We start from the raw sequence: 57,671 nt of genomic DNA on the forward strand, positions 1-57,671 counted from the left end.
CGGGAACTGGCCGTGACTTTGTGAGAGGGTTGCCTCATTAGCGCAGGATTCCTATCCGCCGCGGCGGACGGCAGTTCGATCCTGCTCCCCGCTACAGGAAACAATAAAAGTTGGTTTAAAGCGATACCGCTGAACACCAACTTTTTTTCGTTTTAGAGTATCACCCAAATTAGAAATTTTACTTTCCCACAGTTTATCCTTTTTCTCTGAACAATCCAAATCTTGAAAAAATGAATTGTTTTTCAACAAAGGTGCTTGGCAGCATAATTGGTCCAGTATCGTGATAGCGTGTCATTGTCCATAATATTTATTTTTCAGCCACAAGCTCGCTCTCACCAAAAGTATCAATATTGGCACTTCGACAAGTGGGCCGATAACCCCCACAAATGCCTGTGGTGAGTGGATGCCAAATACGGCGATAGATACGGCTATTGCCAACTCAAAATTGTTCCCTGTAGCGGTAAAGGCGATAGATGCATTTTTGTCGTAAGGGACACCCAACGATTTATTGATAAAGAAACTCACGAAAAACATCAGTACAAAATAGATGATTAACGGTACAGCTACTTTTACGACATCCATGGGCAGTTCCAATATTTTATCGCCCTTCAGGCTGAACATTAACACGATAGTAAACAGTAAAGCATACAGTGTAATGGGCGATATCTTGGGTATGAATTTTCTATTATACCATTCTATACCTTTTGACTTTACAAGCGTATAACGGCTTAAAAAACCTGCGAAAAAAGGAATACCCAAATATACCAACACACTTTCGGTTACATCTTTCATGGATACGCTTACGTTGAAATCGGCTAAGCCTAATTTGTTGGGCAATACGTTGATGAACAGCCAAACAAAGAAGCTGTACGTTATTATCTGAAAGATACTGTTCAGTGCGACCAATAATGCCGTGTATTCCCTGTTCCCTTTTGCCAGATCACTCCATACGATGACCATTGCGATACATCTTGCCAAACCAATCAGTATCAGGCCTGTCATATAATCGGGTTCGTTCCGTAGGAACAGAACGGCTAAACCGAACATCAGTACGGTACCGACAACCCAATTCAGCAATAAAGATATGCCGATTACTTTGGTGTCTTTAAGAGCTTTGGGCAACAATGAATAATCCACCTTGGCCAACGGAGGATACATCATCAATATAAGCCCTATTGCCAAAGGAATATTGGTCGTACCTACGGATAAGGCATCCATAGTATTGGAAATGTTCGGAAAGAAATATCCCAAGCCTACGCCTGTCGCCATGGCAAGAAATATCCATAAGGTAAGGTAACGGTCAAGAAATTTTAGTTTGGGTTGCATCGGCTAACTCTTAATCATTGAAAAAACATAGAACATTTCTGTTGCTATCTGTAAACTTCTTTCTGTATACACCTGTGCCTGCTCGGGTGAACCGTCCGAAATCTTAGGATCTTCATATGTGATAGGTATTCTCTTTTCCGCTCCGGCTATGAACGGGCATCCGCCATCTGCCTGCGAACAGGTCATAATGGCGACAAATGCCGATGCAGGATTGAAAGGGCTATCGTATTTTTTGGAAAACCCGATGATTGGCAAGGCATTATCCTCGTATTTTATGGCATATACAGGATTATCGGTTTCCACAGTCTTGAAAATAGTAAAACCTTGATTGGTCAATGTCTCCGCCACTTTCGGGAATAGTGCCGTTTCTTCCGTACCACCCGAATAACAATGTACGTTCGGAATATTGAAATACGCACTTGCGACCTGCGCCCATACCTGTGCTAAATGGCTTCTGCGTGAATTATGGGTACAGATGAAATTGAGGTTTATATCCTCTCCCCGGCTTGCTTTCTGCTGTACAGAATCTATCAGCGGTTGCAGTATGGTTTTACGTTCCTCGCTTATGGTTTGGACGTCGATAATTCCCTTTATGGTTGCAGTTAAAATCTTATACATTGCGATTGGTCTTTAGTGTATTTAGCAACATCCCGAATCAGGTGTACAGCACGTGCTGTTCAGTTCCGATAATTTTACTTTTTGTTTTTCCTCAGGAATACCACAGGCATCGTTTGCCAGGCAAGCCGTCCGTTTATTCTTTAAGATGAAATGCTTGCCGTCAAAATCCAGGTCAAATTTTCCAATCGTTTCGTTTTGATATTCTACCTCTATTTCGGCATCCTCAATACCCAATTTTTCTTCGGAGAGTTTGATAATGTTCAATAGCTTGGTCGGCTTTAATCTATGTTCATAATCGTTGGCATCGCACAATTGGAAGTTTACTGCTTTCTCTGTACGGACTACACCACCACAATCAATAAAATGTTTGGTAATCTGTCCTACTTCCGTAACATGGAAATGTTCGGGAACAAATGTTCCGTTCTCTAGTTGAAATTCTACATTCTCCAATATTGGCAGAACTTCTTTGATTTTTGATAGTTTCATAAAAGTAAAATTTGAAAGTTTATATTAAATCATATATTGCAATATTACGATGATGAGGGTCAAAAAATATTATAAACAGTACTGATTACGTTTACCTTTAGCTCTTTTAAATGCAATGGAATTATATCCTATTTCGCCGCATCAATATCGCAATATTACGATATTAAATTTAAAATAGAAAAACCTTTCTTAAATTTATCGCAAGAATGCTATTTAATGAATTAGAATATAAGCAAAAGAGGTTTATTTGAAAAAACAATGGTATAATTTGAAATACAACCCTGTCCTTTACCATTCTTTCCTACTTTTGCAAAAAACTAAATCTCATGAATAGATTTTTCATTGTGCTCAGCTTCTTACTACCTCTTCAAGTGGTATTGGCACAAAACTCAGAGCTTTCTGGTATTGTTAAAGACTCCCTTTCGACAACAGCAATTGCATATGCCAGTGTTGGTTTATTGGATGCTAACAATAAAGTTGTCGATGGAATGATAACAGATTCTTCTGGTAATTTTAATTTTTCAAATCTACAAAGCGGGAAATATAACCTAACTGTTAAATTCATAGGTTATAATCAAAAGAGACTGGCAATAGAGATCAGAAACCAAAAGACAATTAATCTCGGAAATATCCTTATCTCTCTCGCCAATAATAATTTAGAACAAGTTACAGTTACAGCCGGTATGGCTGGACAGAAACATAGTAGTGACAGGCAAACCTATCAAGCCAGTCAGTATAAAAATGCCGTTGGCGGAACAGCGTTGGATATTGTTAAGAACCTGCCTTCTGCCTCCGTCGATGCTATCGGAAATATCAGTGTACGGGGCAATACCGGTGTCATCGTATTAATAAATGGAAAACCATCATTGCTCGATCCTGCGACTATCTTAAACCAAATAATGGCTAATGATGTTGCAGAGGTGGAATATATAACTAGCCCTACCGCCCAATTTGATCCTGATGGAAAAGGTGGCATCATCAATTTAAAAACTAAAAAATCTGCAACCAACGGATTTGCGTGGACACTTAACCTTCAGGGTGGACTACCAAGTATTGACGATTATAATAACAGCGAAACCCAAAAGCGTTTTGGTGGAGACCTCGCTTTCCAATACAGGAAAGACAAATTGGAACTAAATGGTTCAGCGAACTACTTAAGGAATGACAATGCAGGATTTCGAGATGGAGATGTCAATACAGTTATCGGAGACCGGCAAACCTTCTTCCCCTCTAAAGGTGAAAGAAGCTTTGATAAATATAACTTTGGCATCAGATTAAATAGTGCTTATGAGATATCCGATAAGCATTCGGTGAATTTAGGGGTATTGGCATCCCGAAGGTTTCAGGACAGGGTTGCCGATATCCACTATACCAATAGAACGATTAGGCCATCGACAGATCAAGAAATATCCAAGACAAACTACTTTAACCCCAATCTCCAAAATAAACAAGGGAAGTTTTATCTATTGGATTTCTCCTATCAATACAAAATCAATACTGCTCATTCCCTACAATTCGGTGCAATTTACGAATATGCTGACATCTATGGCTCTACCAAAAATGGAAATATCGAAAATGGAACCGACACGGTACAATGGACGTATAACGCATATACCAATCCGTTGCAAGGGCTAAGGCTTTCTTTACAGCATAGCTGGACATTAGAAAATGCAGATTTATTAACGGGGTATCAACTAAGAAACGATAAGCAGAAAGGCAACTTTGAATACTTTGCCTCAGAAAATGGAGCAAATAACCTTGAATTGATTCCAGAGTTTACAGGAAAATTGAATGCAACCAATACCGTTCATGCGTTTTTTACGCAATACGATCGTAACTTCACGAATACACAGCTTTCATTAGGTCTACGTTACGAATATTATCAACGTGATTTACTTTTGTTAAATACCAACCAGAAATACCCATATTCCATTCATCAACTATATCCTACCTTCAATTTAATGCATGATCTAGGCTCTGGTTGGTCATGGAAATTATCGACAGCAAGGAGAGTTCAGCGAAACAACAACTTTGAACTTAACCCCATTCCTGAACGCGAACATTCCGAAACCCTTGAACAAGGAGATCCAGAACTGTTGCCCGAATTTACCACCAATGCAGAAACAGGATTGGTAAAGAAATTAAAGAAGAGCAGTATCTTTTTGAATGTCTACTACCAGCATATCAAAAACCCGATTCAACGTGTAAATTCTGTTTATGCTGATACCATCCTTCGCCGTGTTTTCACCAATGCGGATCATGCGTCCCGTTATGGAATTGAATTAGGTGGGGAAAGCAAAGCGTTGTCTTGGTTGAAAGTCAATGGCGGTTTTAACTTATATAATTATAAAATTTCAGGACAAGTATTGGATTATCCTGAAGCGAGAACAAATCGGGATTGGGTCTACTCCATCAATGCCGGTATCCAAGCGGATTTTACAAAAAACTGGAGTACCGGGTTGCAGGTAAACTACCTTTCAGAAAGACCAACGGTACAAGGTATGGATTCCAGATTTTTGACTCCTCATTTTAATTTAAGTAAGGCTTTCTTAAAAGGGGCAATTACAGCTCAGCTACAGTGGCAGTTTATCGAACTTGGTGATTGGGGAGTAAATGAGCAACGGATCACAACATTCTCGAATGATTTCTATACGACGACAAACTATATTTATGAAAAGAATGTATTGTTAGTTAATTTGAGTTTTAATCTTTATAAGTTAAATCAGATCTTAAAATTACCGAAGAGTGAATTTGGAGAAAAAGAGTTTTAGGGTTCTCGCTTCTTAAATTGCGTCGGAGTAATACCTGTATACCGTTTAAAATATTTAGAGAAATTTGATTTATCCGAAAAACCTAATTCAAATGCGACTTCTGATATGGAGTTGGTTGTGTAGAAGAGTAATCTTTTAGCTTCTTTAATGATGTATCCTGCCAATACTTCCGAGGCTGTTAAATTGACATTTTTTTTGCAAGCAGCGTTCAGGTTCTGTGGACTCGTATTTAACATCGAAGCATAGTGAGCCACATGATTTATAACTCTTGGGTTCTCATTTAACAGTGCGCAGAACTTCACGTAAATGTTATCTTGAGTTGATTTACTTTTTCTTGAATCCGTCGTATATTCCAAGGTCTTGGCCAAAATCACTTTGAATAAACCTTCCTGACAAATCTTATTTTCTTCAACGGCTAAGAGTTCTAATAAATTTTCAATAGTTTTAGCCTCTTTAAAATATATTGTATCGAACCGGCCGATTTCATCTACCAATCTATTGATCTCAAAATCTAAACTTTGGTCAACAAATCGATCCTTCAGTAAAAGAACGAACCCCTTTACAGGATTAGCCAATTCCCAATGGTGTACATTATCCTTTCTAATCACCAACAAACATGGGGTCCTGATTATTATTTCTCTTCCATCGATATAGTGTCGGCCTACCGTGGACGAAAGAAAAACCAATTCAAGATAACCATTGTGTTTGTGGGGTTTAGTAACGTTTTTTGAAAGATCAAAAGCCACTACTTTTATAAGTCTTTGATGCTCCAGTTTGTCTTTCACTTGGATTTTTTTTGCTGTCATCATTTAGAACTTATAAACAACTAATTGCGATATTAAAATCGAAAAACTTCATTTTTTATTATTCATGATTTTTCTATCAATGGACCACAAGCCACCATTATAAGCAGGAAAAAAATTGCCTAATACCATTGCCCAACCGGTTCGGACTTCATGCATTATTTCCCCAGAACCGCTGATTGATGAATATGTTAGCTTTTTTAAAAGTCAAAAAAATTTATGAACAGCAACTGGCTACTTTTACCTCTTGATTGAAGAACGTATTAAATTCCTCTTGGATTTGTTTCCACAGTTTTTCATCAATGCAATAGCACACGGATTTACCCTCGATTGTTCCTTGAATGATACCTATGCTCTTTAACTCTTTTAAGTGCTGTGAAATGGTAGCCTGTGCCAATCCCAATTCATCGACCAGATCGTTACAGATACAGGCTTTCTGATTGATGATATATTGAAGAATGGCAACCCTTGCAGGATGTCCCAAAACTTTAAACAAAGAAGCCAGTCTGTTCTGTTCATCTGTAAATATTTCTGACTTTGTAAGTCCCATGTTGCAACATTTTATAATCGCAATATTACGATAATACTCTTGAATATCAAAATGAATAATGCCTTACAATGGTTGATGATTTAAGAAATTATTGAAAAATTGCAGAACCAAGAATGCTTGTTCTGTATATTAGAATAGGTTATTTTATGCTTTATTATTCAAATAAGCTTTTTGCATCTAAAATCGTTTCATAATCTTCTATGAGGTTAGACTTTCCGCAACTCCCCTCTACTAAAATAAAAGCTTCGCATCTGCGAGGCTTTTTTAGTTTATGAAGTATACAGTTTACATATTATACTCTGTAAATTCCAATAAGCATTATACCCAGTTAATTATACTGGTTTTTCAATTTAGCAACAACCCGAATTGGGTGTACAGCAAGCCCTGTTCAACTCAGATAATTTTACCTTTTGCTTTTCAGCAGGAATACCGCAGGCATCGTTTGCTAAGCAAGCGGTTTGTTTATTCTTCAAAACAAAATGGTTTCCGTTGAATTCCAAATCATATTTGCCAATCGTTTCACTTTGATATTCCACTTCTATCTCAGCATCCTCTATGCCTAATTTTTCTTCGGATAGGTTAATGATGTTCAATAGTTTGGTCGGCTTTAATCGATGTTCAAAATCGTTAGCATTCCATAATTGGAAATTAACGACCTTTTCATTTCTGACAGTTCCTCCACAATCAATAAAGTGTTTGACAATAACACCTATTTCCGTAACGTGGAAATGTTCAGGTACAAGTGTTCCATTCTCTAACTGAAATTCTACATTATCCAATGTTGGTAGGATTTCTTTGATGTTTGATAGTTTCATTGTTTTTTAAATTTTAGATGATTTACTGAATAAAACATTGTAATATTACGATGTTAAATAATAAAAAAATAGAGCTAACAACATTTGTTAACCTTTACTTCCTGATTGAAGAATATATTAAAATCTGATTGAATTTTTTTCCAGACCTTTTCATCAATGCAGTAACAAACTGATTTTCCCTCAATCGTTCCTTGAATTATACCAATACTTTTCAATTCTTTTAAGTGCTGTGAAATGGTTGCCTGTGCCAATCCAAGTTCCTCTACTAAATCATTGCAGATACATGACCTTTGGCCTATGATATATTGAAGTATGGCAATTCTTGCCGGATGCGCCAAAATCTTAAACAGTGTTGCTAGCTTGTTTTGCTCCTCCGTGAATATTTCTGATTTAGTAAGTCCCATTCTACAATTTTATATATCGCAATATTACGATAATAATTTTATTTATCAAAATTGATACTATACTATGGTGGATAACCTAATGAATTAGTGAAAATTGTGGCGTAAAGAAAAAACAGTTAGATATGTTGGATTAGCCTACTATTCCAATAAGTTTTTTGCATCTAATGTCGTTTTATAATCTCTGATAAAGTTCGGCTTTACATAATCCCATGCTATAACACTCTTTCTTCGGGACTTTCAATCGATGGGAGAAATTAAAAGTAAACCCATACTATCTCATATAGAGAATCCTTAGTGAACATTTCATTGAACACTAATGATAGAAATGGTCAATTCTTCGTTGCCTAACATCTGTTAGCGGTTTACTTTTTATAACTTTACTATCTGTGTTAACAGTTCTATTTAGCACATATAGGGTAGTAAACCATTGCTTGTAAAGCAATGAAAAACACATTGATCGGAGAAATGGAACGCATCGGTCATTATATTTTCTAAAGGAGGGTCAATAATGAAAAAGATATTAATTGCCGGAGGAACAGGTTTTGTCGGAAAAGCATTGATAGAACATCTTATAAATTGTGGATATCCTGTACATGTTTTAACACGGAGCAGAAAAACCAATAACACAAAAGATCTTCAATATTATATATGGAATATCAAAGATGGTTTTATTGATGAGAAAGCCTTTGATGGCGTTACAACGATCATTAATCTAACAGGTGCGAACATTACGGAAAAGCGTTGGACAGACAAAAGAAAAGTTGAGATTATTGAAAGTCGGACAAAGGCAATAGACCTACTTTTCAGGTACGTTAAGACAATAGGGTTGAACATCGATACTTTTATTTCCTCGTCTGCAGTTGGTTATTACGGAACAATCACTTCCAATGAGATATTTGCGGAAGAGGATGCTAGTGGAAATGGTTTTTTAGCCTCTGTTTGTGAAAAGTGGGAAGAATCAGCTATGCAATTTGAGAGCTTGGCCCGAAGAACAGTTATTTTAAGAAAGGGCGTTATCCTTGGAAAGAAGGGAGGTATGTACCAGCAGTTAGCACCTTTGGCTAAGTGGGGAATCAATGTATCTTTGGGAAGCGGTAAGCAGTATATACCGTGGATGGATATCCGGGATCTAATGTGTTTATATCAATTTATTTTAGAGACCAATGAAATAGGAGGCATCTTCAATGCTGTTTCTACTGAACATGTTACAATGAATGATTTTTCTAATGCCTTGCTCCGGTCATTTGGCAAAACAAGTTTCCTGCCCAATGCACCAAAGTTTCTGATAAAATTATTGTTTGGAGAAATGTCGGTGATGCTGTTAGAAGGCTCAAGGATTAATAATGAAAAAATAAAACAGGCCGACTTTCATTTTGACTACGACACGATCGAAAAATCACTTTCTCTTTAAAGCAAAAGCAGGAGATAAGAACAAAGATTATCTATTGTTTTATAAGATCATAGCTGCCATGACTAAGTCGGAGTCTGTGCTTTTTCATAAATAAGACCTTCTGATTTCAGCTCTTTCCAAAAATCAGCCGGTATTTCCGCTTTCCATGCTTTTACATTGCTATGAATCTGTTCTGTAGAACTTGCACCCGGAATTATCGCGACAAACTCATCAGCTGCCAATACAAATTGCATCGCTGCAGTAATGATGTCCGTATTGTATTTTTTGGCAATCTCTGCGATTTTATCCCGTTTTTCGGTCATTCCCTTTGGGATAACATCCTTGTAATTATAGCGATCTCTACCTGCAATAAATCCCGAATTATAGCCCGCTCCCGAAACCAATTTCACACCCGCTTTTTTGACGACAGGGAGCAATCGGTCCACAGCGTCCTCATGCTCTAATATGGAATATTGTGTAGCTGAAAGGCAAATGTCCGGATCGGCCGCTTCTATACAATCTAAGATGGGCTCAATCTTATTCACGCCCATTCCCCAAGCTTTGATTACCCCCTCATTACGAAGTTTGGATAACACTTTAAAAGCTCCTTCTTTCGCTTGTTTCATAAAATCACCGTATCGGTCACCCACCTGATCTTCTGATAAATCATGAATATAGACAATGTCGATATGATCAAGTCCTGTTCGTTCCAAACTGTCTTCAATGGACTTTTTCACCCCATCGGCGGTGTAAATATGTTTGAAATCGAAGTCCAAGGGGTTTTTCCACATCGTTACCGGCACCTCCGATTCCGGAACAGGTGTAAATAAACGGCCTACTTTGGTCGAAAAGACAAAATCTTCCCGATTTTTACTTTTCAGAAATTCGCCAAATCTCCTTTCACTTTTTGTAAGTCCGTACCACGGAGAAGTATCATAATGTCGGATACCCAAATCCCAAGCTTCCTGTAAAATTTTCTGTGCCTGATCGTCGGTAATATTTTCAAAAGCCGTTCCAATCGCCACCCCTCCAAGCCCCAGTTCATGTTCCTTTTTTAGAATTGTATCGCTCATTTTTTATGTTTTAAATCTGATATTTATATGCTTTTGTTTATCAGAATAACAACAGATAGGTAGAAGTGTTTAAATTTGTTAGACTTTTAAGACATCGCCATCTTCCTATTGTCTGTAGTTATAAAAAAGTAGCAGGTGAATGAGTAATTAGGGGTTTTGCACCCTTCTTATATACATCATCGATTATATGGATACTCTTGTATCCAGTTAAATTCACGTTTCATTAATTCAAACTCCTGTGGGTTCTGTTTAATCAATTTGATTTCTTCCGTTCGATCATCCAATGTTTTCTTGAGAATAATATCCCCATTATCCAGGATGGAATAATCGAAGGTATAGTTGTTCAACGATACTGTCTGCGCGTTGATATTGATCACGGGAGTTAGTTTTTTCTTGTTGTAATATCGGTCTCTGGCAGTTGCATACCCCTCATATTCAAAAACGATAGAGGCCCAATCTTTCGGAATGGTTATGTGCGTATCATCTTTGTTTTCAATAAGGTATATTCCATATAACGGTGACTTTTTTAAATAATGATCGATGAACTTCTGTCTATTGAGAAGTCCAAAAATTTGTTGTATTACGAAAACACTTATAACAACTATTTTTATTGCAATAAGCATTTTGTTTATCCAAGGTTTGCCAAATTTGGGTCTGGTAACGACGCGCAGTTGAGCAGGCCTACCCAATATGAGGAGGTTAAATAATGGTTTAATATGCGGTAAAAGCAAAAACAAAGATAATATCAGCAGTGCCGTAGACATCATTTTGACAGGAACATCGAAGAAATAATTTACTGTCATGATGTTAATACTAACTGCTATCGTTATCAAGGTTCCCAATACCACCGTTTTCCGGAATAGAAGAAACCCCGCTAATATTTCAGCCAGCCCTATAAAAATGCTGTATCCCTTCGAATATCCAAAGTAAGTCCAAGCTAGTCCCATGGGGGAAAATTCACCTAGAGGTTGCATCAATCTTTCTAGACCTGGAGGAGGCATCTGCGCATGAATAAGCTTAGTGACCCCATAGTTTATCAACATGAAAGCAACGTAATATCGGATAAACGTTGTTAGCCAATAATAGCATGTATAATAACTCTTTCGTTTGCTGTCTAGAATAGACCAAATTATAGTACCGATTATAGCATATAGGAAAAAGATAAGCAAAGTTATCCAATCGTAAGAAGTGTCACCGCTACCGTTTGTAAAGATCGAATAGTCATAATCATAATGTAATATATTCCTCGAGAACCAAGGCGTAAACTGATACGTCAAGAGCACCAAAGGTTTATTGATATAATTAAAGAAGGGAAAGGCACCATTATTCTTTATAACGATAAAAGAGAGAATAAAAATCAAAGAGAAGCGAAAAGCTATTTTCGTTGACAGACTCCAGTAATGTTCATTTTTCATTTGTTACTCTTCATCAGTTTATGTTATCGTCAGCCCAAAGCGCGCGTACACTTTCTGTCATATTTGCTACTATCCTTGAGCCTAAAATAGCAAACGGTTCTGTGAAAAACAAAACACATTCGCGCTGGCGATAATAAACCTGGACCTAGCCAGCGTTGAATAGTTTGTTCAAAATTTCTCTATGTTCACGGAATGTGAACGCGTTGTTTAATTGAACGTTTAGTTCTGGGTTGGGTCATTGCTGTTATGTAAAGCTTTACATAACAGCCAGATCACTATCAAGCATGACTTTTTGATTTCGAACAAGATATATCTTGTTTATAACAACCTCGTCCGGGATCATCACTTTGTTGATGATTTTACTTTCAGTTTTAGCCATAGGCTCTTTATGTTTGATATCACAGATTGTGATTTCAAGACTTACTTCCCCTTCCGTTTATTCCCCTCAGTCTTTGTTTCAGCATCGATCACGATAATTTTCACCACTTCGTTCCCATATTGCTTATTTTCTCGTACTTCCTCATTTCTTCTTACTCCCAACATTAAAACCTTTCACCACCGTCACACCTTTCGAAGAGGAGCGGGCTGTGTTTTCCTGCAAGCGGTCGATATAGTCAAAGAGCAGTTCGATATTCTGGTCGTGTCCTTTTTGTTTTTTTGATAGTTTTTCAATAGCTAGTCGCATTTCAGTAAGTTCATGTTGGATACGTGAATTGTCCGTTAAGAATTGACGTAGTTTAGTAAACACCCGCATAATTGACTCCTATAGCTTGCTTGCTATTGAGCACGCTTGACAATATTAAGACGCCATGTCTTAAGGTGCCGAATTGGCTTCTTATGATTTCTAACTCTTCTTTTTTCACTCCTCCTCTCCATAAATAATACCCTGTTCTCTTAATACATTTTTCTCCCGTTCTATTTCTGCAGCAAGTTCTTCTTCGGTCGGAAGATAGGGAAGGTATTTGCTGGCAAAGAGCTGTTTGCTTTCGTTTAGTACGGAGTACTTTGCTATTGTGCGATCTGTTTCTGTGCAGAGCAATATGCCAATGGTTGGGTTATCTCCCTCTTTACGTTCCAAATCGTCAAACATGCGTACATACATGTCCAATTGACCGATATCTTGGTGTGTGATTTTATCCGTTTTCAGTTCAATGATGACGAAGCATTTTAAGATATAATTGTAAAATACCAAATCAATAAAGAAATCCGAAGTTTCTGTACAGATGTATTTTTGCCGCGCGACAAAAGCAAAGCCTTTACCTAACTCTAAAAGGAACTGCTGCAGATTATCGATCAGCGATTGTTCCAGTTGCTGTTCAGTATATGCATAGTTTGTTGGTATGTTCAGAAATTCCAATACGGTTGGGTTACGGATGAAGTCCCGGTTATCCAATTGTAGTTCCTTCGTTTTTTTTAACATTTCATCTTCTACTGGCTGTGAGTTTTGGGACGAAATTAAACGTTGGTAATACAGCGTATTGATATTACGTTCCAACTGCCTCACACCCCAATTTTGTTCTGAAGCTTCTCTAAGATAATATAATCGAGCATTTTCGTCTAATACCCTCATGATAGCTCTGTTGTGGCTCCAACTCAATTTTCCGCACAGTGTGCGGAAAATGTTTTCGTCAGGAAAAGTCGTATAGAATTTTTTGAAATCATATATGTTGGTAGTTGAATATCCCTTTCCGAATTTGACGGTCAATGCGTTTGATAACTTTTTCAATGCAGATTTTCCGTATTCAGCACGCTTGTCGCCCTCCAACTCATCTTCAACAATCCGTTTTCCTGCTAGCCAATAAGCCTCTACCATAGACGTATTGATCGCCTGATATGCTTTTCGGCGGGCTTCTTCTATAATATGGATTACGTCGGTGATTACTGATTCCATTGGTGGTTTTAGATTCTTGGTCTATAATCTCTCTTGAAGTCGCATTTTGCGACTTCAAATTAAATATTTATTATATTTACGCGGTGCTTATGCCATAACCTAAGTCCGTTTTGTTCAATACATTTGTTAGCTTGTATAAAATTAGCAAACGATTGCGTGAAAACAAAACCTGCGATTATTTTATAAGCATACGTTGTAAGATTCTTTGGAAAGAGATTGTTGATAAACTCATTGTGCAAATGATACATATTATTTATTAATGTCAAGTTTTTGGTTCTAAAAACTTGACAAATTAACGGATTTATAAGTAACCGTGGAGGGTGTGTGGGGCAATGGATTAAAGCTGATAGCAGATGAGTTGAAAGCTTATCCCGAAATTGAATTTAAGTGGTTTGAACGTGGTGGACTCCAGTTTCAAGTGCAGTTTATCAGTAAGGAGTATATAGCACAGCAGGAGTTGCAGCAAGAGTCGACAGGTCCAACTTTATACAGCAAAGTTTTGAATATAATTGCTGACACAAGCCTTTCCAGAAAAGAGCTTTCTATTGCTCTAAAGCAGCGTAGCATTTCCGGACAACTGAATATTACATCAATGCTCTATGACAAGATCGGTTAATAGAATGGACTATACCGGAGGTGCCACAGAGTTCCAAACAGCAGTTTAGGATAACAAAAAGAGGAATAGCTTTTCTTCATTTATTGGAATAACTCGTCTTGTTATCTCTATATTCGATAATGAAGCCGTTTTCAGAAATATTGAAAGACCTTTCTTCATATCGATTTCATAATTAACGAAACTTGCTAAACCAGTGAAAAGCTTCTAGCGAGAATAAGTAATGTCAAATAACTACACATAACCAACCTAAAAATCCTGCTCATACTGGGTGCTAAGTTTATCTGAAAATATGAAATAGAATTAAATTTAGATAAACATTTGAAGTTTATTTATCGTTAACTTGTTGTTATTTAGGATTTTAAGTTTATATAAAAATGTGAAAGAAAAATAAATTTAGATAAACTTTAGGCATTTTTTTCGATGAGGCTTCGTTAGTGACAGTACAAATGCAGTCTTTGGTGAGCCAAATAATCTCTATCTCGCTATTGGTTAAAATACTTGCCGCGTAACCAAACGCGGCAAGATATAAAAGTCATAAATCTATTTGTGTTGATGGGGGAGCAGATCATATGCATTTGATTATATAAAATATCTAGAGATAAATAATAGTAGCGTGTGCCTTAATCTTACGGTTTCCCGTAACTTTATTAATGCAGCTTGCGCTAACTTTAAGCCCAAGGCATAGAGAAAAAATGAGTATAAATTGTTTCTTTAGAGGTTAAATTATTTGTATCTTGGAAAATAATAACTAACTACTATCCAATTAGATGAACAAATTCGGAGGGAATTGGACATATCAGAAAATCAAAATAATCGAAGATTATGCAAAGGCATATCTAGAAATCATGAAGAATAGACCCTACTGGAAGTTGTTGTATTTTGACGGCTTTGCGGGATCGGGAGAAATAAGAATTGATGGCCCGCTTGATTCCAAAGTGATTGAAGGTGCAGCAAAGAAGATTGTAGCCATTAAAGAACCCAAGATGTTTGATCTATGTTATTTTGTTGAATTTGACAAACAAAAAGCACGAAATCTTCAAGCAAGTCTCCATCAAATAAGAAAAGCTGGCGTTGTTGTAGTGGAAGACGATTGCAATAGGAAGTTGCAGGATATGGCTGCGTTTCTAAAATCTAAGAAAGGGAAAAATCATAAAGTATTAGCTTTTATCGATCCATGCGGTATGGAAGTAGATTGGGAATCTATTGCTTGCCTTGAAGGTTTACCTATTGATATGTGGCTGTTAGTACCGACAGGCATCGGCGTAAATCGACTATTGAAAAAAGATCATCAGATTTCAGAAGCTTGGTGGGCTAAGTTGGAAGCTTTTTATGGTTTGTCGAGACAGATGCTTGATCATGATTTTTACGACCATACACGTGTTCAGACTTTGTTTGGAGAAGAAGTAGTAGTACAAAAACGAAGTAAGGCTATCTTGACCATTGAGTCAACCTATATGAAAAGATTAAATCAAGTATTCAAGTATGTGTCCAAGCCTTACGTATTGAGAAACAAAAATAAATCAATTATGTTCCATTTTGTTTTAGCCTCCAATAATCAGGTTGCCGTAAGCATCGCGAATGATATCATAAGTAAAATAAATACTTGATAATACTAAAAATATTAGTATATTTGAGCAATGATTAGTGAGACCCTCATTTTGGAGGATCAAAGTGAGCATCACTGGAGTAGATGAAGCCAAGTGTAAACCAAAAAAATAGGGATATGAAGAAGAAGAAAAAGTCACAACATAATCTTTTTGAGCATTCCGAAGTCAAGGTCAAATTGTTGGGGACATATTTGCAGAAATATTTTAATATTATGAGCAATACTCCATTCGTAAATACAGTTCACTATTATGATATGTTCAGTGGCCCTGGTATCTATGAAGATGGAGGACATGGCAGTCCAATGATTATTTTGCGGGAACTGAAGCAAGCGCATTTTCGCTCTAAGGCTCGGACCGTCGATTTAAGTAGCCAGTACAAGTGTATATTCAATGATAAAGATACTGAAATCATAGAGGCGTTAGAAAAGAATATAAAAGAGGCTAAAATCCATTATCCAGAGATAGGCACACTAGAATATAGCAATAAGGACTATAAGGAGATTTGTCCCGATGTAGTGAAAAAGCTGAAAACACTTCTCAATAGCGAGAAGGCATTTATTTTCATTGACCCTTACGGATACAAAGATGTTCGGTTCAGTGAAATCAGGGACTTATTGAGTAACAAGAAGTCTGAGGTGTTATTATTCTTGCCGACTCATTTTATGTTTCGTTTCAGTGAGAATGGTACTCCTGAGAGTTTGTACGATTTTATCAATGATATTGTACCGAGAGACCAATGGCCCAAGAGCGTTACTGGATTAGATTTTGTCGAGAATTTAAAGCATGCTTTCCAACAGAATCTTGGAAAAGACTTTTTTGTAGATTCTTTTATCATTAGCAGAGATAAGAATCAGTTTTTTTGTCTGTTCTTTTTTACGAGCCATATTTATGGATTTGACAGGATGTTGGATACAAAATGGGAGATAGATACAGAAGATGGGCGAGGATGGAAATTTAATGCAGCTTCTTCTGATTTGTTCTCACAGGTCGTCAACAGTCCGAATATTTCTAAGTTTGAAAAAATCTTAGAAGAATATCTCGAGCAAAAGCGATCCAACAAAGAAATCTATGTTTTTACATTACGTAAAGGACATCTGCCAGCCCATACAACACAGATTTTAAAAAAATGGCAGGATGATGGAATTTTAGTTGCAACTTTACCTAATGGTAAGCCGGCCAGAAAATCGGCTTTCTATATTTCGTGGAGTTCATATAAAAACAATCAAGAAGCAAAAATATACCTTAGTGTAAAGCAAAAGAGGGGAAAGCTATGAAAACATCAAAAATAGAATGGACAGAAGCAACGTGGAATCCTTCTACGGGCTGTAACAAGGTTACGGCAGGATGTAAGCATTGCTATGCAGAGACGATGGCGAGACGTCTGCAAGCGATGGGTGCACCGGGCTATGAAAATGGCTTTGAGTTTACCCTGATGCCGGAGCGATTGGATATGCCCATGCGGATCAAGAAGCCGACTAAGTTTTTTGTCAACTCCATGAGTGATCTGTTCCACGAAGAAATGCCTTTTGAGTATCTCGACAGGGTATTTGATGTGATCCGTGCCACTCCACGGCACACCTATCAGATATTGACCAAGCGTGAGAAAATCTTGGAGGAATATTGCAAGACCCGCGAGATTCCGGACAACGTATGGCTCGGTGTCACGGTCGAGTTCCAAAAAGCCAAGCATCGTATCGATATCCTTCGAAACATAGAAGCTCGTATTCGTTTCTTATCTGTAGAGCCTTTATTAGAAGATCTTGGCGAGTTGGATTTGACAAATATTCATTGGGTCATCGTAGGCGGAGAGAGTGGGCCTAAGGCTCGGCCTATGAAACCCGAATGGGCTTTGAGGGTCAAGCAACAATGTCAGGCTCAGGATGTGGCTTTCTTCTTCAAGCAATGGGGCACATGGGGCGGTGATGGTGTCCGTCGTAGTAAGAAAGCTAATGGTCGAATCCTTGCTGGTCAAGAATGGAACGAGGAGCCGGAATATGAGATGGCTTGATCAAATTAGCTTAATTTAGTAATCAATTATGGAACAAAAATCCTATCTAAAAAAACTTGATGATGACCTTTGGATCACAAAGGGGGCTCGATTTGCAGCGCATTCTCGATTAATGATGAAAGCCAGAATCTCAAATATAACGGTTGGGATATTGACCTGTTATTTGATCGCTCTTGGCTTACTTTCTGTGTACAATATATTAGAACCACATAAAGTTGATGCAAATTTTTTAGCCTTTGGATCCACGGCAATATCCATTCTCGTACTTCTTTTTAGTCAGATTGAGGTAGCGAATGATTATAAAGTTCGCGCCATTCAACATCATACCTGTGCGCTTAAAATAGCTGAATTACACAGAAAAGTCAAAACTTTTGGTATGTCAGGCTTTCCTTTGGAAATAAGTGAGTATGATTATGTTGAAAAGATAACCAAAGAATACGGTGAGTTGTTAGCGAATTTTGATAACCACAAAACATCAGACTACAATAAATTTTGCTCTTTGCATTCAAAATATTTTGGATTAAATTATTGGCAGACTACGAGGTTTCGTAGCGTTTATTATATTGATATTTATTGGTTTTATTCTGTACTTATTATTGCGCCATTAATTGGTTTTTGTTGGTTGCTAATTCCTTAGACGGAAAAAGGGGCTACTTAATATAAATGATGATTCTGTCTACCTAAATAGACCTATAACTGTAAAAGATTATTTTAAATATACTTTACCATGGGTAAAGTCCTAAATGATTAGAAGTAGCCCCAATGTCTTTCCTTGTTAATGTCAAAGTTAAAAACAGAAAAAGAGCTACTTTTGATAAATACGAATAATTTCTCTGTAAGAGATTCTAGGCTTTTATAAAAAAGTTTATCTTAAATATACTCAAAAATATATTAAGTCCCATTTCTGGAAGTAGCTCTTTTCCCAAAACTACGAAATATATTGGTAACCCAAATCTTTCTCGAGGTTTTTTAATTTCTTGTTTTTGAACCTTTCAAATAAATAATTGATTTCAACATCAGACTTGTTTGAATCTGGATCAATTGCCCCTCTATATATTAGATATTTCCTCTTCTTTCTGACGGTGTTATAGTCGTCATAGTTATTAATATAGTTTTGATTCGTTCCGTACTTGACTGAATAGTATGTTCTCACAAGTTTTTTTAATTGCATAGGAGGCTTGTTTCCAAATGAATCTAAGGCCTGAAAAAATGTATCTATGATTTTGTCAATTCTAAAAAGAAGTGATAAGTCTGTCATCTCCGAAAAATAGAATAGCCATCCATAGTTTTTACTCCCAGATCTACTACCGGTTATTATCTCATTTAGATCCTCTAAGAAAACTTCTTTGAAGCGTCTATCATCCTGTAACCAATCCTCTCTTCTGCTCGAATTCTTTTCACCATTTTTATACCAAGTGAATTTTCCAGCAATTTTTCTTAAATGACTTTGTATGTTCTTTTCAGATATACTAATCGTTGAATGGTTGATATAGTATGATAAAAATGTAACGCCATCTGATAGCTTCCCGCTTGAAGTCTTTTCTTCATTTAGAGAGAGTTTAAGCTTTGTAAGGGATTTTTTGATATTATCCTTTCTAAAACTGCTTATCGCTCCTTGATTTAATATTAATATATCATCTACATATCGGAGGTAAAGAAATTGTCTTTTTGAAATTTCTTGATCTAGTGTAGACAGGTATATTTGAGCTAAAATATTAGATATCGGTAAGCCTTGTGGAATGCCGATGTTCTTTATAAAATGTGCTCGATCTTTCTTTTTTGTATTAGGAGGGAGAGTGGGGTTTTCTACTGCCTTTTTGATAAGGTTCATGAATATTGCATTCAACCCTCTATCTTCCAAAATGGAATACAGAATATCCCTGTCTATGGTGTCGTAAAATCTCTCAATATCAACTTTTATAAAATGGACATCTATTTCACTTTCCTTAACAAATTTTTTGATTTCGTGAATATATCTATTAGGTCGTTTTTTATTTACACTTTCTGGAAATTTCGCTGTTAAGACTTCCTTTAAAACATATAATACAAGTCTATCTCGAACAGATGCTATAGAAATAGTCCGGGGAGGGGTCTTAGCATTTTTGACCTTTAATAATTCTAAGTATGGAGTATATTCAAAAGTGCCGTTTAGACATTTCTCAATAACTTTTTCATATTGCGATACCTTTATAGTTTCAAAATGGCGAGCACTCATTTTGTCTAAGCCTTTCGATCTTGAATTCAAAATCTTGCTTGAAAATATCTTCTCAAAAAACTTTTTATTGAAAAATAGTCTTGGGTATATTCGTTTTAAAACCATATCATACTGAAGATACTATTTCAATTAAAACGTTAATCTGTTCTTGTTTGCGATCTTCATAATTCCAGTTACTGTATTCTCGAATGTTTTCGTGCAGAAAATGCTTTCTATTATCGTTTTGAATGATTCTTCGTTGTTATATTTATGGTCCTGCTCATTTACTACATCTTGTTCTTCCAGTTCTGTAAAGATATCAACGTTCATTCTAACTGTTACCGGATATATCCCTATGTCATATCCAAAAATGAATAGCCTGTAGGCAAAGTTATCAAGAAAATCACTGACCAAAAATACGTTAAACTGAAAACGATTGGTCAATATCTTGTTCTTTAGTTTGTCATTGGAGTCAAGTTTCTTTATGTTGAGTTGCACTAATCCGTCAGTTGCTTCAGAAAAACCCTTTGCGAAGGTTTCTAGGATATCATCGGGTAATTCTTGCGAGGTTTCGTTAAATTTTTTCCATTCCATATTTTTATGTTTTAAATTCGTAAATAAGGGGTAAGTGGTCTGATTCGAGAATAGAAGAAGTCATTTTGTCAAAAAAAACTTTCGTTGTTGTTTCTTCTAAAACTTTTATCTTTTCCTCTATAATTTTCTGACTTAATGAGTAGCTTACAACTACTTGATCTAAAAAGTGATGCTCAAGTACGTCGTAAGCCGAAGCCGATGGTCGCCTGAAATATTTTGTTCCAGGGAAGCTATTTTCCCGATACAGTTTCCATGTAGGATTATAATATAGCTCCTTTGTATTTTGAAGATGGGTTATCTTTTTTCTCAAGTTTACACTATTAGACGCTGCAAATCCATCGAAATCAATCATTGGTTTTTCGAAAGGATTCACATTAAAGTCTCCAATAACAATAATATCAACTTTAGAGGAGTCTCCAATTAAGCTGTCGATATCTTGCCTAAATAAACGAATATGGCTTTTGAGACCATCCATATGTTGAAACATCTGAGAAGGTAAATGTACAGAAATAATAAATATATTATTGTCTAGACATTTAACCGATGTGTAAAAAGGCGATTGAATCGCTAGTGATAGTTTTAAATTCTTTTTTTTTAAAATAATCACCCTTTGACACCCTGGGTTTTCAAAGTGTTCATAATCGATTAGTTCTAAGTAAAACTTATTGTCTTCAAAGAGGTTTTTATTAGATTCGGACAAAAAAAGAATGTCTGGGTTTTCCTCTCCCAAAATGCATTCAATTGTTTTAAAATCTGATTGTTTTTTTGAATTCCAATAAATTAATTTCATTGCCATTATACTTTACATCAGATGTTAATGTTTATGTCTTTAAGGTGTAATCATACTCTCAAAGACATAAAATCTTGTAACATGTGTAAACTTTTTGTTAGTTATATTCTTATTTCGTCCATTTGTAATGTTATGCTTGGTCAGGCCTCCTTCTTCAGGGAAACGTAAACAAGTCAAAGTTCAAGCCTCGGTCGTATCCAGGGCTTTTTTATTGTTCTTATACCCCAGCAATAGGTTTATCTCCATCCCCATAGAAATATTTAAACAGGTCGCTCGGTTTTATCTTCAATACCTTTGCGATAAGGTATAATTCTACTGCGTAGGGTCTTTTATTTGTCTCTTTTAGCAATTTGTTTAGCCGAACACTATCGATACCAGTAGTTTCAGACAGATAGTTCTGCGGTCTAATGTATTCAAACAAGAACGTTCCTAATTTTGATCTCCATTTATTTTCAAAAGTAGTAATGACATCTCCCTTAAAAATCTCCTCACAAGATTTATCGAAATCAAGCGGAGTACATTTTATTATCCTGTAAAATTCGTCTGCATAGACTAATGTACTTTCTTCAGTGTAATAATTACTAACCTTTTCGGCAGAAAATCCAGTATTATCTACGATAAATTTTTGATTTATTTTGTTTCTTACTAAATATCTTCCTAATGCTGTATAATGACTCATTTAGATTTTGTTTTCAATTTTTTGGTAAAATATTTTCAAATCATTGATTTTATATGTATATTTGTCTCATGGCCATTAAAATGGCTTGAGTCTCGTCAACGAAAACGACCAAAATTCAATGAACACGAGACGTAGGGTTTGCCATGCCCCATACTTTTTGTATTTTCGCAAAAGGAAGGGGAAGGCCTCCCTATCGGAAACTGTGTTCAGGGTGCTTGGTCGTACCTCGTTGGCAGTGGAAAATAGTGAGGTCTTCCTCTTTTGAGAGATATACCCTTATTTTTCTCAGACTCGTTTTGACATAACCATTAAAGCGATTATGAGAACGAAAAAATTAACCAACAGCACAATTACTCAAAGCCACCTCAATAAGGTGCCGCTTCCGTATTCCCGCAAACAATCCTTAAAGAACGTCTTTAAATCACCCGAATAAAATATGCCAGATCTAAAGACAGGTAAGCGGTGCGGTCAAAGGTATTGTGATATCAAAAACGGACACACAAACCGAGGCGTGAACGTACGTCTCCACAATGCGCCACGACAAAAAAAGCACCTTTTACCTTGTCTGTTACCGACCTCCAAAACAAAATATGCACAATCGATTGCATAGGGTTTCTTTGGTCAGTAAAGGCATTTTTATCTTAGCACCTTAAAATTAGTCTTTCCTTTCCATTCCTGCAAATTGATTTTCGTCATATTTTCCTTTTTTCAACAAAAAGGGGAGGTCGGTCTTTTCGATTTTTAATGTAATGGGATATCGCAATAGGCATATTGCATTACGCAATACTAATCATTAAACCGATTAAAACATGATGCAATTTTATGCTAATGGGGAGCCTATGGCCTTTTGGAAAGGGCTTTCCAAAGTGAGATATAATAACAGTTTCTTTGCGCCTCTATCGCCGGCGCAAGGCGAAATTTCTAATTTTCCTTTCTCCCTCAAGCCGGGAGGGGATTATACTTTTTCCTTGATGAAAAAGTATGCAAAAACCGACCGAAGGGAGCTCATGGACACCAAAAATAAACACGTGTCCATAACTAAAGGCGTTGAATGCTCGCCTAGATTCGGAACGATTCTCCTAGAATCTAAAAACTCTCCGCCAACTGGCGGATCAAACAGTTTAGATTCTTTAACGTCGACTCGCCCCGAATCTTTAACGGCTACGCATCCAAAGGCCGATGGAAGAGCCTGTGCTAATAAGGATAGTTTATGCAATGGGGCATTGTCCGTCCATCAGTGGAATGCAAGGTCGAAGGGGCAAGTCCTGTTCGGCTTGTCTTCGACAGATGGTCGGCTGTTCTTCGGCCATGCGTTGGGATTCCTTCGGGACATGTTCGACAAGTGTTCGACCGCTGTTCGACAATCCTTCGACTGGGCTTCGACTCGTAGTCGAAGAACAGTCGAAGCGCACCCGAAGAAGACCCGAAGCTGTCCCGAAGCAGTCTCGAACGAGAGTCGAAGCGGAGTCGAACAGTTCCCGAAGCGCAGTCGAAGAAAGAACCTAGTTTTTATCCCATTCTTTAATAGGGCTTCGAAGGTTAAGGATAGCTATGAAATAGACACAGTTCATGCGCCATTAGTGTACGGGGAGTGTACTAAGAGTGTACTGTTAGTGTACCGAAAAGGTACTAAAGAGGTACTACAGAGGTACTGGAGAAGTACTAAAGAGCTACTAAACGTTTGTACCTTTCCAGTACATCAAAAGTATGTTAAGAGTAGGGGAGCAGTACAACCAACGAGAGGCTATACCGAATCTACAGTAAGAAGCTTAAGGCTTATTGCCTATCGCCTAATGCTTAAAATAAAAAGCCTACAGCCTATCGCTTACGGCCTATTGCTGATATTTGTTTCAATGTTTAGTTTATCTGACGCCTGGGCGCAGTCCGCGGAATCGCGGGCTGCCGAAGGGCAAACGGATATTAAGCCGTTGCAGATAGGGGACACGATACCGGAAGAATTGTGGCATATGCCGATGCAAGTGGTGAATCACCCTGAAGGTAAGGATACCATAACGCTGAACGATTACCGAGATAAAAAGCTGATTATACTGGATTTTTGGGCGACTTGGTGTGGAAGCTGCCTAGCGTCCCTCAATAAGCTGCCAAATATGCAAGAGAAATTTAAATCCGATGTGCAGATAACGCCTGTTACATACGAGGGAAGGGCTTTGGTAAAGAATGCATTAAAGAAGCAAAATTTTCCAAACTATTCAGTGATAGAAAATTCCATCTTATCGAAATATATACCGCATCATATATTGCCTTATCATGTGTACATTCTTGACAATAAAATTTATGCGACAACAAGTATTGCGAGCTACTTAAATGCTGAGAATTTGAAAAACTTCGTTCTTGGAAAGCCTGTGAAGATATTCTCTGCAATGGATAGAAACCAAGGAGCTGTGGCGTCAAAGAATTTACCTAATAATTCGTCACACGACAGCCAGGCATTGTATAAATCTGAGTTCACTAGGAGGTCTGCAAATGTAAGTCGGAATGTAAGCAAAAGTAAAACAGACTTTCGGATATACAATATGCCCATCAATGATATGATTAAGGTTGTCTTTGAAAGTAAATATGATTGGATCACTGATGATAAGCGATGGGTTATAGAGTTGGGACCGCAAAGTAAAGATAAGATTGTGGGCTTATCTCGGTCTAGTTTTGAAGGCAATTATCAAACAGACTCAATATTTCAGGCCTGGCTTGATAACAATACTTATTGCTATACTCTTTCTATAGGGAAAGAGACGCCGGAACAGATGGTGGAAAGTTTGGCCCGCAAGAATTTGAAAGCTGTTCTGTTGACTATCCATGGACTCTCCTTAGATATAGTAACGCAACCTGTCGCTTGTTATGTTTTAAGAAAAACAGATCATTTTAAACCGCAAACAAACGTAGACGCAGACAATCGTAATCTCCGATATGTCACGAATTTGATAAATCATCGAGCGAAGCTTGATAAAGTATTGACATTGGAAAGTAGTCTGTTGAATTATAGCATTCCAATTAATATGACAGAACTGATAGAAAATCCGGATGTGATACATGCACGATTCAATGAGCTAGGGCTTTATATTGAGGAAGAACTAAAGCCAATGGAATTATTAGTACTGCGTGAAGTAAACCAATTTGATTAAATTATGAAAAGCTACATATTATCGGCCATGTTTGCTATGGCGTTTTTAATCGGTGCTGCTCAGCATAGAATAGAAGGGACAGTCCGAGGACAAGATAGTCGTTCCGTAATAGCGGCAGCTGTTATTAATGGCCCTGATAATCGGGTGTTGTCAGTTTCTGGAACAGATGGGACATTCTCGTTTATTAGACCACAGGGAGTTGATTCCGTTTTAATATCCCATCTCGGGTATCAGGCTAAATGGTTCAACATTGCAGATGTTAATACTTTAGACGTATTTCTTAGTGTAAATAACAACGAGCTGGAGGAAATAGAGATTTCTACAGGGTATTTTACTGTTCCTAAGAATCGCTCAACGGGTTCATTTGAATCTGCAGATAACAGATTGCTCAATCAAGCTGTAAGCACGGATATACTCAGTCGGTTGGAAGGAGTGGTCGGCAGTTTAAATTTTGATCGGCGTACAGATGGACATTCTCACAGCCTGAAATTGCGATTGCGTGGCCTCAGCACGATCAATAGCGACGAAACGCCTTTAATTATTTTAGATAATTTCCCTTTTAATGGCAGTCTGGAAAGTATTAATCCAAACGATGTGGAAAATATCACAGTTCTTAAAGATGCTGCTGCGACCTCCATTTGGGGTGCCAGAGCGGGTAATGGCGTAATTGTGATAAATACGAAAAGAGCCAAAGCAAACGAGCCTACAAAGGTAATGGCGAATATTTCCTATCGAGTTGAAACCAAACCCGATCTAAATTATAATCCCTATTTCATACGTTCAAGTTCATTTATACCGATGGAAGAATCGTTGTTTGAAAGGGGATTCTATACGGCAAATGATCCCGGCCAGTCTCCTCAAACCCCAATAGTTGAAAGACTTTTCGACCTCAAAGAGAACCGGATATCATTTAGCGAATATGAAACGCTGAGAAATAAAATGGTAGGGTCCGATTACAGAAGAGATATAGAGCGCTATCTCCTAAGAACAGGGCTGAATAGCCAATATTTTGTGAGCCTGACTTCGGGAGGTGAGAAACTTTCGACAATGGTCTCTCTAGGTTTTGACAAGAACAAGGATAGTCAGATCGATAATGAATACCAGCGCGCTACCCTCTCTTTGAAAAACAGCTATAAATTAAATAGCATTATCGATTTTTCAACGAACGTAAATTATTTCCACTCAAGAAGATGGCAAGGAGCTTTGAATCCAAACGATTTAATACCTAGAGGCAAAATGGCGTTATATCCGTATGCATCATTGATGGAGGCAGGCTTTCCTGCTGCTATCCCAAAAAACCATCGGTTAGATTATGCGTATAACGCACAAAATATTGGACTCCTTGATTGGGAATATAAACCCTTAGCTGAAAAGGGAATGAACCGGACATTAGTAGAAATGCCCGAATATAGAGTGAGTACGGCGCTCAATATAAAACCGATACCTGCTTTCATACTAACGCTTATGTATGAAAAGCAAGCTGGTAAAAGCAACACAGAAACCCTGTATGATAAAAACTCGTATTATGTGCGGAACGAAATAAATAGATTTACACAGGTTGATGGTAGCCATATTTTTCCTCAAGGAGATATCTTAAGGAATTTGACAAGTAGCCGCAACAGTGACTTTTTTAGAATCAACGCATCATATGAACAGAATATACTCGATGATCATGAAATATCGTTGTTGGCAGGAACGGAGTGGAACAGACGTAACGAAAAAATAATACCCGGAACGGTGCTCTATGGTTTCGATAGAGATGTAGGTACAGGACAAACAATGTTTGATTACACAAAGCGGTATCCGACCTTGCCGAACGGGACCGCTAGAATAACGTCACCTCCATCTTATTACAATGAATTTGACGATAGATTTCTATCCTACTATTTTAATGGAGCATACCTTTTTCGTAAAAAGTATAATATAACGACTAGTGTCAGGAAGGATATGTCTAATCTGTTCGGTGTTCAACAGAATCAAAAAGGCGTGCCGCTATGGTCTGTTGGGGGGGCATGGGATATCGCTAAAGAAAATTTCTTTCCATGGAACTCGATAAATAGTGTGCGTCTTAGAGCTACCTATGGTAGCAGTGGCAATCTCGACAAAACGGTAACGGCTTTAACGACGATTTACTATTCGACGTCATCATTGACAGAAAATAGGTTCGCCCGGATAGAAACACCTCCCAATCCGAACTTAAGATGGGAACGAGTTAATACACTTAATCTGGGAACGGATCTTATATTACAAAATAACCGCATACGATTGACCGTGGAATGGTACAAAAAGAACGGTAAAGACTTAATGGGGCTACGAGAATTGGACCCAACAGGCGGATATTTGAACGCGTATCGTATAAATTATGCCGAGCTAAAAACCTATGGTGCAGATATTAGCCTTCATGCAAAAGTGGTTGATAAGAAGTTTAGTTGGGAAACGAGTCTTTTTGCTAGCTGGGTGAGAGACCGAATCTCTGAATATAGTGAAGAGCCAAGACCACAAACCATGGTTGGGGCAATTAGCCATCCGCTTATAAACAGACCCCGATATGCTATTTATAGCTATCCATGGCAGGGGTTGGATAACGCGGGAAATCCACTCGTTAAGGTTGGTGATGCAGTTTCGACAGATTATGTTGCGTTCAATTCTGACTTGCAGCTTGAGGACTTGATCTATCACGGGCCTGCATCGCCAACGTTTTTTGGTAATCTGAGAAATCGTTTTTCGTATGGCTCTTTTTCTCTGGCTGTTAATCTGCGATGGAAATCCGGATTTTACTACCGTTCGCCATCTATTTCATATGGCGACTTATTCAATTCATGGAAGGGGCACCGAGATTTTGATAATAGATGGCAAAAGCCAGGTGACGAGAAAAATACGGATATACCCTCCATGCCGGAAGGAAGCTTCTCTTACTTACGTGATGTGGTTTATCTGGCTTCAGAACATCATGTAAAAAGGGGCGATAATATCAGGATTCAAGATATGTTTTTTGAGTATAATTTTGCTCTCGGTAAGAGGGCGGGTAGAGCGAAGCTTGGTAACACTCGAATATTTGTCCACGCAACCAATATAGGTATAATCTGGAAAGCAAATAATGATGGACTCGATCCTGATATTCCATTTTCTCTGATTCCTGAGCAAAAAAATATTTCATTCGGACTTCAAACCACTTTTTAACATGAACAGATATCTTATTTTATTAAATATTTATGCCTGCTGCTTTATAGTAAGTTCCTGCAGCAGCGAATGGTTAGACAAGAAGCCTGACCAGAAAATCGCTATGATCACAAGTATTGATGATCTACAAGCGTTATTGGACAACCATGGCGTAATGAACAGTAATACACCTTATATGGGGGAGCTTTCTCTCCCGTATTACACTATAAAGGAGGGCGAGTTGGAGCAGCTATCAACACCTGATAGGAATACATACATGTGGAAAAATGATTTGTATGAAGGCTATGATCCGATTGTGGACTGGGATTGGAATTACCGTAAAATATTTTACGCGAATGTCGTTTTGCACGAATTAGACAGGTTTCCCGTGGATGATGTTTCAAAAAATACGAGGTCAGCTGCGCTTTTCTTCCGTGCATGGGCAAATTACCACCTCGTTCAGTTATTCTGTCAAGGCTTCGATAGAACCACAGCGCATTCTGTTTTGGGACTTCCTATTAAAACCACGGCAGACATACATGACATTCCTCAACGCTCATCCTTGCTGGAAACGTATCAGCATATTGTTGATGACTTGCAAGAGAGCCTTTACCACCACGTCGATATTCAAGGCTCGAATTTGATCCGACCAAACGCTTCCGCAATTCGAGCGCTGCTGTCAAAAGTTTTCTTGTTAATGGGTGATTATGAAAAGTCTCTCCATCAGGCGGAAGCGATAATTAAAAATACGAATGCTGCTTTGCTTGATTATAAGCAATTGGACGAAACGGCTAAATACCCATTTTCCCTCTTCAATAATGAGGTAATCTTTCATGCGTCTATTTTGCCGACCAATGCGATGACAGTTTCTAGGTTACTTATAAATCAGGAATTTTATGATTCATACGATGATTTCGATTTGAGAAAAAAACTGTTTTTCAGACACGAAGGTGATGGAACATTGCGTTTTAAAGGATCATACTGTGAGTCTGATGAATATTTTAGCGGCATAACGCTTGGTGAAATATACCTGATTGCGGCGGAATGTAATGTCCGTATAGGTAAAGGGGATAAAGGTGTAGAGTTTTTAATGGATTTCTTGCGAAAGAGATATGAACGTGTAGATCAGTTACAGCTCAGAACAGATAAGCTCGCTCTTCTAAAAGCCGTGATAGAAGAAAGAAAAAAGGAGCTCGTATTAAGAGGGTTGGGATGGGGTGATTTAAAACGGTACAACTTAGAAGAGGATTTAGCAATGCCTATCGTTAGATCGCTTTCTGGACAAATCATTGAAATGCCAGCAAATGATAACCGTTATACGATGCCTATACCAGAGAAAGTAGTTAAGCTTTCAGGGCTAGTTCAAAATATTAGATAAGATAAATCCGCCCTAAAGGAAGTTCCTTTGGAGCGGATTTTTTGTACTCCTGAATCAGAGGCTAATTAGACTTATGACGAGTCTCATTTGCGTGGGAGGACGGAGCTCCCTGTACCGCATCCTTTAGATCTGATGGGCTCGAAGGTGGAGTGCCTGGATTCTTTAAATCAGAATCGTCGAAACCCATCGCGCAAAAGTTGCTACCGTTTGGAGCGCAATCTAAAGGGTTTGCGTCGTTGGGGAGCTCGTCTATATAGCTCGTAATTGTTGAACCATCAGGTGAAACCGAAAACCAATACAACTCGGTTGCCGAATTCTGCGATAACCCAAACGACATTAATGTCGTACCTGCAATGGCTAAAGCCACTAAAGCCATTGCATTTTTGATGATGAATTTTTTCATCTTTTTAAATTTAAGATGTTAGTAAAAATGTTTTTATGCTGTCTTTTGGCCGACAAGCCCTCCGCAGCGATTGGCCCAGAACCGCTGTTTCGATGTAAACTCCGTTGTAAATAATAGCCAAGTACGCTAAGTGCGAGAAAAAACAAGTTGAACCAGAAATGCTGTGTCCAGCTCATCCCACTGATCACCGAACCACAGCCACAGGGCAGTTTCTCCCAAGCGCCGAGTAGGGCTACGCCTATATAGCCGGTAAAGGCTGCCATCAAAAGCGATGACAGCCCGAACCCAACCAATCGAAACCTACCAATTACGATGCATATAGCAGTGAGGATCTCTAAGGGCAATAAGGTATAAACCAATACCTGCCCCAAGCTATCCGAAAAAGGTTGCCGAAGGATGCCTGCTTTGAACACCTGAAAGTGTGCGAGCTTGTCGAGACTTACGGGTATCCAGAGCAACAGCAATATAATGCTGATCAGTGTGACGATATATGCTCTCGTTTTCATTGTTCAAATAGATCATGTTGTGTTAGATGCACGCTATAGAAAGCTTCCCTCCGTGCACTACAAATCTCGATAGCGAATCCAGATAGATACTGCTATTGTCGATAGCGGTTTATCATCAGGATGGTTCAGCAGAGCACTTTTACCACCTCGTTTTTCAAAAATGATTTCTTTCGCTCCGCGATCATCTTCATCCTCATCATCGCCTTCGTCTTTGTTGAAATTGACCAACACGCCTTCTTCCCAAGAATCTGCAATGCCCTCGGCGATTTCATTCCGAAGCGCCTCGGACATTTCGGAAAGTTGTCGTAATTGGTTTGCGTTTAAAGAGAATTTGGACAGCATCCACATGGTAAAATCTGTCCGAATTTTCTGAATCTCTGCTACACGTTCTTCCATAGGCAGTGAAAGAACTTGCCATTGTACATGTGCGACTCCTGCATTTTCAAATAATTGTTTCATAGTTTGTTTATTTTTGATTTCTACAAATAAAAATGTAAACAGATTAATTTTTAGGGGTTTAAAGGGCTAAAAAACCAAATTCTGCAGTTTTTGTAAATTTTGGACAACCTAATTTCCAAAATCTGCATCTTTTACAGATTTTGGATTGCTGTGTTTATGTACAAAAAGGAATGATTGTAGCTGTTTTTGGCTTTCATGACTGAAATACCTTTGTCTGGAAGTATAAAAGGGTCACAAGGTGGCGCTTGTGATTTGTATCCTTAGCGGGAAATTTGTAAATTGCTTTTATCCTATTATAAATAATATTGGTTAACAAACCTTTTATCTGTGAAGTGTATGTCTCAGAAAAAAAGAATAACCCTTTGGGTTAGCATCATATTTATTTTATTAATATGGTCCTACTTTGTAAATGCGACAAAGTATTTCTATCGTCCAATGGATTTATTCGGTCGGAGTAAATTTATTCTTGCGTTTATACTCACATTCTTTTTGCTGTCCTTGTACGTATATTTTATCCGTAAGATTTATTGTACAAATTGGATACAACACAACAAACAGAAGGGTGGGAAGAGATGGGATGTAGTAAAAACAGGACTTTTCTTGCTCATCACTCTTTTACAGGCGATCATCGTACAATTTATACTGCTGGTAGGCACAGACAAATGGATATGGGAAACAGCTTATTTTAAGTATGATTATCCTTTTTTAGCCATCCCCTTAGCATTATATATCGTCGGGTTAGAATGGATACCATTCGTAGGAAGACCAAAGGTACAGCGGCAAGAACAGAACAGATTGTCGGATATTTCGCTTGCGGATCAGGAGGACTTTCTGCACGTTGTTCCAGCGGGAGAATCTGAGGAGACCTCTTCTGCGGAAAAAGGGAGTCCAGATTCCAATATACGTTTACGGGATATAGTTGGTGGCGAATCGCATAATAAATATTGTATTCTTTATCTGACGAACGGTGAACGGTTTCCAATTCATTTATCGTTAAAAAAAATGATGAAAAAACGGCCGGGAAACTGGATTATCAAAACGAACGGCCGGTTTTTCGTCTTGGCATGGGCTGTAGATATACATAAAAGCACGTCCAAACGAATCGTGCTGAACCGGAAAATAGAAGAACAGCTAGAAACTAGCTTGGGAAAAGAAAATCTAGAAAATTTTTTATTTGTTAGCAGATATTACGGATATATATTAAGGGAATTTTTAAAATCGGAGGACAGCGCCAATAACGATAATTGGGATATACCGATAGGGTAGTGCAAAGGTATCTCCTCATCGATAAAGGATGGTTACGTAGACAGACATGTTTATATCGATATCTTAACAGCCCTTCTCTAATTCTTCAGTTTCTGTGCGAAGAATGAACCAAAATCAACGCGAGTTAGCGAAGCGATTATCGCCTGGAAAGATTAGTAAAAAGGTTATCGAAGCTTAAAAACGCGTCATTGCGATAAGCGCAGCGACGACCGCGAAGCAGCTCCGAAGGAAACCAATCTGCGTTTTTAACATCATTCCCGCCTCAGGCGGGACTTCGTTACCTCGCAACGATGATGTTGCACTATGGTGACGCTTCATCAGTGTAGCTGCAACAATCAGTGGGGCTTTGCGCATGTACACAGGGTCATCGCGCATGACAACAGGCGCTTTGCACCCTGTCTGATTGACGCTGAGCATGTACAGCGTCAATCAGACACTATACTGCGGCGACGTGACACCTGTCGGCGTGGCGTTGCATATGTACATCGTGGTTCTGACAGGGTGCTGTACCACGATGTACTTTTACAGCATCACGCTGACACTGTACAGCATCATTCTGTACATGCTCAACGTCGCTTTGCGCATGTACAAAATGTTCCAGACAGGGTAGGTTAGCGTGCTGTATACCCGCAAAGGCTTGTTGTATATGTGCAAAATGAGCTGCTGCTGGTCAAAAGATCCAAAAAAAGATCGGAAGACAGTATGAAATTACTGCAGCCATTTGTTAGCTGGTCTATACAAGGCGTATGGATTTACTGCGAGAGGTCGAGGGGATAGGAGCAAAAATGCTTTCCAAGGAATTGCAGGATATGGAGATGAATCACTTGGTTACCCGAACGGTGAAAAACACCAAGCCGATCACGGTAGAGTATGATATTACGGAGTATGGACAGACCTTGGAAGATATTGTTCAGGCGATTGCGAATTGGGGATATGTATACAGGAAGTCGCTGCACGAAAGTAAAGCGGATTAAGAAAACTTCATCGGCTATAGTGGTAATCTCGGATGATCGCTTATTCTTCCTTTAACTTTTCTTTGAACACCTTTCTGAATTTTTCCAGTTTAGGTTTGATCACCAGCTGGCAATAAGGCTCGCTCGTATTGTTGGCATAATAGTTCTGGTGATAATTCTCTGCTTTGTAAAAGACTTGGGAGGGACTTACGGCGGTCACAATTTTTTTGTCATACGCACCTTCATCATCCAACTGCTTGATATAATAGTGTGCTAGCTTTTTCTGCTCATCGTTGTGGTAAAAGATGGCCGATCGGTATTGCGTACCGATGTCAGCGCCCTGACGGTTCAGTTGGGTCGGGTCATGGGCAACAAAAAAAGCAGCAAGCAATTCGTCGTAAGTTATTTGCGAAGGGTCGTATATAATATTGCAGGCTTCAGCATGTCCCGTCCTGCCGGTAGTGACTTGCTGATAAGTCGGGTTTTTCACATGCCCACCAGTATAGCCGGACACGACTGCCGTGACGCCTTCCAGCTGTTTGAACTGTTCCTCAACACACCAAAAGCAACCCGCGGCAAATGTAGCTGTATCACTGATGGCATTCCCTGGGTTTATTACCTCGGACACCGTTGCCGTATCGTTGGATTTTGTCTGCGCGCAGGATGCGGAAAGCATAAACAGTCCTATAAGAAAGAAGATGTTACTGCAGTAGGAGATATATCGGGTGTTCATGATAGCGTCCATTTAATTCCTTAAAGTTACGAATTTATTTTTCCCTCTTTTTTCACGCAATGCAAATGCGTTTCTCAAAGGAACTATGAGCATCCCGGGGATGAGGGTAATCTGTCAAGTGATTGCTACTAACTAGGGGAGGGATAAATTTTATTTGCTGATATCTTAGGGAGTTGAATCAGCTTGTTTTTCTAAAGTTACGACCTCAGTTAGCCGTTGATTTCCGCCCTTGATTTTTATCTTTGTTAAGATCAGTTCGTTGTCCTTTAGTGTAATATGATAAGGTTCTTTCTTTCGTTCTATCTTTCCTAAGTATAATTGCTCGTCACTTACCTTTATCGGTAGCTCCATTTTGTGTTTTCCTGCACCTTCTATTATTGTTAACGTATTCCCCTCTATATGATAAATTTTCTCTCCTCTTTCGTATATATCCTCATCAATATCGATAACGGTGTCCTCTTCTGTTAGTGTCTCTGTTTTTGAAACCACATACCATATCCCATTAAGTTTATGGTTTACACTTTGGGCACATGCTACACCTATGACAAGTATTGTCAGGGCTATGACAAGATTAAATTTCATTTCAGACAATTTAAGATTTCACATAAAGGTGTGAAATTAAAACAATAAATCCCATTTTTAATAATTATTACCCGTTGTCGTTCTGCATTATGAAATAAAGAGCATGCTAATTGTCACTCTGAAGCTTCGACAGAGCCTGTACTGAGCATGACGAAGTACTCAACCTGACATTTGTCGCTGTGTATCGGCTCTGACGAGGACTATGGCAAAGGAAGAGCGACATGTCTATCTAATGTTATTATCTCTTATTGGCTCCAACTATTTACGTTAGACAGAGCTATTTGTTGCAGGACTGTGGTTCGTCGTTTTCTGTTGATATATTACTTTTTGTTTTTATGATATTACCTTAATTGGGTATCCGAAGAGTTGATTACCACTCTTCGGATATTTTTATGTAATACCATTGATGAATTTAGTTGTACGTACTCATATTGGGTTGTTCTGCGGATATCCGTTTAGCATCAAAGTATTTGTGATAATCTCCAAGTTTAAGTTTTGGGGTATTTTGTGGGTTAGGATACCACCAGCTTCCTTTTATTTTGTTATAATCGTCCTTACTTGTTTCAATATTAAAGTCTCCCGTAACTCTTTTCTTGGTCGTATTATTGTACTGTTCGTGTGTTCCTTTATAATAAATGATTTGTCCATTTTTGCTTCTTGATACTTCTTCCGCAGTAGCATCAATAGTGATAACTTGTTTATTTACTGTATGGTTTCCTTTGATTTGTATCTTTGTTGGGCTTAATTGAATAATCTTCCACTTACTATTATAACCATCTAATTTCCAGCTTCCGACCCAAGGAACAGCAGCTTTCAGGTTAGCTTCGCTGATATCTACTTTACGGTTCTCCAGGTCTTTTTTACGTTGAGTACCCTCTATATCCTTATTCCCTTCTTTGCCGGCATTGGTCAACGTAGGCACAAAAGTCCCTGTCAGTGTTCCTTTTTGATCGGGGTTGGCTTCATTTTTCCACTCGCCGGAGAATTTTTGTCCGGTTCTGTCCAAAGTCAGTGTAAACGTTCCACGTTCGCCAAATTTTCCAAATTCAATGCTTTTCATCGGAGCCGGTTTGTTTGGTTTGGGCATTGATGGTTTTACGAAATACGTTCCTGTCAGTACGTTGTTCATCACATTGGATGTCGTCCCGCTAAAGGTATAATCAAGCAATCCGAAGGAGATTTTTCCTGAACTGCCATTGATTTGTATATTACCTTCGTTTGTGCGCCAGGTGCCTTTCCATTGGGCTTTCGCTTCTTGGGCTATCCCTAATACAAGGAACAAGACCAGTAATTGTAATACTTTTGTTTTCATGTTTGTACTAATTTTAATTTATGAAATAATTTTTTAATTACACTTTGCCAATACCTCCTGCGCCAATAAGGCTGCTATCCGAGCATTTTCTTCGTCATCGTTGCTGACTTTGACCTTGATACGAAACTGTACTGTTCCTGCCAACACGTACAAGTTGGTGCCGAAATATTGCTTCCTAAATTCCTCCCTTTCCCAGTATGCGCCACTTCCGACATTGGCTACGGGGTGAAATTTCATATTTTCCCGTGCCCGTATCATGGATTTCATGACCTTACGTTCTTCTTCGGATTTGTCTGCCTGCTGTTGGTCTATTCGTTCCTCCATCTCTCTGTATTCTTGCTCGCTGAGCTGTCCGTAAGCACGGTCAAAAGCGGACAGTTCCTTTTCGGCATCGCCACGCTTGAATTCAAGCTGTTCGACAGCAACGATATTGTTGTCCGCCTGAGGCAAGGATACCGATGTACCCCCGGCTTTGACCTCCATCACCATATCCGGACGGTCGCTCGCCCAAGTGATACTATATTCATTGTGTTTCTTTGAACTACGACTTTCTTTAAAATTCACTTCGAGCGCATCGGGATCACTGACCGATACGTGTTTGAGGACATCGGCCTTGGTCAGCATCTTGCTGTAGTCGTAATCAAAGTCCTCGAAGCATTTGGCATTGTATTTTTTTGCTTTGCTTGCCTTTCCGGCAGATGCCGTCGCACTTTCTGTTGTGCCGTCTTGTTGTTGGGAATCGTTTCCTTGATTGGCATTATTGCCTCCACAAGCAGTGAATATAAGTGCTGTGGTCGTAGCCAAAAGGTAATTTTTTAGTGTTTTCATATTTTTTTGTTTATCCTCTCCCCAACCCCTCTCCAAAGGAGAGGGGCTCGTGGAAAGATGTTCTTGTTTCTTAGTTTATAGATTGCCGTGGGCAGCTTTTTTTATACTTTTTACTTTTTAACTTTTACTTTTCCACTCAATGACTACTCGACCCGTATATTTCCGACTTGTACACCGCTCCGTCGGATTTGCGTACCACGGTAATGTTACCAGTCCAAGTCGATCCGGCTATCTCTCGCTTTTCGAGCTCTTGGTGGACTTTCACATGGTATTCATCACTTGTGCTGACGGTCGTAAGTTCGTAGATCTCTTTATCGTCCTTGTCAAAGGAAAAGTGAAACCAATCCACGGTTTTTAAAAAATGCCGTTTGCCGTCAATATGGATAAATGCCAGACTGTCCGGGCCATCCGCATAGATATATTTGTGATCCATGTACTTCTCTTTATTCACGCCACACACAAAGTACATCTCAGGATCGTCATAGGTCAGCGTTCCGAACTCGTCAAGGACGAACGTTGGAGGATTTACTTGTACCGTTGTGTCAGGGCTTTCTATTAGCTCCTTGTGAATGATTGTTGTCGTATCCTTTGGTTCTTCGGAGGCATTGTTCTCGCCTTGATTACCGATAGGCAATTGACAGGCATGGAATGCCATCAGCACCAAGACCATCGGATAAACTATTTTTCTGTACATACTTTTCGCTTTTTATTAAATCTTTGAGGAAAATCTCATTACTCAATACCCACTACTCAATACTATTCGTCAAGGACAAACGCCGGAGGATTTGCTTGTATCGTTGTGTCAGGGCTTTCGATAAGCTCCTCGTGAACGATCATTGTCGTATCCTTTGGTTCTTCGGAGGCATTGTTCTCGCCTTGATTACCGATAGGCAATTGACAGGCATGGAATGCCATCAGCACCAAGACCATCGGATAAACTATTTTTCTGTACATACTTTTCGCTTTTTATTAAATCTTTGAGGAAAATCTCATTACTCAATACCCACTACTCACTACTCAATACTATTCGTCAACACCCACACTCCCCAAAAATCGTCTTTTTATACTTCCTGCCGTCCGTGGTTTTCACTTCCAGTGTGCCGAAATACGACCCTTGATAATCAAGTTGGTCGCTCTTGCGGATATCCAGCTTGACTTCGATATCTTCATTCTTGCCGGTGGTCTGAATCTCGACATCCGAACTGTTGTCCGATTCGTCCAAGGTGACCTGCAGCATTTCGCCGTCTATCTTGACAAATCCTACCGTTTGCATATTGTCTGCATAGAGGTATTCGCCCTTTTTGAAGGCTTTGTTATCCTCTGCAAAGAGACAGGCACAGCCATCGATGGCATCGGGCAATTCTGTAAAAATCTGCAATACAATATCATTGTCTTTATCGTTCGTGTTTTCGGTTTTTTTGTCTGTTCGGTCTGTGAAATTACAAGAGCCGAACAGTAGGGCAATAGCAAATAGTATAAGACTGTTCTGTTTCATATGTATATTATTATGCATTATTGTTTGTTTTAAATGGTATGCATGAATGCTTCGCATGTTGTTTTTTTATGGTCATATGGAATACCCAGATTATATTCATCGGTAGTCGTATTTTCTAAACATGGGTATTTCATTTTTAATGTGTTTTTGCGTGTTTTACCAATACAAAGCTATGTGCATGACAGAAAGAAAAAATACAATTTGTACGGATGGTAGGGATTGGCGTATGGATGTGTAAAATCTTTATGTGGTTGGGAAAAAGCGGATTTGGTCAATTGACCAAATCCGCTTTTTCCCAACTATACAATATATCTGACCTTTTACAGTGGTATCTGTACCATTAGTGAAAACACACTTTTTTCGACCTGCGCACCTACATAGATTTGGGAAACAAATAGTCAGAACAATGATGAAAAAAATCAATTATGCACTTGTCGGTTTATTGGGTTCGGCACTGTTGTTCTCCTGCGGCGAGAGCATGAAAAAAGTCAAAGAAGCCAAAGAAGGCTTTGAGGCCATGGGCGAATTAACAAAAGCAGGTTCGGGCGTGACGAAGGATATGAAAAACCTGTCCGAACTGACAGCTTGGAGCCAGCAGGATTTTGAAAAATGGGCACCTGGTACCTCTTTTCAGGGCTTGGAAAGAACGGAAATGACCTTGGGCAACCACTCCGAGGCATCTATCCACATTGTCTATGGCAGTGCCAACGAGGGCAAACGATTGGATATTGTCGTGGTGGACGGAGCTGATCCGGTCGGTACGATGGTGATTTCCATGACGAATGTGTTCCTAAACTCGGATTTGGCAAGGAAGAAAATTAATGAGGATCCAAATGATGGAAATATCGTGGATAAGCACGGCGTAACGGCGAAAGAGCACTACACTCGGGGCGAAAATACGATAGAAACTGTTGTCAATGAGCGTTTCTACGTTAAATTGGCAGGTTATGATATGACAATGGACGAAGTCTGGGACACATTCAAAGCACTCAAAACGGATAAACTTAAATAGTAGTTGCGAAGCTGTTTAAATTTCTTTTTTGCCGCACTTCGACTCCACTCAGCGTGACAAAAAAGAGATTGTCATCCTGAGTCCCGCTTCAAGCGGGAAATGATGGACAAACGAAGGGATTTCTTCAATTTTCAATTAAAAAAGTATGAAAAAATTAATCAACATATTGCCATTCCTACTCTGTATCGGCATCTTTTCTTGCACCGCAGGAACGACCGCTAAGACAGAGCAAACGGAAGTACAGCCGATCGAAGCGATGGAAAGCCCACTCCTAACTGAAGAACAAGAATCAGAGCAGAAACCCGACATAGCACAAGAAGGAGACACATTGAAAATATATCAATTTGATGTGACAGTAGGCGGCAAAACATGGCCTCGGGAGCAGGTCTATATCGAGCAAGCCCAATTGATGAAAATGGATGAAAAAGGGCCTTTCCCCTTAGTCGTGATACTCAAAGGGCCACCTATCGACGGCAAGCAGGGAGCAGATCTGCGCCTTTGGTTCTCTATCCCTGCGGATTATGACGGTAGTGCTATTCGTCATGATCTCGCTAAAAACGAAACGGGTGAGTATGTCATCAGTTTTTCGGAAGATGAGGAGGCTTATACCACATGGGTAGCACCGTGGATCAACACATATGACCATGAGAACCGAAAGGCCATCAATGACCCGAAGACCTCTGGCACAGTTACGCTGGAAAGTTTCGACCAAAGTGCCAATCGGCTACGGATCACATTCGACGGTGTGCTCTTCGGGGCCAGTTCGGACACGACGACGCATACCCAAACGGCTAAGGGAACGATCGAGTTGCAGTTTTCGGTCTATGACATCAAAGCCGAAACAGAAAGGATGATGAAAGAGTGGGGATTGTAGTGTCGTCCAAAACATAAAACAGCTGCTCTTTACAATACTTTCTTACTAAAAATGAGTCAATTATTTTTATTAATTGCCTCATTTTTTTATTATATTTGAGGCAATTAGATTTTGTAATTGCATCAAAATGTATAATTGGCAACTTCCCGATTGGGCAAATTTCACGTATGATGATTCTGTAATAGATTCATTAATAGTAAATTTTGCCCTTGAAACAGGTGAATTAAAAGGTCTTGTTGATGCACTGCCTAAGGAAGAGCAACAAGACACCATCCTCCACTTTATGATTTCTGAAGCGGTCAAGACCTCTGAAATCGAAGGAGAATTTTTCAGCAGACAGGACATTATGTCGTCCATCAAAAAGCATTTGGGACTTTCAAGTAATGTCGGCAATATCCGGGATAAAAAATCTCAAGGTATTGCTTCGTTAATGGTAGAAGTAAGAAAATCCTATTCCGAGCCACTCACAGAATCCTTAATCAAAGGTTGGCATCATACGCTGATGAATGGCAATCCCTATGTCAATGCAGGGACATATAGAATGGGTGAAGAACCTATGCAGATTATTTCGGGCGCGATAGGCAGGGAAACTGTTCATTATGAAGCCCCCCCCTCTTATAAAATGCCTGACGAGATGAAAAGCTTTATCAAATGGTATCATGCTTTTAACGTTTCGGCGACAGATATTAAAAATATCCTTATCAAAACATCGATTGCTCATTTGTATTTTGAAAGTATACATCCTTTTGAGGATGGAAATGGCAGAATTGGACGGGCAATTGCCGAAAAATGTCTTTCACAATCGCTTAGAAGACCTGTTTTAATGAGTCTTTCCAGCACAATCGAAAAAAACAGAAAAGAATATTATGAAGCACTGATGCTCGCCCAAAAGACATTGGACATAACAGATTGGATACAGTATTTCTCTACTGTTATTCTGGAATCCCAAAAGAGTGCAAAGCAAACTATATTGTTTACACTCAGCAAAACCAAATTTATGGATCAGCATGAATCACAAATGAATGAAAGACAGATAAAGGCTGTGCTGAAAATGTTTGATGTAGGAATTTCCGGTTTTGAAGAAGGTATGACAGCAAGAAAGTATGTATCCATTACAAAATCCTCGCGCGCGACAGCCACACGGGATTTACAAGACCTGACTGACAAAAAGATTTTGCTACAGAAAGGAGAAGGCAGGAGCGTCAGCTACGAGTTGAATTTGGAAAGTTAAGTTTCCTAACTTTCCAAATTAATTACAACCTACCCAACACCTCATTCCTTTTCTGTCGTGAGACAGGAATTTTGATATTGTTTTCCATGAGGATATAGCCTTCGGTCTTGTAAAATTCCTTGACCTTGCGCAGGTTGATCAGATAGGAGTTGTGCACCCTGTAGAATAGCTCGTCGGGCAATAATTCGGAAACCTGTTTTAATTTTTGGGTCAAGAACAGATCCTTGTGTTCACCCTCCAATATGATTTTGCAATAATTGCCGTCACTTTCGCAATAGATAATATCATTGGGATCAATAAAGACAATCTTCTTGTCCAGATTCAGTTTAATCTTTTTCGGCCCCATACCAATATTGTTCAAACGGTCTATGGCTGCCTCCAGTTTATCGGCAAAGGGCTCTTTTCCGATTCTTCTTTCCAACCTGTCGACGACTTTGTCGAGATCTTCGGCATCGATAGGCTTGACCAGATAGCCTATAGCCTCTTTTTTGATGGCATCGATAGCATGGTCACTGTGTGCTGTGGTAAAAACAACTTCAAAATTTCGCTCGGGGAATGCGTCTAGGAAAGTCAATCCGTCTATCTCAGGCATATTGATGTCCAAGAACACCACATCGATGGACTGTGTTTCCAAAAAACACTGTGCTTCTTTGGGATGGGTGAACTGTTCTACAATCTGTATTCTCTCTGCAAAAGCCTGTAACTCGTAGTTCAGACTCGTCAGTGCTTTGGGTTCATCGTCAACAAGTATGCAGGTCAAGCTCATATTTCAAAGTAAAAATTAAAAAACGCGTCATTGCGAGGAAGTATGACGACGCAATCTGCGTTTTTGATGTCATTCCCGCCTGAGGCGGGACTTCGTATTCTCGCAATGACGATGACATTTTTTTGTTATGTGCCAAATAATTTCATTTTAAGCTGTCGATAATTATACATTATACAGCATTACAATATACATTATTACAGCGCCTTAAAGATATGGAATAATCTACAGCGAGGCGAACTGATTTGTACAGATGTACTTATTTATTGTATAAATCGTATGTATCGATACGTATCCAGACTCGTGTACCTATCATGTCTATTCTGTCCTCGATTCCAAATGATATTTGTGGCTTGTTCTTTTTGTTGAATTGCGCGATACGTTCTTTGGTGATGTCCATTCCGTGGGAACGGTGTGTGCTCAATGTCTTTTTCTCCCGAAGCGAATTGGAATAACCTATGCCATTGTCCATAATCTCAATCAGAATACCTGTATCGATATTAAACACCTGTATAGACAATTCTTTTCCTCTGTGCGAGGGCATTAGTCCGTGCCATATCGCATTCTCCACGAAAGGCTGTATCAGTAAAGCCGGGAAGGGGATGGTTTCGGCGTCTTGTTGTATATTGATATTCACAACGGAGGCCAGGCTGTCCGAAACTCTCATTTTTTCGATGTCGACATATAGCCGGATTGCATTGATCTCGTCCGCAAGAGTATGGTTTTCATCCCTACTGGCCTCCAGTACCCGACGCATCAACTTGGAGAACTTGTTGAGATAGGTGACCGCCTTGGTGACATCTTTTTCGATGATATAGGCCTTGATTGAGTTGAGAACATTAAAGATAAAATGGGAGTTCATTTGACTCCGCAAGACTTTGTTCTCAAGTTGGGCAACTTGAGTAGCGAGTACCTGCAATTCCTTTTCCTGTTGTAGACTTATATTCCGTTGCTCCTGCTGTTCGATCTGTTGCAACATTTGTACTTGTAGTTCCTGCTGAGTGGCATTGAGCCTTCTTTCGGTTTCGAGTTTATCGGTATAGACACGTTTTATCCGTATGCCCAGACCTACCGCAAAGAAAGTGCTTTCGATAATAATCCCGATATAAAAATAACTGATGGGCTGTATCAAGGCTCCGGGAGTCCTGTAAAAAGTAGTGACCACCGCAATGGTACCGAGGATGATATAGATAATCGTACCAATCAGAAAATAATAACGAAGTCGCTCTTGCCTGAGCGAAAATGTTCTGTATATAATAAATAGAGCGATGGCGGTATGGATTGGAAAAAATACCTTGTGGTAATAATCGGCCATATAGCCCGGGGGGATCCACTTGAAAAGCCCGGCTACGAAAATCAGTGTTCCTATCCCTATCATGACCCACATATAGCGGTACGTCCATCGGGTAAATTTGAGATAGTAAGTCTTAAAATTAATGATAGAAAGACCAAAGTAAAAATAGATACACAGATAGATAACCTGCACGTAGAATGTGTACAGATGCACAAACAGGTAGGATCGTATCTCCATGAAGTAATAATTGCGGGTCACGACATACGTAAACAGCAAAAATACATAGCCGAAATAGTACAGGAAGACCTTGTCTTTGGTGTTGCCATAGATCGTGGCGGACAGTATCACGTGTACAATAAGGTAAACAAATGTCACGTGCCACAAAAACACGGTCAATAAGTTTCGGTCCGCAAATAGCTGTACATGTTCCACGCTGCATCCTGTTGGTATAAGACAAAGCTATCATTTTATATCCTCAAAGTGTAGCTGTTTTTTACAAATGCCACCTATGACTGTATGATTGGTTGCATAGCGTGGATATATTGAAAAAACAGGCTTTTTCCTCTCGGAAATCAACAGAATACCATTTATACAATAGATGATACAGATTGTAGGATATTTGCGGCTATCCATAAAAAAGAGGTTGGTTTACAGAGAAATGTCGGGCATATTTGGGTTTTGAATGAAGTGTAAAATAAAAAACATAGCTATGAAGAAGAATGTATGTATAATCGGATTGTTACTGTTGGTATTCCTATTGCCACAAACAAGTGATGCCCAATTGCTGAAAGGCCTTGGCAAAAAACTGGAGAAAAAAGTAGAACAACAGATCAATAACCGTGTGGAGCGCCAAGCGGACAAAGCCATCAACAAGGGCATGGACAAAGTGGAAAATGCGGCCGAGGGAGCTATTAAAGGAAGTGGGAATAGACAACCGAATGCAGATGGGGAACCATCTTCAGATGTTGGCAATATAGATTTTCCGATCGGTAAAAGTGATGTAACTCTATACGACACCTATGATTTTACCTTGGGCGTAACTTATCAAACTCAAGGCAGCAAGGGTAGGGCAACAGAAATGACTATGTGGTTTGGTGGAGAAGATTATATTGGGATGTCGGCAGCTCAAGAGAAGGATATGTTTATGGTTATGCATGGTGCAAGCATGATAGCTTTCATGGAGAAAGAAAAGAGCTACATGGTACTGGGTGGAGGCATGACGGCAGGAGTTTTGGGTGCTGCGGTTGAAGAAGCGGAAGATGATACGTTTGATGGAGAATTTTCGATTAAAAAGATTGGTTCGGAAAGTATCTTAAACTATAACTGCGATGTGTATGAAGCAACAACTTCCGAATATACAACTACACTATGGCTGACCACGGAGTTGGGTGTCGATGCAGGTCACTTTATGAGCGCATTCGGTCAGCTTACAAAGATTAGTAAGGGTGGTATGCCAAATTTACAAAACCAAGCTGGGGGGATTTTGCTCAAAATGGAAGGAAAAAGCTTAAAAGACAATGACTCGATGAGGATGGAAGCAACAGCCATTGACAAAGAGGGCAAAAGCATCCATACCAAAGACTATAAAAGTTTCGGATTTTAATCCTAGTGTTAAGTTGGACGTAATTTGTCAGGCTGAGCGGAGTTGAAGCCCCGGTGTATCACCCTTCGACTCCGCTCAGGATGACAGTTAGCATGACATCTTTAATTAACATAATACTAGATATACTATACAGTAATACAATATAAACTATACAACAAAAATCACCATGGAAGAGACAACACAACGCACACAGGAAACTCTGACAGGAGCAAGTACACCAGAAATCATCGAAGAAGGAAAAACAATCGCCATCATCAGCTACCTCACCCTTATCGGTTTGGTTGCAGCGCTGGTCATGAACAGCGAAAAGAAGAACACGTACGCAAAGTTCCATATTCGACAATCACTTGGGCTGATGCTGACAGGATTGGCTACCACGTTTGTGAGCTGGATTCCGTTTATCGGCTGGCTGTTCGGCATAGTGGCATTTTTCTTTTTGCTGTTTCTGTGGTTCACAGGTTTCTTCAATGCACTGAATGCTCGAGAGAAGGTATTGCCGATATTGGGTGGTAAATATGCCGAATGGTTTAAGTCGGTGTAAGGATGACGCACGCTACGGTGGAATATAAATAGAAACAGCCTGCTTCGGGTAATGAACCAGGCTCCAATCTCGTCCTCGTTTGCAACGAGGATGTATTGAAATCTTTCATTAAACTTCAGTTGCAACCTTGGCAAACTTATTTCTGTACTCAATGGGGGTAAGCCCTGTTATCTTTTTAAAAGTATCCCGAAATGCTTTTGTGTCCGTATACCCCACGTCATACATGATTTCGGTGACGTTCTTTCTGGAGGCTTCGAAGAAACTCTTGGCAGCTTCTATTCTGACCCGTTGTATATATTCGATAGGCGTATTATTGGTGGCTTCCTTGAATCTTCTTTCAAAGGTTCTGCGGCCGATATTGACGAGGTTGGCCAATGTTTCGATGGATATTTTCTGCTGATAGTTCATTTCGATGTAATCCTGTGCCCTTTGAATGACTTCATCGCCATGATTACGCTGTCCCTTGAATATGGCAAATTGTGATTGGCTATCCCGCCCGATATCCAATGCGAAATATTTCGAAATCATGACAGCAGTCTCCCGGTCTGCAAATTTCTCCACGAGGTATAAAATCAGGTTCCATAAACTGCTTGCTCCACCACTGCTGTAGATGTTATCATGCGCTGTGATGATTGCCCCATCTTCGACTTCCACCTCCGGGTACCGTGCTTTAAATTCGCTTACATGCGCCCAGTGTGTTGAACATTTTTTGCCATTGAGTAAGCCCGTTTCTGCCAAAAGAAAGGCGCCGATACATAGGCTGGCAAGGCTTGCCCCTTTTTCGTATAGCTTTTTAAAGTAAGGAATCGCTTCTGCATTGGCTTGGATGCCTTTGGCTGTATCGCCAAAAGTAGGCGGAATAATCAGGAGATCTGTTTCTGTTACATCCTGAAGAAGCCTGTCGGTCTTTACCATATATTCTCCATTGTTGGCTGGAACATAGTCTCGCAGGCCGACATATTCGACGGTGAACACGGGTTTCTTACCAAATACGGTTAAAAAATCGTTGGCGGTATGAAAAGTTCTGAAAGGTGGTGTAACTGCTTCAATCACTCCGTATTCAGGAACAAAGACAGAAATCTGCATAATAGTGGCATGTTTTCTAAAGCAAGTTAGTAAATTATTTTGTCATAATTCACCCCTAAGATTGTCGTTTATACAACAGCCTTGGTTTTCTTTTTCTGCATAACTTTGTGTTGTAGATGATGGGAAGACGTTGAAACCTATAAGGTTTGGTCGTGAACGGTAAAAGACGGATAACCAAAAGAGATATTCCCATAGGGAAGCCTTGAGTGGTTTGTTTGAGATGAAAGTTGTAGGATTATAAACAAATAAAAAATAAATGGGACAGGTAACAAAAATTACGGTAGAAGCAATTGCAAATGCTCCCGTAGCAGACGTTTGGAAGGCGTGGAATACACCAAGCGATATTATGCGGTGGAACACACCGGATCCCAGCTGGCACACCCCAAGTAGTGAGAACGACCTGCGGAAAGGTGGGAAGTTCAAGAATAGGATGGAGGCTAAAGATGGTAGTTTTGGTTTTGACTTTGAAGGTACCTATGACAGTGTTGAGCTGCATAAAGAGATCGCCTACACCATGTCTGATGGGAGAAAATCTACGACATTGTTTACCGTGTGGGATGGGAACACCAAAATCGAAACCACATTTGATGCGGAAACAGAAAATGACCCTGAGTTCCAGAAACAAGGATGGCAGGCGATCTTGGACAACTTTGTGAATTATGTTGAATCAACACACGTATAAACTTAATGCTTACCGAAATGAAAAAGAATAAAATATTTTTTTGGGTGGCAACGACCATCATCATCTTGTGGGAAGGGGCAATGCCGCTAAGCGCCCTGATTTTTTCACCGGAGCAGGTGACTATTGGAACAAGGCCATTGGGGTATCCGGACTACTTTGCTTACGCCCTGATTGTCTGTAAAATATTGGGCGTCCTTGCAATTTCCTATCCGAAAGTATCGGCTAAATTAAAGGAATGGGCGTATGCCGGACTCACCTTTAATCTGATTTTTGCATTTATCAGTCATGCTTGCGTGGATCAAAATATCGGTTTTATGCTTATGCCGCTGCTGGTATTGGGGATTCTCGCAGTTTCTTATCGTTTTAACCCTAAGATACGGTGCAATGATGTCCCTGAGTGATAGATAACGCTGCTCAGCATATACAGGAGTTCTATCAACCCTTTGTGCATGATGAAATAAAAGCATCCTATTGTCATGCTGAGTTTGTCGACTGCGAAGCAGGTGTCAGGTTCAGGATGACAATTCCTTCGACAAATTTCAGGCTGTGTACTTCGTCACGTTCAGCATAGGCACTGTCGGAGCCTCAGAACAAAAAATGATAATGCACAATCCGTTATATCAGCATTTAAATAGTAATATTATGAAAAATTCAGTTTCATTACATCGGGTTATTCAAGCAAGCCCCGAAAAAGTATTTCGGGCATTTGCCGATCCTATTGCGCATGCAGCTTGGTTGCCACCTTATGGCTTTGTTTGCACCGTGCAACAGATGGATTTCAAGGTCGGAGGTAAATACCGCATGACTTTCATTAATTTCAGTACCGGAAACGGCCATTCTTTTGGTGGAACGTATGTAGAAATAAAGCCAAATGAACGTATTAAATATACCGATTCGTTCGATGACCCGAATCTGCCGGGAGAAATGACAACAACCGTATGGCTGAATAAGGTTTCCTGTGGTACGGAGCTGAAAGTGTTACAAGAGGGAATCCCTGCTGCGATTCCTGCTGAAATGTGTTATTTGGGTTGGCAGGAATCGCTTGACAAATTAATAAAGCTTGTCGAACCAGAAATTCCCGATGCGTAAAATATGATGACGACCTCTAAATACGTGGGTGCGGTTTTCATTACATTTTCTGGTAATTGCAGGAAAGCACTCACGTATTATCAGACTTGTTTTGGGGGGACAATAGCGTTTGACACTTTGGAAACAGAAATTCAGGGCTATACCGAAAAGCCTGTCGTTATCGGTTCGCTTGTTTCCGATAGCATCATTATCCACGGTTCAGATCTGATACACAACGAAGGAAGAATACGCGGCAATTACCTGTCTGTTTTTCTGCAGTGTAACACGATCGGTGAAAGGCAGGCATTGATTGAAAAGCTTGAATTCGGTAAAACACACCGGGTTATTATAGACGATGTGTGCCAGAAACTGATAGAGGTCATCGATAGCTTTGATGTAAGATGGGTGATAGCCATCTAAACCTATTGATCAGCTCTGGTTGATGTTAGGCTTTATCAATTTTTACGGAAAGCATATTCAGTGACCCTCCAATAAGGGCATCATTGAATAAGGTGGGTACTTCGCCTTTTTCCTGAAGACCTAAAGTGTACATTAATGGTATAAAATGCTCGGGTGTTGGAATTGCCAGTTGAAATTCTATGCCTTGTTTTTCATAGGCAATTAGATCTTGGTGGTTGCCGTCCGTAATAAATTTTTTGATTTTCTCATTGGCAGATTCTGCCCATTCATAAGCAAAACCTACTTCGTTCATTTTTGACCACGCCACTTTTCGCAGATTATGCACCGTATTCCCGCTTCCTATGATCAGCACGCCTTTTCTGCGCAACGCCATTAATTGTTGTGCCAATGCATAATGGTATGCGGGGCCTTGTGTGTAATCTATGCTCATTTCCACAATCGGCACATCCGCTTCGGGGTATAAGAATTTCGCGACGGTCCAGCAGCCGTGATCTAATCCCCAATCATCGGTTAGCTGAACGGTAGTTGATGTAATCAATTCGGCAGCTTCTTTGGCTAATTCAGGACTTCCGGGTGCCGGATATTGAACATCGAACAGTGCCTGAGGAAAGCCTCCAAAATCATGAATGGTCTCCGGATGAGGCATAGCCGTGACAAAAGTGCCTCTTGTCTCCCAGTGTGCAGAAATACACAATATCGCTTTTGGCTTAGGAAGTGTTTTGGCCATTTCTTGAAAACCGCGGGTAAATATATTGTCCGCTATGGCGTTCATCGGATTGCCATGCCCCAAAAATAAAACAGGCATTTTTTCTGTTGCTTCGAAGCCATCTGTAACTTTGCGCAGGGCACTTAACTTAACTGCTGCTGCACCTAAAGGTAGTACTGTCATTGTCTTAAAAAAATCCTTTCTGTTCATTAATATATGCGATCATCAGCTATTACAGTACAAAATTCCTCAATTTACCAATGACCGGGGTAACGTTTATCAGAACAAATGTTGTGCTTTTAAGAAGTCCGTCATCTGCTGCGGCTTAAGAGATGATCTTTTTCATCTCTTTTCTGAACGCAGAGGGCGTAATTCCCGACTTTCGTTTAAAGGCGTGCGTGAAGTATGTTTTTTCGTTATACCCTAATTTATAGCCAATCTCTGCAATATTTAAGCTGGTGGTCATCAGGAGGTTTTTAGCCTCTGTAAGCCTGCGCGTTTCTATAATTTCAGAAACACTTTGGTGCAGGACTTTCTGACAGATATTATTTAAATTTCTTGTCGACATAAAAAGCTTTTCCGCATAAAAATTCACATCGCGGGCTTCTTTATAATGTTTATCCAGTAACGCTAAAAAACTACGGAATGTATTGCTGCTTATTTGCATGGTTTCATCGTTGTTCCTATTTTGCTTGTTGCGCGCAGATTGAATCATTGTAAATAAAGCGCTCAGTAAGTCCCGGATCACGGAGAAGTCCGGCACATCCTGCTGGTACTCGTCGTTGATCATTTCGCAGATCGAGTCCAGGCGTACAAACTGCTGGTTGTTCTCTATACAAAAGCTGGCGTTATCGTGGAATGAGGCATACAGACGGAAAGTTGTTTCCGCAATAAATTCGCTCTTAAAACGGATTCCCCAGATAGCACACCGTCCATGCTTGGGTAATGGCTTTACACGATGCACTTTTCCCTGCGTTACAAAACTAATGAAAGGCGCTTCCATAAGTTCGGATCTAAAATCGATGAAATGTTCCAGTTGGCCTTCTTTTCCGATCAGGAGCTCCTCAAAGTTATGTTGATGTGGTTTGTTGATCTGTGCAGCAATTTTCTCCGCGTCCCGGCTATCGATCTTGAATATTTTGAAAACTTCTTCCATAGGTCTGATGCATGTGTATGTAGCAGGGGTAAAATCACCTCTTTATTTGTTATTTTCAAGGGCTAATTTAAACATTTATACAGTTATCCCGTATTGGGACAGCAAGATAATCAACCTGACAATAGGATAACACGATGGGCATATTTTATGTTTTGACATTTTTCCTTTTGATTTTTTATGTATCTTCGTGCAATGGATAATTTTATCGTTTCGGCCCGGAAATACCGCCCTGTAACCTTCGACTCTGTCGTAGGACAGCAGCATATTACCGGTACATTAAAGAACGCTATACACAACAATCAATTGGCGCAAGCCTTTTTGTTCTGTGGTCCTCGGGGTGTTGGAAAAACTACCTGTGCGCGTATCTTGGCCAAAACAATAAACTGTGAACATATTTCGGAGCAAGTGGAAGCTTGTGGCAACTGTGAAAGCTGTAAATCCTTTCAACAGGGCAACTCTTTCAGTATTCACGAGCTTGATGCTGCATCCAATAACTCGGTTGATGATATCCGTAGCCTGATTGAACAGGTGCGTATACCGCCCCAATCCGGCAAGTACAAGATTTATATCATCGATGAGGTGCATATGCTCTCACAGGCTGCTTTCAATGCTTTTCTAAAGACTTTGGAAGAACCACCTTCCTACGCTATATTTATCCTTGCGACCACCGAAAAACATAAAATCCTACCGACGATCTTGTCGCGTTGTCAGATCTTTGACTTTAACCGGATCAAGGTGGAGGATATGGCTACCCACTTGGCGTCCATTGCCGATAAGGAAAATGTGACGTATGAAATGGATGGCTTGCATGTCATCGCACAAAAAGCGGATGGGGGCTTGCGGGATGCGCTGTCTATGTTCGATCAGATTGTAAGTTTCTCGAATAAACACGTCACCTATCAAGCTGTTATCGATAACCTGAACATTCTGGATTACGATTACTATTTCCAGTTGATGGATGGTATCGCCAAGGAAGATGCAGCAGAGGCATTGCTTATATTGGACAAAGTCCTTAATAAAGGTTTCGATGGTGGGCATTTTATTGCAGGATTGTCCTCACATATCCGTAACCTTTTGGTCTCAAAAGAGCCGGCAACGCTGAAATTATTGGAAGTTAGCGAGAACATCAAACGGAAATATTTAGAGCAGTCGCAAGCAATGAACTCCGGGCTTTTACTCTCGGCATTGAATATTGCCAATCAATGTGAAATCAACTATAAAAATAGCAAGAACCAACGTCTGCAAGTGGAGTTGGCTTTGCTCAAGATGTGTCATATTGCATCGGCCATACAGTTGTCCCAAAATGGTCAACTTTCTTCTGCTACGGCTGAAGTAAAAAAAAAACGACCTGAACCGGTAGCTGAAAAACCTTTGGCAAATGTGGCGGTGCCATCTAGCCCGAGGCCTATGCCTGCGCCACCACAACCGATCGTCAATCCGCCAAAACCTGAGACAAGCATGTCGGGAGGTTCGGTTGTTGTCGATAAAACAACGGAAGAGCCACGTGAAACACCTAAAAAAGGTTGGGGAAAAGTGACCTCCTCGGTGAATGTTCCGAACCTGAACACAATTTTCGTCGAAAAACCCAAGGAAGAATCAAAGGATAGTGACCTGGTGCAAGGAAGTGCCTTTGCAGAAGTGACTTTGAATGCCTTCATGTCCAAGTGGAACGAATACGCGGATAAATTGAAGCTAAGCAACCGCATTACCCTGTATACGATTATGACGGCGAATACCCCGCGGTTTGCAGGTACGCTCATTGAAGTGGACGTAGAGAACGCTGTGCAGATGGATGAGCTGAAAGTCGGTAAGATTGATATCTTGAACTTCCTTCGTGTAGAACTCAATAATTTTGCTTTGGATCTGGTCGGTAAACAGGTGGAAGTGACCAAGGTGCGCAAACCGTATACCTCGCAAGAGAAATACCAAGCCATGGTCGCCAAAAACCCGGCCTTGGATACCCTTCGGAAAGCATTTAATCTCGGCCTGAGCTAAATACATCTTTTTCTTTTCTTATCTTTGCCGCATACTATGTTAAGAAGTGAGAAAGTGAAGAAGTTAGAGCCATATTCTAACCCGCTAACTTTACGCACATTTGCAATATCTAAAAAATAAAAAATGCAGAATTTCCAACGCAGAGACAGAGGGGAAAAGAGAGAGTCCAACCAGATGGTTTTTGGAATCCGTGCCGTGATCGAGGCTATTGATAGCGGCAAAGAGATTGAATCCTTGTTTGTGCAGCGCGGACTGGGCGGAAGTTTGATCATGGAACTGAAAACTTTATTGAAGGAGCATAATATTGCCTTTCAACAGGTGCCCATTGAAAAACTGAACCGTATCACACGCAAAAATCACCAAGGGGTTATTGCGGTTATTTCGCCTATCACGTACCAAAAAATCGAGGACTTGTTGCCGACGATTTATGAAAAGGGTGAGACACCGCTGTTACTGATGTTGGACGGCGTAACAGATGTACGAAATATGGGCGCGATTGCCCGTACAGCGGAGTGTTCCGGCGTGCATGCGATTATTGTACCGAAGAAAGGTTCGGCTGAGATTAATCCAGATGCAATAAAAACTTCGGCAGGTGCGTTGTACAAAATTCCTGTGTGTCGTGAGGATTCGTTGGGAAGAACAGGACGTTTCTTGATAGATTCGGGTGTGCAGTTGGTGGTGAGCACGGAGAAGACCGAAAATTCGATCTATGATGTGGATTATACCGTGCCTACCTGTATCATTATGGGCGCAGAAGATGTCGGTGTATCAGATGATTTGATTCGTATTTCAGATCAACTGGCGAAAATTCCAATGTTTGGCGAAATCCAATCCTTGAATGTGTCCGTTTCGGCAGGGGTTGTTATTTATGAAGCCATCCGCCAACGGAATAATAAGTAATTTATTAGGCTTACCCTTTGAAAAAACAAATTCAGCGACAACTGCGGGTGTACCGCTATGTATTCTATAAAGAAACGCTTGTCGACCCACGCGAGCATTTTTGGTCTTTCGTGGGGGCCTTTGTTGGGATATTCTGTATAGCTTTTATACAGTCTTTTAGTTTGCCCCAATTGGAAAATGTCTTTCTGATAGGTTCATTTGGAGCATCTTCAGTGTTGGTTTATGGACTTATTGCCAGTCCTCTGGCGCAGCCGCGTAACTTGATTGGAGGACATGTGGTTTCTGCGCTGGTGGGAGTGACCGTTGCACAATTATTACCGGATATTATTTGGCTTACAGCACCTTTAGCGGTAGCTTTATCCATCGTTGCTATGCAGATAACCCGCACACTGCATCCTCCCGGTGGAGCTACAGCAATGATTGCCGTGACAGGAGGAACAAAGGTAGCATCTTTGGGCTATTGGTATGTGCTTAGTCCCGTGTTGTCGGGTGTGCTGATTCTTTTTGTCGTAGCTCTTATTTTCAATAACATTACCCCGAAAAGGCATTATCCTGCTAAAGGGTCCCGGCTACGGCGATCGAAGTGGCGGTATTTGCGTCGAAGGAGATAAAAAAGCCTGATTTTCATAGAAAATCAGGCTTTTTTTATCTTAGGACAGATATAGATTAATATCTGCTTCTGCTTTCTTTACGTTTGCCGGAGAAGTCTCTGAAACCTCCGCGTTCACGGTCTCCACCACGACGTTCGGATGAACCTCCGCTTCTGCGTTCGCCTCTTGAGCGATCTCTACGATCACCACCACGACTACCGCGATCTCTGGATCTTCCTTCACGGCTTCCACCTCTCTCTTCGCCAGAAACTTCGATACGAACCTGACGGCCGTTGTAGTCTACGCCTTTGAAGCCTTCGAATACTTTGTTGACTTCAGCATCCTCTACTTCGAAGAATGTAAATACACCTTTCAAATCGATTTTACCAACAGACTTGCCCGGGATATTTGCATTGTTGCAGATGAAACCTAACATATCTCCACGGCTGAATTCATCCACAGAACCTAAGTTCATGAACAAACGCGTATATCCTTTGGATGCCGTGCGTGATCTTCTGTCATCACGATCGCCGCGCTCTCCACCATCTCTACTACGGCTATCACGAGCGTCAAGATTCAAGTCTGGTGCATTCTGGTAGTATTCCAAGAAGCGGTTGAACTCTAAAGAAGCAAGACGTTTTACGATGTCTTCTTTCGATAGGTCTTGCATGCTCTCCATGATCGTAGGTAAGAAAGGATTGATCTGCTCCTCGTTGATATCTACATTGCGGATTTTGTCAACAATAGCAAATAATTGTTTCTCACATACTTCAGTTCCTTGTGGAACTTCTTTTTTCACGAAAGGTTTACCGATGATCTTTTCGATACGACGGATTTTACCTTGTTCTTTTACGTTTACTAATGACAAGGAAACACCTGTTTTCCCTGCACGAGCTGTACGTCCTGAACGGTGTGTATAGTTCTCAACCTCATCAGGTAAAGAGAAGTTGATAACGTGCGTAACGTCGTTAACGTCGATACCACGTGCTGCAACGTCAGTAGCAATCAATAATTGCAAGCTGCGGTCGCGGTAACGTTTCATTACCTTGTCACGTTGTTGCTGTGATAAATCACCATGTAGCGAGTCAGCATTGTAGCCATCCCTTACCAAAGCTTCAGCAATCTCTTGTGTTTCGATTTTTGTACGACAGAACACGATACCGAAGATTTCAGGGTAGTAATCTACAATACGTTTGAACGCCGCATATTTATCTTTAGCCTTAATTAAATAATAATGGTGTTCAATGTTTGCGTTACCTGTGTTTTTCGTTCCAACAGTAAGCTCATGAGGATCGGTCATGTAGTTTTGTGCTATACGACGTACTTCTCTTGGCATTGTTGCTGAGAACAACCAGGTTTTCTTTGTGTCTGGAGTTTCCGATAAGATATTGTTGATATCTTCCTGGAATCCCATGTTCAACATTTCATCTGCTTCATCCAATACCACGTATTTCACGTTGGAGAAGTCAATAGCATTTCTGCCAATGATGTCTAACATACGTCCTGGTGTAGCAACTACGATTTGTACACCGCGACGGATTTGACGCAATTGGTCAGAAATATTTGCACCACCATATACGGCAACAACACTAACGTTGTCAATGTACTTGGCGAATTTTTCTAAATCTTTTGCGATTTGTAAGCAAAGCTCACGTGTAGGACATAATACTAAAGCCTGCGGGTGCTTTTGAGTAAAGTCGATTAACTCTAATAATGGAAGACCAAATGCCGCTGTCTTTCCTGTGCCGGTTTGGGCTAATCCGACAAAATCGTCGTTACCAGTCAATAAAACAGGAATGGCTTTTTCCTGAATAGGAGATGGTTTCTCAAAACTCATCTCAGTGATGGCATTAACAACTTCATGACGGATTCCCAAGTCTAAAAATGGGTTCATGAAATAAAATATACAATAGGCTCTATTGCCTAAGGCGGTGCAAAGATATGGATAGTTTTTGAATTATCCTAATTTTCATGAAGTTATATTTTTATATCACAAGAAAAGGCTATATTCACCAATTGACTTTAAAAATGAAAATATGAAGAATGTACTGTTATTGTTGTTTGTGCTGTGCTGTCAGATGGTGATTGGTCAGGAAAAATCAAACGCAAAACTTTTCCTGGAAAAGTTTAAAGCACATGAAGGAAAGTATTACGAAGGGAAGATTGTGGCGGGAGGTAGGGAAGGTGATGGCTTTACGGGGCAACGGCTACTGATGCAGGTCATGAGCTATGATGACCGCGAAGTCAAGATTCCGTTTTATGTGGGAGAGGACAAGTCAAGAACATGGGTGTTGACTTATTCAAACCATAAAATAACGTTGAAGCACGATCATCGACATGAAGATGGCTCTGCGGATGCTATTACTTTCTATGGTGGTACGGCAAGCAATGAAGGTTGGGATAACCTGCAGTCTTTTCCTGCTGATGAGGAAACCTGTAGGCTGATTGATTATGGCTGTCAGAATGTGTGGTGGATTACGATGGAAGATGGTAAGTTTACGTACAATCTCCGTCGCATCGGTTCGGACCGTTTTTTCTCGGTAGAGTTTGATCTCACCAAACCCGTGACTTCGGACTTTAAGCCTTGGTAGGGTAAGAGGGGGAAAACTCTCCCTCGTCCTCGTTTCAAACGAGGATGAAATATCGTACTCGTTGCCGCTATGCTTAAACGAGTACGAGTAGGGAGGTGTCTCCTATGTTTGTTGTAAGTAAACATAGGAGACACCCTCTCTGAAATACACTAACCCAACAGCGTAAAGTCGATCTGTCTTTTCTCTAGGTCGACTTTTTTCACCCGTATTTGCACTTCGTCGCCAAGTTGATATTTCTTCTTCTTACGTTGGCCGATGATGGCATAGTTCTTTTCGTCTAGGGTGTAGAAGTCGTCCGTGATGTCCCTCAAGCGTACCATACCCTCGCATTTGTTTTCTTCGATTTCTACATACATGCCCCATTCGGTTACACCGGATACAATACCTTTGTACTCTACGCCGATCTGGTCCTGTAAGAACTCTGCCTGTTTGTACTTAATGGAAGCACGTTCAGCTTCCGCGGCTTTTTTCTCCATTTGTGAAGAGTGTTCCGACATTTTCTCGTAATGCTCGGCATTGATTTTCTTGCCGCCGTCTAAATAGAATTGTAAAAGACGGTGTACCATCACATCCGGATATCGACGGATAGGGGAGGTGAAGTGTGTGTAGTAGTCAAACGCCAGTCCATAGTGGCTACTGCCTTTGGTTGTATAAATTGCCTTCGCCATAGAACGGATAGCTAGGGAAGTTAATAGATTCTGTTCCTTGCTGCCTTCTATCTTCGTCATCAATGCGTTTAATGATTTGGCTGTTTCTTTGTCGGATTTGATGGAGAGCTTATGGCCGAACCGGGAGGCAAACTGTGAAAATGTGGTCAGTGTTTCCGGGTTGGGGGTGTCGTGGAAGCGGTAGACAAAAGTCAGTTTGTTCTTTCCGCGTCCTTGCTTGCCGATAAACTCGGCTACCTTTCTATTG

57 protein-coding genes (1 of these 57 running past the window's edge) are annotated in these 57,671 nt (G+C 39.9%); 25 read left to right on the top strand and 32 right to left on the bottom strand.

Features of this window, described 5'->3' with window-relative positions; all coding sequences use genetic code 11:
* Positions 1–291: 291 nt before the first annotated feature.
* Genes arsB through BM375_RS15745 form a run of 3 tightly spaced genes read right to left on the bottom strand, consistent with a single transcriptional unit; the run spans position 292 to position 2,430 of the window.
* The gene (gene arsB / locus BM375_RS15735) at positions 292–1,326 is read right to left on the bottom strand and encodes an ACR3 family arsenite efflux transporter (protein WP_093367459.1); all 1,035 of its coding nucleotides are present in this window, start codon (positions 1,324–1,326) and stop codon (positions 292–294) included.
* Between the two features lie 3 nt (positions 1,327–1,329).
* The gene (locus BM375_RS15740; protein ID WP_093367461.1) at positions 1,330–1,944 is read right to left on the bottom strand and encodes an arsenate-mycothiol transferase ArsC; all 615 of its coding nucleotides are present in this window, start codon (positions 1,942–1,944) and stop codon (positions 1,330–1,332) included.
* A gap of 21 nt (positions 1,945–1,965) precedes the next feature.
* Complete coding sequence (locus BM375_RS15745; RefSeq protein WP_093367462.1) at positions 1,966–2,430, bottom strand: DUF6428 family protein; 465 nt, start codon at positions 2,428–2,430, stop codon at positions 1,966–1,968.
* Positions 2,431–2,756: 326 nt separating this feature from the next.
* Here BM375_RS15745 and BM375_RS15750 point away from each other — a divergent pair, with 326 nt between their 5' ends.
* Positions 2,757–5,201, top strand: a complete 2,445-nt coding sequence (locus BM375_RS15750) for a TonB-dependent receptor (protein ID WP_093367464.1) — start codon at positions 2,757–2,759, stop codon at positions 5,199–5,201.
* On the opposite strand, the gene BM375_RS15755 is transcribed toward BM375_RS15750, so the two are convergent.
* From BM375_RS15755 to BM375_RS15770, 4 genes are all read right to left on the bottom strand, one after another.
* Positions 5,198–6,010, bottom strand: a complete 813-nt coding sequence (locus BM375_RS15755) for an AraC family transcriptional regulator (RefSeq protein ID WP_093367465.1) — start codon at positions 6,008–6,010, stop codon at positions 5,198–5,200. The two genes, BM375_RS15750 and BM375_RS15755, sit on opposite strands and share 4 nt — an antisense overlap.
* A gap of 211 nt (positions 6,011–6,221) precedes the next feature.
* Complete coding sequence (locus BM375_RS15760) at positions 6,222–6,554, bottom strand: ArsR/SmtB family transcription factor (protein WP_093367467.1); 333 nt, start codon at positions 6,552–6,554, stop codon at positions 6,222–6,224.
* A gap of 350 nt (positions 6,555–6,904) precedes the next feature.
* Complete coding sequence (locus BM375_RS15765) at positions 6,905–7,369, bottom strand: DUF6428 family protein (RefSeq protein WP_093367468.1); 465 nt, start codon at positions 7,367–7,369, stop codon at positions 6,905–6,907.
* A gap of 74 nt (positions 7,370–7,443) precedes the next feature.
* On the bottom strand, positions 7,444–7,773 hold the full coding sequence (locus tag BM375_RS15770; protein ID WP_093367470.1) for an ArsR/SmtB family transcription factor: 330 nt from the start codon (positions 7,771–7,773) through the stop codon (positions 7,444–7,446).
* Between the two features lie 508 nt (positions 7,774–8,281).
* Here BM375_RS15770 and BM375_RS15775 point away from each other — a divergent pair.
* Complete coding sequence (locus tag BM375_RS15775) at positions 8,282–9,184, top strand: TIGR01777 family oxidoreductase (protein WP_093367472.1); 903 nt, start codon at positions 8,282–8,284, stop codon at positions 9,182–9,184.
* A gap of 62 nt (positions 9,185–9,246) precedes the next feature.
* Here the strand turns inward: BM375_RS15775 and BM375_RS15780 are convergent, their stop codons facing one another.
* The 4 genes from BM375_RS15780 to BM375_RS15790 form a co-directional block, all read right to left on the bottom strand.
* Positions 9,247–10,236, bottom strand: a complete 990-nt coding sequence (locus tag BM375_RS15780) for an aldo/keto reductase (RefSeq protein ID WP_093367473.1) — start codon at positions 10,234–10,236, stop codon at positions 9,247–9,249.
* Between the two features lie 176 nt (positions 10,237–10,412).
* Complete coding sequence (locus tag BM375_RS15785) at positions 10,413–11,651, bottom strand: hypothetical protein (protein WP_093367475.1); 1,239 nt, start codon at positions 11,649–11,651, stop codon at positions 10,413–10,415.
* 520 nt (positions 11,652–12,171) lie between these two features.
* On the bottom strand, positions 12,172–12,405 hold the full coding sequence (locus BM375_RS17060) for a hypothetical protein (protein ID WP_139227625.1): 234 nt from the start codon (positions 12,403–12,405) through the stop codon (positions 12,172–12,174).
* Positions 12,406–12,510: 105 nt separating this feature from the next.
* Positions 12,511–13,542 (bottom strand): PDDEXK nuclease domain-containing protein, encoded by a 1,032-nt coding sequence (locus BM375_RS15790; protein WP_093367476.1) that lies wholly within the window; start codon positions 13,540–13,542, stop codon positions 12,511–12,513.
* Positions 13,543–13,855: 313 nt separating this feature from the next.
* Between BM375_RS15790 and BM375_RS15800 the strand changes: the two genes are divergently transcribed.
* The 5 genes from BM375_RS15800 (at position 13,856) to BM375_RS15820 (ending at position 18,410) form a co-directional block, all read left to right on the top strand.
* Positions 13,856–14,158, top strand: a complete 303-nt coding sequence (locus BM375_RS15800; protein ID WP_093367479.1) for a hypothetical protein — start codon at positions 13,856–13,858, stop codon at positions 14,156–14,158.
* Between the two features lie 767 nt (positions 14,159–14,925).
* Positions 14,926–15,765, top strand: a complete 840-nt coding sequence (gene tcmP / locus BM375_RS15805; RefSeq protein WP_093367481.1) for a three-Cys-motif partner protein TcmP — start codon at positions 14,926–14,928, stop codon at positions 15,763–15,765.
* A gap of 116 nt (positions 15,766–15,881) precedes the next feature.
* Complete coding sequence (tcmP, locus tag BM375_RS15810) at positions 15,882–17,039, top strand: three-Cys-motif partner protein TcmP (RefSeq protein WP_170852693.1); 1,158 nt, start codon at positions 15,882–15,884, stop codon at positions 17,037–17,039.
* A complete protein-coding gene (locus BM375_RS15815) occupies positions 17,036–17,773 on the top strand; it encodes a DUF5131 family protein (RefSeq protein WP_093367484.1) in 738 nt (245 codons plus the stop codon). Before tcmP (BM375_RS15810) ends, BM375_RS15815 begins: the two co-directional genes overlap by 4 nt.
* Positions 17,774–17,801: 28 nt before the next feature.
* The gene (locus BM375_RS15820; RefSeq protein ID WP_093367485.1) at positions 17,802–18,410 is read left to right on the top strand and encodes an SLATT domain-containing protein; all 609 of its coding nucleotides are present in this window, start codon (positions 17,802–17,804) and stop codon (positions 18,408–18,410) included.
* A 291-nt stretch (positions 18,411–18,701) separates the two neighbouring features.
* On the opposite strand, the gene BM375_RS15825 is transcribed toward BM375_RS15820, so the two are convergent.
* The 4 genes from BM375_RS15825 to BM375_RS15840 all read right to left on the bottom strand — a co-directional run bounded on the left by BM375_RS15825 (position 18,702) and on the right by BM375_RS15840 (position 22,030).
* A complete protein-coding gene (locus BM375_RS15825) occupies positions 18,702–20,093 on the bottom strand; it encodes a reverse transcriptase/maturase family protein (protein WP_093367487.1) in 1,392 nt (463 codons plus the stop codon).
* A 24-nt stretch (positions 20,094–20,117) separates the two neighbouring features.
* Complete coding sequence (locus BM375_RS15830) at positions 20,118–20,561, bottom strand: hypothetical protein (protein WP_093367488.1); 444 nt, start codon at positions 20,559–20,561, stop codon at positions 20,118–20,120.
* A 4-nt stretch (positions 20,562–20,565) separates the two neighbouring features.
* On the bottom strand, positions 20,566–21,357 hold the full coding sequence (locus BM375_RS15835) for an endonuclease/exonuclease/phosphatase family protein (protein ID WP_093367490.1): 792 nt from the start codon (positions 21,355–21,357) through the stop codon (positions 20,566–20,568).
* Between the two features lie 211 nt (positions 21,358–21,568).
* Entirely contained in the window at positions 21,569–22,030 is a 462-nt protein-coding gene (locus tag BM375_RS15840; RefSeq protein ID WP_093367491.1) for a helix-turn-helix domain-containing protein, read from the bottom strand.
* Positions 22,031–22,839: 809 nt separating this feature from the next.
* On the opposite strand from BM375_RS15840, the gene BM375_RS15845 reads away from it, so the two are divergent.
* Genes BM375_RS15845 through BM375_RS15855 form a run of 3 tightly spaced genes read left to right on the top strand, consistent with a single transcriptional unit; the run spans position 22,840 to position 29,707 of the window.
* The gene (locus tag BM375_RS15845; protein WP_093367493.1) at positions 22,840–25,170 is read left to right on the top strand and encodes a redoxin family protein; all 2,331 of its coding nucleotides are present in this window, start codon (positions 22,840–22,842) and stop codon (positions 25,168–25,170) included.
* A gap of 3 nt (positions 25,171–25,173) precedes the next feature.
* Positions 25,174–28,350 (top strand): SusC/RagA family TonB-linked outer membrane protein, encoded by a 3,177-nt coding sequence (locus BM375_RS15850; protein WP_093367494.1) that lies wholly within the window; start codon positions 25,174–25,176, stop codon positions 28,348–28,350.
* A 1-nt stretch (position 28,351) separates the two neighbouring features.
* Positions 28,352–29,707, top strand: a complete 1,356-nt coding sequence (locus BM375_RS15855) for a RagB/SusD family nutrient uptake outer membrane protein (RefSeq protein WP_093367496.1) — start codon at positions 28,352–28,354, stop codon at positions 29,705–29,707.
* Positions 29,708–29,768: 61 nt separating this feature from the next.
* On the opposite strand, the gene BM375_RS15860 is transcribed toward BM375_RS15855, so the two are convergent.
* From BM375_RS15860 to BM375_RS15870, 3 genes are read right to left on the bottom strand one after another with little or no spacing between them, the layout of a single operon-like run.
* Positions 29,769–30,110, bottom strand: coding sequence for a hypothetical protein (locus BM375_RS15860; RefSeq protein WP_093367497.1), 342 nt, complete (start codon positions 30,108–30,110; stop codon positions 29,769–29,771).
* Positions 30,107–30,616: a MauE/DoxX family redox-associated membrane protein gene (locus BM375_RS15865; RefSeq protein WP_093367499.1), complete on the bottom strand. Its 510-nt coding sequence runs from the start codon at positions 30,614–30,616 to the stop codon at positions 30,107–30,109. The genes BM375_RS15860 and BM375_RS15865 overlap by 4 nt, the downstream gene beginning before the upstream one ends.
* Positions 30,617–30,673: 57 nt before the next feature.
* Positions 30,674–31,075, bottom strand: coding sequence for a hypothetical protein (locus BM375_RS15870; RefSeq protein WP_093367500.1), 402 nt, complete (start codon positions 31,073–31,075; stop codon positions 30,674–30,676).
* A 435-nt stretch (positions 31,076–31,510) separates the two neighbouring features.
* On the opposite strand from BM375_RS15870, the gene BM375_RS15875 reads away from it, so the two are divergent.
* Positions 31,511–32,341 carry a hypothetical protein gene (locus BM375_RS15875; protein WP_093367502.1) on the top strand — a complete coding sequence of 277 codons (831 nt, stop codon included), beginning with the start codon at positions 31,511–31,513 and terminating at the stop codon, positions 32,339–32,341.
* 746 nt (positions 32,342–33,087) lie between these two features.
* Positions 33,088–33,315, top strand: a complete 228-nt coding sequence (locus tag BM375_RS15885; RefSeq protein ID WP_093367505.1) for a winged helix-turn-helix transcriptional regulator — start codon at positions 33,088–33,090, stop codon at positions 33,313–33,315.
* A 40-nt stretch (positions 33,316–33,355) separates the two neighbouring features.
* On the opposite strand, the gene msrA is transcribed toward BM375_RS15885, so the two are convergent.
* The 7 genes from msrA to BM375_RS15920 all read right to left on the bottom strand — a co-directional run bounded on the left by msrA (position 33,356) and on the right by BM375_RS15920 (position 38,244).
* Positions 33,356–34,027, bottom strand: coding sequence for a peptide-methionine (S)-S-oxide reductase MsrA (gene msrA, locus BM375_RS15890; protein WP_244525931.1), 672 nt, complete (start codon positions 34,025–34,027; stop codon positions 33,356–33,358).
* A 165-nt stretch (positions 34,028–34,192) separates the two neighbouring features.
* A complete protein-coding gene (locus BM375_RS15895; RefSeq protein ID WP_093367506.1) occupies positions 34,193–34,609 on the bottom strand; it encodes a hypothetical protein in 417 nt (138 codons plus the stop codon).
* A 412-nt stretch (positions 34,610–35,021) separates the two neighbouring features.
* Entirely contained in the window at positions 35,022–35,921 is a 900-nt protein-coding gene (locus BM375_RS15900; protein ID WP_093367507.1) for a hypothetical protein, read from the bottom strand.
* A 33-nt stretch (positions 35,922–35,954) separates the two neighbouring features.
* Positions 35,955–36,749: a hypothetical protein gene (locus BM375_RS15905; RefSeq protein ID WP_093367508.1), complete on the bottom strand. Its 795-nt coding sequence runs from the start codon at positions 36,747–36,749 to the stop codon at positions 35,955–35,957.
* A 136-nt stretch (positions 36,750–36,885) separates the two neighbouring features.
* Positions 36,886–37,443, bottom strand: a complete 558-nt coding sequence (locus BM375_RS15910; protein ID WP_093367509.1) for a hypothetical protein — start codon at positions 37,441–37,443, stop codon at positions 36,886–36,888.
* A 62-nt stretch (positions 37,444–37,505) separates the two neighbouring features.
* The gene (locus tag BM375_RS15915) at positions 37,506–37,703 is read right to left on the bottom strand and encodes a hypothetical protein (protein ID WP_093367510.1); all 198 of its coding nucleotides are present in this window, start codon (positions 37,701–37,703) and stop codon (positions 37,506–37,508) included.
* A 76-nt stretch (positions 37,704–37,779) separates the two neighbouring features.
* A complete protein-coding gene (locus BM375_RS15920) occupies positions 37,780–38,244 on the bottom strand; it encodes a hypothetical protein (RefSeq protein ID WP_093367512.1) in 465 nt (154 codons plus the stop codon).
* A gap of 406 nt (positions 38,245–38,650) precedes the next feature.
* Between BM375_RS15920 and BM375_RS15925 the strand changes: the two genes are divergently transcribed.
* The 3 genes from BM375_RS15925 (at position 38,651) to BM375_RS15935 (ending at position 41,361) form a co-directional block, all read left to right on the top strand.
* A complete protein-coding gene (locus BM375_RS15925; RefSeq protein WP_093367513.1) occupies positions 38,651–39,256 on the top strand; it encodes a hypothetical protein in 606 nt (201 codons plus the stop codon).
* Positions 39,257–39,401: 145 nt separating this feature from the next.
* Positions 39,402–40,130, top strand: a complete 729-nt coding sequence (locus tag BM375_RS15930) for a hypothetical protein (protein WP_093367515.1) — start codon at positions 39,402–39,404, stop codon at positions 40,128–40,130.
* 127 nt (positions 40,131–40,257) lie between these two features.
* Positions 40,258–41,361 (top strand): Fic family protein, encoded by a 1,104-nt coding sequence (locus BM375_RS15935; RefSeq protein ID WP_093367516.1) that lies wholly within the window; start codon positions 40,258–40,260, stop codon positions 41,359–41,361.
* 22 nt (positions 41,362–41,383) lie between these two features.
* Here BM375_RS15935 and BM375_RS15940 read toward each other — a convergent pair whose 3' ends face one another.
* Positions 41,384–42,127: a LytR/AlgR family response regulator transcription factor gene (locus BM375_RS15940; RefSeq protein ID WP_093367518.1), complete on the bottom strand. Its 744-nt coding sequence runs from the start codon at positions 42,125–42,127 to the stop codon at positions 41,384–41,386.
* A gap of 256 nt (positions 42,128–42,383) precedes the next feature.
* Entirely contained in the window at positions 42,384–43,850 is a 1,467-nt protein-coding gene (locus BM375_RS15945; RefSeq protein WP_093367519.1) for a sensor histidine kinase, read from the bottom strand.
* Between the two features lie 277 nt (positions 43,851–44,127).
* On the opposite strand from BM375_RS15945, the gene BM375_RS15950 reads away from it, so the two are divergent.
* Together BM375_RS15950 and BM375_RS15955 are read left to right on the top strand one after the other, a co-directional pair.
* Complete coding sequence (locus tag BM375_RS15950) at positions 44,128–45,021, top strand: DUF4412 domain-containing protein (RefSeq protein ID WP_170852695.1); 894 nt, start codon at positions 44,128–44,130, stop codon at positions 45,019–45,021.
* Positions 45,022–45,187: 166 nt separating this feature from the next.
* Positions 45,188–45,562, top strand: a complete 375-nt coding sequence (locus tag BM375_RS15955; protein WP_093367522.1) for a DUF4870 domain-containing protein — start codon at positions 45,188–45,190, stop codon at positions 45,560–45,562.
* 108 nt (positions 45,563–45,670) lie between these two features.
* Here BM375_RS15955 and BM375_RS15960 read toward each other — a convergent pair whose 3' ends face one another.
* A complete protein-coding gene (locus tag BM375_RS15960; RefSeq protein ID WP_093367524.1) occupies positions 45,671–46,648 on the bottom strand; it encodes a GlxA family transcriptional regulator in 978 nt (325 codons plus the stop codon).
* A 256-nt stretch (positions 46,649–46,904) separates the two neighbouring features.
* On the opposite strand from BM375_RS15960, the gene BM375_RS15965 reads away from it, so the two are divergent.
* The 4 genes from BM375_RS15965 to BM375_RS15980 all read left to right on the top strand — a co-directional run bounded on the left by BM375_RS15965 (position 46,905) and on the right by BM375_RS15980 (position 48,818).
* A complete protein-coding gene (locus BM375_RS15965) occupies positions 46,905–47,330 on the top strand; it encodes an SRPBCC family protein (protein WP_093367525.1) in 426 nt (141 codons plus the stop codon).
* A gap of 17 nt (positions 47,331–47,347) precedes the next feature.
* Positions 47,348–47,731, top strand: a complete 384-nt coding sequence (locus tag BM375_RS15970; protein ID WP_093367554.1) for a DoxX family protein — start codon at positions 47,348–47,350, stop codon at positions 47,729–47,731.
* Positions 47,732–47,969: 238 nt separating this feature from the next.
* Positions 47,970–48,419, top strand: coding sequence for an SRPBCC family protein (locus tag BM375_RS15975; protein WP_093367556.1), 450 nt, complete (start codon positions 47,970–47,972; stop codon positions 48,417–48,419).
* Positions 48,420–48,422: 3 nt separating this feature from the next.
* Positions 48,423–48,818 carry a VOC family protein gene (locus BM375_RS15980; RefSeq protein WP_093367527.1) on the top strand — a complete coding sequence of 132 codons (396 nt, stop codon included), beginning with the start codon at positions 48,423–48,425 and terminating at the stop codon, positions 48,816–48,818.
* A gap of 25 nt (positions 48,819–48,843) precedes the next feature.
* Here BM375_RS15980 and ygiD read toward each other — a convergent pair whose 3' ends face one another.
* The gene (gene ygiD, locus BM375_RS15985) at positions 48,844–49,707 is read right to left on the bottom strand and encodes a 4,5-DOPA-extradiol-dioxygenase (protein ID WP_212611705.1); all 864 of its coding nucleotides are present in this window, start codon (positions 49,705–49,707) and stop codon (positions 48,844–48,846) included.
* Positions 49,708–49,849: 142 nt separating this feature from the next.
* Complete coding sequence (locus BM375_RS15990; protein ID WP_093367530.1) at positions 49,850–50,680, bottom strand: helix-turn-helix transcriptional regulator; 831 nt, start codon at positions 50,678–50,680, stop codon at positions 49,850–49,852.
* 192 nt (positions 50,681–50,872) lie between these two features.
* Here BM375_RS15990 and BM375_RS15995 point away from each other — a divergent pair, with 192 nt between their 5' ends.
* From BM375_RS15995 to BM375_RS16005, 3 genes are all read left to right on the top strand, one after another.
* Positions 50,873–52,675, top strand: coding sequence for a DNA polymerase III subunit gamma/tau (locus BM375_RS15995; protein WP_093367557.1), 1,803 nt, complete (start codon positions 50,873–50,875; stop codon positions 52,673–52,675).
* Positions 52,676–52,798: 123 nt separating this feature from the next.
* Positions 52,799–53,575, top strand: coding sequence for a 23S rRNA (guanosine(2251)-2'-O)-methyltransferase RlmB (rlmB, locus tag BM375_RS16000; protein WP_093367532.1), 777 nt, complete (start codon positions 52,799–52,801; stop codon positions 53,573–53,575).
* A gap of 17 nt (positions 53,576–53,592) precedes the next feature.
* Entirely contained in the window at positions 53,593–54,186 is a 594-nt protein-coding gene (locus BM375_RS16005) for an HPP family protein (RefSeq protein WP_093367533.1), read from the top strand.
* Positions 54,187–54,241: 55 nt separating this feature from the next.
* On the opposite strand, the gene BM375_RS16010 is transcribed toward BM375_RS16005, so the two are convergent.
* A complete protein-coding gene (locus tag BM375_RS16010) occupies positions 54,242–56,059 on the bottom strand; it encodes a DEAD/DEAH box helicase (protein WP_093367535.1) in 1,818 nt (605 codons plus the stop codon).
* A gap of 142 nt (positions 56,060–56,201) precedes the next feature.
* On the opposite strand from BM375_RS16010, the gene BM375_RS16015 reads away from it, so the two are divergent.
* Positions 56,202–56,756, top strand: a complete 555-nt coding sequence (locus tag BM375_RS16015; protein ID WP_093367536.1) for a hypothetical protein — start codon at positions 56,202–56,204, stop codon at positions 56,754–56,756.
* A gap of 149 nt (positions 56,757–56,905) precedes the next feature.
* Here the strand turns inward: BM375_RS16015 and rnr are convergent, their stop codons facing one another.
* Positions 56,906–57,671, bottom strand: the 3' portion of a protein-coding gene (gene rnr / locus BM375_RS16020) for a ribonuclease R (protein ID WP_093367538.1). 1,364 nt of this gene lie beyond the right edge of the window; the window shows 766 of its 2,130 coding nt (coding positions 1,365–2,130); its start codon lies off the right edge, out of view; it ends in the stop codon at positions 56,906–56,908.

The organism is Sphingobacterium wenxiniae, assembly GCF_900116225.1.
Lineage (GTDB): Bacteria > Bacteroidota > Bacteroidia > Sphingobacteriales > Sphingobacteriaceae > Sphingobacterium > Sphingobacterium wenxiniae.

Excerpts from the sequence above, each read along its gene's own strand:
- BM375_RS15990 (WP_093367530.1), bottom strand. The coding sequence starts at position 50,680 with ATGGAAGAAGTTTTCAAAATATTCAAGATCGATAGCCGGGACGCGGAG.
- BM375_RS15765 (WP_093367468.1), bottom strand. The coding sequence starts at position 7,369 with ATGAAACTATCAAACATCAAAGAAATCCTACCAACATTGGATAATGTA.
- BM375_RS15915 (WP_093367510.1), bottom strand. The coding sequence starts at position 37,703 with ATGTACAGAAAAATAGTTTATCCGATGGTCTTGGTGCTGATGGCATTC.
- BM375_RS15920 (WP_093367512.1), bottom strand. The coding sequence starts at position 38,244 with ATGAAACAGAACAGTCTTATACTATTTGCTATTGCCCTACTGTTCGGC.
- msrA (WP_244525931.1), bottom strand. The coding sequence starts at position 34,027 with ATGAACACCCGATATATCTCCTACTGCAGTAACATCTTCTTTCTTATA.
- BM375_RS15930 (WP_093367515.1), top strand. The coding sequence starts at position 39,402 with ATGAAAAAATTAATCAACATATTGCCATTCCTACTCTGTATCGGCATC.
- BM375_RS15745 (WP_093367462.1), bottom strand. The coding sequence starts at position 2,430 with ATGAAACTATCAAAAATCAAAGAAGTTCTGCCAATATTGGAGAATGTA.
- tcmP (WP_170852693.1), top strand. The coding sequence starts at position 15,882 with ATGAAGAAGAAGAAAAAGTCACAACATAATCTTTTTGAGCATTCCGAA.
- BM375_RS15925 (WP_093367513.1), top strand. The coding sequence starts at position 38,651 with ATGATGAAAAAAATCAATTATGCACTTGTCGGTTTATTGGGTTCGGCA.
- BM375_RS15910 (WP_093367509.1), bottom strand. The coding sequence starts at position 37,443 with ATGTACAGAAAAATAGTTTATCCGATGGTCTTGGTGCTGATGGCATTC.
- BM375_RS15845 (WP_093367493.1), top strand. The coding sequence starts at position 22,840 with ATGATGCAATTTTATGCTAATGGGGAGCCTATGGCCTTTTGGAAAGGG.
- BM375_RS15940 (WP_093367518.1), bottom strand. The coding sequence starts at position 42,127 with ATGAGCTTGACCTGCATACTTGTTGACGATGAACCCAAAGCACTGACG.
- BM375_RS15815 (WP_093367484.1), top strand. The coding sequence starts at position 17,036 with ATGAAAACATCAAAAATAGAATGGACAGAAGCAACGTGGAATCCTTCT.
- BM375_RS15775 (WP_093367472.1), top strand. The coding sequence starts at position 8,282 with ATGAAAAAGATATTAATTGCCGGAGGAACAGGTTTTGTCGGAAAAGCA.
- BM375_RS15895 (WP_093367506.1), bottom strand. The coding sequence starts at position 34,609 with ATGAAATTTAATCTTGTCATAGCCCTGACAATACTTGTCATAGGTGTA.
- BM375_RS15960 (WP_093367524.1), bottom strand. The coding sequence starts at position 46,648 with ATGCAGATTTCTGTCTTTGTTCCTGAATACGGAGTGATTGAAGCAGTT.
- ygiD (WP_212611705.1), bottom strand. The coding sequence starts at position 49,707 with ATGACAGTACTACCTTTAGGTGCAGCAGCAGTTAAGTTAAGTGCCCTG.
- BM375_RS15785 (WP_093367475.1), bottom strand. The coding sequence starts at position 11,651 with ATGAAAAATGAACATTACTGGAGTCTGTCAACGAAAATAGCTTTTCGC.
- BM375_RS15855 (WP_093367496.1), top strand. The coding sequence starts at position 28,352 with ATGAACAGATATCTTATTTTATTAAATATTTATGCCTGCTGCTTTATA.
- BM375_RS15760 (WP_093367467.1), bottom strand. The coding sequence starts at position 6,554 with ATGGGACTTACAAAGTCAGAAATATTTACAGATGAACAGAACAGACTG.
- BM375_RS15750 (WP_093367464.1), top strand. The coding sequence starts at position 2,757 with ATGAATAGATTTTTCATTGTGCTCAGCTTCTTACTACCTCTTCAAGTG.
- BM375_RS15860 (WP_093367497.1), bottom strand. The coding sequence starts at position 30,110 with ATGAAAAAATTCATCATCAAAAATGCAATGGCTTTAGTGGCTTTAGCC.
- tcmP (WP_093367481.1), top strand. The coding sequence starts at position 14,926 with ATGAACAAATTCGGAGGGAATTGGACATATCAGAAAATCAAAATAATC.
- BM375_RS17060 (WP_139227625.1), bottom strand. The coding sequence starts at position 12,405 with ATGCGGGTGTTTACTAAACTACGTCAATTCTTAACGGACAATTCACGT.
- BM375_RS15840 (WP_093367491.1), bottom strand. The coding sequence starts at position 22,030 with ATGAGTCATTATACAGCATTAGGAAGATATTTAGTAAGAAACAAAATA.
- BM375_RS15885 (WP_093367505.1), top strand. The coding sequence starts at position 33,088 with ATGGATTTACTGCGAGAGGTCGAGGGGATAGGAGCAAAAATGCTTTCC.
- BM375_RS15875 (WP_093367502.1), top strand. The coding sequence starts at position 31,511 with ATGGATTTATTCGGTCGGAGTAAATTTATTCTTGCGTTTATACTCACA.
- BM375_RS16015 (WP_093367536.1), top strand. The coding sequence starts at position 56,202 with ATGAAGAATGTACTGTTATTGTTGTTTGTGCTGTGCTGTCAGATGGTG.
- BM375_RS15870 (WP_093367500.1), bottom strand. The coding sequence starts at position 31,075 with ATGAAACAATTATTTGAAAATGCAGGAGTCGCACATGTACAATGGCAA.
- BM375_RS15965 (WP_093367525.1), top strand. The coding sequence starts at position 46,905 with ATGGGACAGGTAACAAAAATTACGGTAGAAGCAATTGCAAATGCTCCC.
- BM375_RS15995 (WP_093367557.1), top strand. The coding sequence starts at position 50,873 with ATGGATAATTTTATCGTTTCGGCCCGGAAATACCGCCCTGTAACCTTC.
- BM375_RS15780 (WP_093367473.1), bottom strand. The coding sequence starts at position 10,236 with ATGAGCGATACAATTCTAAAAAAGGAACATGAACTGGGGCTTGGAGGG.
- BM375_RS15900 (WP_093367507.1), bottom strand. The coding sequence starts at position 35,921 with ATGAAAACAAAAGTATTACAATTACTGGTCTTGTTCCTTGTATTAGGG.
- BM375_RS15820 (WP_093367485.1), top strand. The coding sequence starts at position 17,802 with ATGGAACAAAAATCCTATCTAAAAAAACTTGATGATGACCTTTGGATC.
- BM375_RS15835 (WP_093367490.1), bottom strand. The coding sequence starts at position 21,357 with ATGGCAATGAAATTAATTTATTGGAATTCAAAAAAACAATCAGATTTT.
- BM375_RS15740 (WP_093367461.1), bottom strand. The coding sequence starts at position 1,944 with ATGTATAAGATTTTAACTGCAACCATAAAGGGAATTATCGACGTCCAA.
- BM375_RS15970 (WP_093367554.1), top strand. The coding sequence starts at position 47,348 with ATGAAAAAGAATAAAATATTTTTTTGGGTGGCAACGACCATCATCATC.
- BM375_RS15755 (WP_093367465.1), bottom strand. The coding sequence starts at position 6,010 with ATGATGACAGCAAAAAAAATCCAAGTGAAAGACAAACTGGAGCATCAA.
- BM375_RS16010 (WP_093367535.1), bottom strand. The coding sequence starts at position 56,059 with ATGAACCCATTTTTAGACTTGGGAATCCGTCATGAAGTTGTTAATGCC.
- BM375_RS15825 (WP_093367487.1), bottom strand. The coding sequence starts at position 20,093 with ATGGTTTTAAAACGAATATACCCAAGACTATTTTTCAATAAAAAGTTT.
- BM375_RS15905 (WP_093367508.1), bottom strand. The coding sequence starts at position 36,749 with ATGAAAACACTAAAAAATTACCTTTTGGCTACGACCACAGCACTTATA.
- BM375_RS15955 (WP_093367522.1), top strand. The coding sequence starts at position 45,188 with ATGGAAGAGACAACACAACGCACACAGGAAACTCTGACAGGAGCAAGT.
- BM375_RS15770 (WP_093367470.1), bottom strand. The coding sequence starts at position 7,773 with ATGGGACTTACTAAATCAGAAATATTCACGGAGGAGCAAAACAAGCTA.
- BM375_RS15935 (WP_093367516.1), top strand. The coding sequence starts at position 40,258 with ATGTATAATTGGCAACTTCCCGATTGGGCAAATTTCACGTATGATGAT.
- rlmB (WP_093367532.1), top strand. The coding sequence starts at position 52,799 with ATGCAGAATTTCCAACGCAGAGACAGAGGGGAAAAGAGAGAGTCCAAC.
- BM375_RS15865 (WP_093367499.1), bottom strand. The coding sequence starts at position 30,616 with ATGAAAACGAGAGCATATATCGTCACACTGATCAGCATTATATTGCTG.
- arsB (WP_093367459.1), bottom strand. The coding sequence starts at position 1,326 with ATGCAACCCAAACTAAAATTTCTTGACCGTTACCTTACCTTATGGATA.
- BM375_RS15830 (WP_093367488.1), bottom strand. The coding sequence starts at position 20,561 with ATGGAATGGAAAAAATTTAACGAAACCTCGCAAGAATTACCCGATGAT.
- BM375_RS15850 (WP_093367494.1), top strand. The coding sequence starts at position 25,174 with ATGAAAAGCTACATATTATCGGCCATGTTTGCTATGGCGTTTTTAATC.
- BM375_RS15950 (WP_170852695.1), top strand. The coding sequence starts at position 44,128 with ATGAAGAAGAATGTATGTATAATCGGATTGTTACTGTTGGTATTCCTA.
- BM375_RS15790 (WP_093367476.1), bottom strand. The coding sequence starts at position 13,542 with ATGGAATCAGTAATCACCGACGTAATCCATATTATAGAAGAAGCCCGC.
- BM375_RS15980 (WP_093367527.1), top strand. The coding sequence starts at position 48,423 with ATGATGACGACCTCTAAATACGTGGGTGCGGTTTTCATTACATTTTCT.